This window comes from Flavobacterium psychrotrophum (assembly GCF_003403075.1).
GTDB classification, from domain to species: Bacteria; Bacteroidota; Bacteroidia; order Flavobacteriales; family Flavobacteriaceae; genus Flavobacterium; species Flavobacterium psychrotrophum.
The window spans coordinates 3,632,371-3,690,041 of sequence record NZ_CP031557.1; the positions used below are offsets into that span (position 1 = coordinate 3,632,371).

At 41.4% G+C, this 57,671-nt stretch carries 54 protein-coding genes and 1 tRNA gene (2 of these 55 only partly in view); 23 read left to right on the forward strand and 32 right to left on the reverse strand.

What is annotated here, in order from left to right:
• The 6 genes from DYH63_RS15615 to DYH63_RS15640 all read right to left on the reverse strand — a co-directional run.
• Positions 1-495 carry the start of an alpha-amylase family glycosyl hydrolase gene (locus tag DYH63_RS15615; RefSeq protein WP_116789676.1) on the reverse strand. The gene continues 942 nt to the left of window position 1, outside the view, so the window shows 495 of its 1,437 coding nt (coding positions 1-495); the start codon lies at positions 493-495; its stop codon lies off the left edge, out of view.
• Between the two features lie 193 nt (positions 496-688).
• Complete coding sequence (locus tag DYH63_RS15620; RefSeq protein WP_116789677.1) at positions 689-2,527, reverse strand: glycoside hydrolase family 13 protein; 1,839 nt, start codon at positions 2,525-2,527, stop codon at positions 689-691.
• Between the two features lie 285 nt (positions 2,528-2,812).
• Positions 2,813-5,122 carry a glycoside hydrolase family 65 protein gene (locus DYH63_RS15625; RefSeq protein ID WP_116789678.1) on the reverse strand — a complete coding sequence of 770 codons (2,310 nt, stop codon included), beginning with the start codon at positions 5,120-5,122 and terminating at the stop codon, positions 2,813-2,815.
• A 9-nt stretch (positions 5,123-5,131) separates the two neighbouring features.
• Positions 5,132-5,788 (reverse strand): beta-phosphoglucomutase, encoded by a 657-nt coding sequence (pgmB, locus tag DYH63_RS15630; protein ID WP_116789679.1) that lies wholly within the window; start codon positions 5,786-5,788, stop codon positions 5,132-5,134.
• Between the two features lie 3 nt (positions 5,789-5,791).
• Positions 5,792-7,378, reverse strand: a complete 1,587-nt coding sequence (locus DYH63_RS15635; protein WP_116789680.1) for an MFS transporter — start codon at positions 7,376-7,378, stop codon at positions 5,792-5,794.
• A 399-nt stretch (positions 7,379-7,777) separates the two neighbouring features.
• Complete coding sequence (locus DYH63_RS15640; RefSeq protein ID WP_116789681.1) at positions 7,778-8,806, reverse strand: LacI family DNA-binding transcriptional regulator; 1,029 nt, start codon at positions 8,804-8,806, stop codon at positions 7,778-7,780.
• A gap of 250 nt (positions 8,807-9,056) precedes the next feature.
• Here DYH63_RS15640 and DYH63_RS15645 point away from each other — a divergent pair, with 250 nt between their 5' ends.
• From DYH63_RS15645 to DYH63_RS15660, 4 genes are read left to right on the forward strand one after another with little or no spacing between them, the layout of a single operon-like run.
• The gene (locus DYH63_RS15645; protein ID WP_116789682.1) at positions 9,057-12,011 is read left to right on the forward strand and encodes a SusC/RagA family TonB-linked outer membrane protein; all 2,955 of its coding nucleotides are present in this window, start codon (positions 9,057-9,059) and stop codon (positions 12,009-12,011) included.
• A gap of 15 nt (positions 12,012-12,026) precedes the next feature.
• Entirely contained in the window at positions 12,027-13,622 is a 1,596-nt protein-coding gene (locus tag DYH63_RS15650) for a RagB/SusD family nutrient uptake outer membrane protein (protein WP_116789683.1), read from the forward strand.
• Between the two features lie 25 nt (positions 13,623-13,647).
• Positions 13,648-14,736: a SusE domain-containing protein gene (locus DYH63_RS15655; protein ID WP_116789684.1), complete on the forward strand. Its 1,089-nt coding sequence runs from the start codon at positions 13,648-13,650 to the stop codon at positions 14,734-14,736.
• A gap of 55 nt (positions 14,737-14,791) precedes the next feature.
• Positions 14,792-17,608, forward strand: coding sequence for an alpha-amylase family glycosyl hydrolase (locus DYH63_RS15660; protein WP_116789685.1), 2,817 nt, complete (start codon positions 14,792-14,794; stop codon positions 17,606-17,608).
• A gap of 117 nt (positions 17,609-17,725) precedes the next feature.
• Here the strand turns inward: DYH63_RS15660 and DYH63_RS15665 are convergent, their stop codons facing one another.
• Positions 17,726-18,391 carry an NADPH-dependent F420 reductase gene (locus DYH63_RS15665; RefSeq protein WP_116789686.1) on the reverse strand — a complete coding sequence of 222 codons (666 nt, stop codon included), beginning with the start codon at positions 18,389-18,391 and terminating at the stop codon, positions 17,726-17,728.
• 35 nt (positions 18,392-18,426) lie between these two features.
• On the opposite strand from DYH63_RS15665, the gene DYH63_RS15670 reads away from it, so the two are divergent.
• Positions 18,427-18,822, forward strand: a complete 396-nt coding sequence (locus DYH63_RS15670; protein WP_240409024.1) for a winged helix-turn-helix transcriptional regulator — start codon at positions 18,427-18,429, stop codon at positions 18,820-18,822.
• Between the two features lie 65 nt (positions 18,823-18,887).
• Here DYH63_RS15670 and DYH63_RS15675 read toward each other — a convergent pair whose 3' ends face one another.
• The gene (locus DYH63_RS15675; protein ID WP_116789687.1) at positions 18,888-20,924 is read right to left on the reverse strand and encodes a M13 family metallopeptidase; all 2,037 of its coding nucleotides are present in this window, start codon (positions 20,922-20,924) and stop codon (positions 18,888-18,890) included.
• Positions 20,925-21,110: 186 nt separating this feature from the next.
• Here DYH63_RS15675 and DYH63_RS15680 point away from each other — a divergent pair, with 186 nt between their 5' ends.
• The gene (locus DYH63_RS15680; protein WP_116789688.1) at positions 21,111-21,593 is read left to right on the forward strand and encodes a hypothetical protein; all 483 of its coding nucleotides are present in this window, start codon (positions 21,111-21,113) and stop codon (positions 21,591-21,593) included.
• Positions 21,594-21,599: 6 nt separating this feature from the next.
• Here the strand turns inward: DYH63_RS15680 and DYH63_RS15685 are convergent, their stop codons facing one another.
• On the reverse strand, positions 21,600-22,010 hold the full coding sequence (locus tag DYH63_RS15685; RefSeq protein ID WP_116789689.1) for a hypothetical protein: 411 nt from the start codon (positions 22,008-22,010) through the stop codon (positions 21,600-21,602).
• A 244-nt stretch (positions 22,011-22,254) separates the two neighbouring features.
• On the opposite strand from DYH63_RS15685, the gene rplM reads away from it, so the two are divergent.
• The 4 genes from rplM (at position 22,255) to tsf (ending at position 24,988) form a co-directional block, all read left to right on the forward strand.
• Positions 22,255-22,710 (forward strand): 50S ribosomal protein L13, encoded by a 456-nt coding sequence (gene rplM / locus DYH63_RS15690; RefSeq protein ID WP_116789690.1) that lies wholly within the window; start codon positions 22,255-22,257, stop codon positions 22,708-22,710.
• Position 22,711: 1 nt separating this feature from the next.
• On the forward strand, positions 22,712-23,098 hold the full coding sequence (gene rpsI / locus DYH63_RS15695) for a 30S ribosomal protein S9 (RefSeq protein WP_116789691.1): 387 nt from the start codon (positions 22,712-22,714) through the stop codon (positions 23,096-23,098).
• Positions 23,099-23,263: 165 nt separating this feature from the next.
• A complete protein-coding gene (rpsB, locus tag DYH63_RS15700) occupies positions 23,264-24,055 on the forward strand; it encodes a 30S ribosomal protein S2 (RefSeq protein WP_116789692.1) in 792 nt (263 codons plus the stop codon).
• 108 nt (positions 24,056-24,163) lie between these two features.
• Positions 24,164-24,988, forward strand: coding sequence for a translation elongation factor Ts (gene tsf, locus DYH63_RS15705; RefSeq protein ID WP_116789693.1), 825 nt, complete (start codon positions 24,164-24,166; stop codon positions 24,986-24,988).
• Between the two features lie 79 nt (positions 24,989-25,067).
• On the opposite strand, the gene DYH63_RS15710 is transcribed toward tsf, so the two are convergent.
• Together DYH63_RS15710 and DYH63_RS15715 are read right to left on the reverse strand one after the other, a co-directional pair.
• Positions 25,068-25,826, reverse strand: a complete 759-nt coding sequence (locus DYH63_RS15710; protein ID WP_116789694.1) for an SDR family NAD(P)-dependent oxidoreductase — start codon at positions 25,824-25,826, stop codon at positions 25,068-25,070.
• A 24-nt stretch (positions 25,827-25,850) separates the two neighbouring features.
• Complete coding sequence (locus tag DYH63_RS15715) at positions 25,851-26,603, reverse strand: SDR family NAD(P)-dependent oxidoreductase (protein WP_116789695.1); 753 nt, start codon at positions 26,601-26,603, stop codon at positions 25,851-25,853.
• 105 nt (positions 26,604-26,708) lie between these two features.
• Between DYH63_RS15715 and DYH63_RS15720 the strand changes: the two genes are divergently transcribed.
• The 5 genes from DYH63_RS15720 to DYH63_RS15740 all read left to right on the forward strand — a co-directional run bounded on the left by DYH63_RS15720 (position 26,709) and on the right by DYH63_RS15740 (position 30,651).
• Positions 26,709-27,065 (forward strand): winged helix-turn-helix transcriptional regulator, encoded by a 357-nt coding sequence (locus DYH63_RS15720; RefSeq protein ID WP_116789696.1) that lies wholly within the window; start codon positions 26,709-26,711, stop codon positions 27,063-27,065.
• A 223-nt stretch (positions 27,066-27,288) separates the two neighbouring features.
• Positions 27,289-28,074: a DUF3050 domain-containing protein gene (locus DYH63_RS15725; RefSeq protein ID WP_116789697.1), complete on the forward strand. Its 786-nt coding sequence runs from the start codon at positions 27,289-27,291 to the stop codon at positions 28,072-28,074.
• Positions 28,075-28,250: 176 nt separating this feature from the next.
• Complete coding sequence (locus tag DYH63_RS15730) at positions 28,251-29,360, forward strand: metallophosphoesterase family protein (RefSeq protein ID WP_116789698.1); 1,110 nt, start codon at positions 28,251-28,253, stop codon at positions 29,358-29,360.
• A gap of 348 nt (positions 29,361-29,708) precedes the next feature.
• On the forward strand, positions 29,709-30,230 hold the full coding sequence (locus tag DYH63_RS15735; protein WP_116789699.1) for a TetR/AcrR family transcriptional regulator: 522 nt from the start codon (positions 29,709-29,711) through the stop codon (positions 30,228-30,230).
• A gap of 7 nt (positions 30,231-30,237) precedes the next feature.
• Positions 30,238-30,651 (forward strand): nuclear transport factor 2 family protein, encoded by a 414-nt coding sequence (locus DYH63_RS15740; RefSeq protein ID WP_116789700.1) that lies wholly within the window; start codon positions 30,238-30,240, stop codon positions 30,649-30,651.
• Between the two features lie 366 nt (positions 30,652-31,017).
• On the opposite strand, the gene DYH63_RS15750 is transcribed toward DYH63_RS15740, so the two are convergent.
• The 5 genes from DYH63_RS15750 to DYH63_RS15770 all read right to left on the reverse strand — a co-directional run bounded on the left by DYH63_RS15750 (position 31,018) and on the right by DYH63_RS15770 (position 34,547).
• Positions 31,018-31,094, reverse strand: a tRNA-Asp gene (locus DYH63_RS15750).
• A 122-nt stretch (positions 31,095-31,216) separates the two neighbouring features.
• Positions 31,217-32,143: a DUF58 domain-containing protein gene (locus tag DYH63_RS15755; RefSeq protein ID WP_116789702.1), complete on the reverse strand. Its 927-nt coding sequence runs from the start codon at positions 32,141-32,143 to the stop codon at positions 31,217-31,219.
• 29 nt (positions 32,144-32,172) lie between these two features.
• Positions 32,173-33,300, reverse strand: coding sequence for a tropomyosin (locus tag DYH63_RS15760; protein ID WP_162927056.1), 1,128 nt, complete (start codon positions 33,298-33,300; stop codon positions 32,173-32,175).
• Between the two features lie 18 nt (positions 33,301-33,318).
• A complete protein-coding gene (locus tag DYH63_RS15765) occupies positions 33,319-33,999 on the reverse strand; it encodes a hypothetical protein (RefSeq protein ID WP_116789704.1) in 681 nt (226 codons plus the stop codon).
• The gene (locus DYH63_RS15770) at positions 33,996-34,547 is read right to left on the reverse strand and encodes an RNA polymerase sigma factor (protein WP_116789705.1); all 552 of its coding nucleotides are present in this window, start codon (positions 34,545-34,547) and stop codon (positions 33,996-33,998) included. Before DYH63_RS15770 ends, DYH63_RS15765 begins: the two co-directional genes overlap by 4 nt.
• A 462-nt stretch (positions 34,548-35,009) precedes the next feature.
• Here DYH63_RS15770 and DYH63_RS15775 point away from each other — a divergent pair, with 462 nt between their 5' ends.
• Positions 35,010-35,951: a bifunctional helix-turn-helix transcriptional regulator/GNAT family N-acetyltransferase gene (locus DYH63_RS15775; RefSeq protein WP_116789706.1), complete on the forward strand. Its 942-nt coding sequence runs from the start codon at positions 35,010-35,012 to the stop codon at positions 35,949-35,951.
• Between the two features lie 53 nt (positions 35,952-36,004).
• On the opposite strand, the gene DYH63_RS15780 is transcribed toward DYH63_RS15775, so the two are convergent.
• A complete protein-coding gene (locus DYH63_RS15780) occupies positions 36,005-37,063 on the reverse strand; it encodes an NADH:flavin oxidoreductase (RefSeq protein ID WP_116789707.1) in 1,059 nt (352 codons plus the stop codon).
• A gap of 317 nt (positions 37,064-37,380) precedes the next feature.
• On the opposite strand from DYH63_RS15780, the gene DYH63_RS15785 reads away from it, so the two are divergent.
• Positions 37,381-37,749 carry a winged helix-turn-helix transcriptional regulator gene (locus DYH63_RS15785; protein ID WP_116789708.1) on the forward strand — a complete coding sequence of 123 codons (369 nt, stop codon included), beginning with the start codon at positions 37,381-37,383 and terminating at the stop codon, positions 37,747-37,749.
• 205 nt (positions 37,750-37,954) lie between these two features.
• Here DYH63_RS15785 and trxA read toward each other — a convergent pair whose 3' ends face one another.
• The 6 genes from trxA to DYH63_RS15810 all read right to left on the reverse strand — a co-directional run bounded on the left by trxA (position 37,955) and on the right by DYH63_RS15810 (position 45,277).
• On the reverse strand, positions 37,955-38,275 hold the full coding sequence (gene trxA / locus DYH63_RS15790) for a thioredoxin (protein ID WP_116789709.1): 321 nt from the start codon (positions 38,273-38,275) through the stop codon (positions 37,955-37,957).
• A 122-nt stretch (positions 38,276-38,397) separates the two neighbouring features.
• Positions 38,398-42,918 (reverse strand): DNA polymerase III subunit alpha, encoded by a 4,521-nt coding sequence (dnaE, locus tag DYH63_RS15795; RefSeq protein ID WP_116789710.1) that lies wholly within the window; start codon positions 42,916-42,918, stop codon positions 38,398-38,400.
• A gap of 155 nt (positions 42,919-43,073) precedes the next feature.
• Entirely contained in the window at positions 43,074-43,391 is a 318-nt protein-coding gene (locus tag DYH63_RS21510; RefSeq protein ID WP_205528259.1) for a hypothetical protein, read from the reverse strand.
• Positions 43,392-43,609: 218 nt separating this feature from the next.
• Positions 43,610-44,008 (reverse strand): hypothetical protein, encoded by a 399-nt coding sequence (locus DYH63_RS21515; protein WP_205528260.1) that lies wholly within the window; start codon positions 44,006-44,008, stop codon positions 43,610-43,612.
• Between the two features lie 166 nt (positions 44,009-44,174).
• Entirely contained in the window at positions 44,175-44,591 is a 417-nt protein-coding gene (gene rbp, locus DYH63_RS15805) for an RNA-binding regulator (RefSeq protein WP_116789711.1), read from the reverse strand.
• Between the two features lie 209 nt (positions 44,592-44,800).
• Positions 44,801-45,277 carry a DUF6252 domain-containing protein gene (locus DYH63_RS15810; protein ID WP_162927057.1) on the reverse strand — a complete coding sequence of 159 codons (477 nt, stop codon included), beginning with the start codon at positions 45,275-45,277 and terminating at the stop codon, positions 44,801-44,803.
• Between the two features lie 225 nt (positions 45,278-45,502).
• On the opposite strand from DYH63_RS15810, the gene DYH63_RS15815 reads away from it, so the two are divergent.
• The 3 genes from DYH63_RS15815 (at position 45,503) to DYH63_RS15825 (ending at position 47,410) form a co-directional block, all read left to right on the forward strand.
• Positions 45,503-46,048, forward strand: a complete 546-nt coding sequence (locus DYH63_RS15815; RefSeq protein WP_116790867.1) for a 30S ribosomal protein S16 — start codon at positions 45,503-45,505, stop codon at positions 46,046-46,048.
• 14 nt (positions 46,049-46,062) lie between these two features.
• On the forward strand, positions 46,063-46,590 hold the full coding sequence (gene rimM, locus DYH63_RS15820) for a ribosome maturation factor RimM (RefSeq protein ID WP_116789713.1): 528 nt from the start codon (positions 46,063-46,065) through the stop codon (positions 46,588-46,590).
• Between the two features lie 112 nt (positions 46,591-46,702).
• Positions 46,703-47,410, forward strand: a complete 708-nt coding sequence (locus DYH63_RS15825; protein ID WP_116789714.1) for a tRNA1(Val) (adenine(37)-N6)-methyltransferase — start codon at positions 46,703-46,705, stop codon at positions 47,408-47,410.
• Here the strand turns inward: DYH63_RS15825 and DYH63_RS15830 are convergent, their stop codons facing one another.
• From DYH63_RS15830 to DYH63_RS15850, 5 genes are all read right to left on the reverse strand, one after another.
• Complete coding sequence (locus DYH63_RS15830; protein WP_116789715.1) at positions 47,411-48,259, reverse strand: peptidase associated/transthyretin-like domain-containing protein; 849 nt, start codon at positions 48,257-48,259, stop codon at positions 47,411-47,413.
• A gap of 157 nt (positions 48,260-48,416) precedes the next feature.
• Positions 48,417-49,256: a carboxypeptidase-like regulatory domain-containing protein gene (locus DYH63_RS15835; protein ID WP_116789716.1), complete on the reverse strand. Its 840-nt coding sequence runs from the start codon at positions 49,254-49,256 to the stop codon at positions 48,417-48,419.
• A 7-nt stretch (positions 49,257-49,263) separates the two neighbouring features.
• Positions 49,264-50,085, reverse strand: a complete 822-nt coding sequence (locus DYH63_RS15840; RefSeq protein ID WP_116789717.1) for a carboxypeptidase-like regulatory domain-containing protein — start codon at positions 50,083-50,085, stop codon at positions 49,264-49,266.
• Positions 50,086-50,122: 37 nt separating this feature from the next.
• Positions 50,123-50,764, reverse strand: a complete 642-nt coding sequence (locus tag DYH63_RS15845; protein WP_116789718.1) for a hypothetical protein — start codon at positions 50,762-50,764, stop codon at positions 50,123-50,125.
• A gap of 249 nt (positions 50,765-51,013) precedes the next feature.
• Positions 51,014-52,165, reverse strand: a complete 1,152-nt coding sequence (locus tag DYH63_RS15850; RefSeq protein ID WP_116789719.1) for a peptidase associated/transthyretin-like domain-containing protein — start codon at positions 52,163-52,165, stop codon at positions 51,014-51,016.
• A gap of 80 nt (positions 52,166-52,245) precedes the next feature.
• On the opposite strand from DYH63_RS15850, the gene DYH63_RS15855 reads away from it, so the two are divergent.
• Positions 52,246-53,424, forward strand: a complete 1,179-nt coding sequence (locus DYH63_RS15855; protein WP_116789720.1) for an acyl-CoA dehydrogenase family protein — start codon at positions 52,246-52,248, stop codon at positions 53,422-53,424.
• A gap of 186 nt (positions 53,425-53,610) precedes the next feature.
• Positions 53,611-54,252, forward strand: coding sequence for a hypothetical protein (locus DYH63_RS15860; protein ID WP_116789721.1), 642 nt, complete (start codon positions 53,611-53,613; stop codon positions 54,250-54,252).
• 96 nt (positions 54,253-54,348) lie between these two features.
• Here the strand turns inward: DYH63_RS15860 and ald are convergent, their stop codons facing one another.
• Positions 54,349-55,443 carry an alanine dehydrogenase gene (ald, locus tag DYH63_RS15865; RefSeq protein ID WP_116789722.1) on the reverse strand — a complete coding sequence of 365 codons (1,095 nt, stop codon included), beginning with the start codon at positions 55,441-55,443 and terminating at the stop codon, positions 54,349-54,351.
• Positions 55,444-55,626: 183 nt separating this feature from the next.
• Here ald and DYH63_RS15870 point away from each other — a divergent pair, with 183 nt between their 5' ends.
• Positions 55,627-56,253: a hypothetical protein gene (locus DYH63_RS15870; protein ID WP_116789723.1), complete on the forward strand. Its 627-nt coding sequence runs from the start codon at positions 55,627-55,629 to the stop codon at positions 56,251-56,253.
• Positions 56,254-56,264: 11 nt separating this feature from the next.
• Here DYH63_RS15870 and DYH63_RS15875 read toward each other — a convergent pair whose 3' ends face one another.
• The 3 genes in view from DYH63_RS15875 to DYH63_RS15885 are tightly spaced (at most 57 nt apart) and all read right to left on the reverse strand, a layout consistent with a single transcriptional unit that may run on beyond the window.
• Positions 56,265-56,882 (reverse strand): hypothetical protein, encoded by a 618-nt coding sequence (locus DYH63_RS15875; protein ID WP_162927058.1) that lies wholly within the window; start codon positions 56,880-56,882, stop codon positions 56,265-56,267.
• Between the two features lie 27 nt (positions 56,883-56,909).
• Positions 56,910-57,560 carry a hypothetical protein gene (locus DYH63_RS15880; protein WP_116789725.1) on the reverse strand — a complete coding sequence of 217 codons (651 nt, stop codon included), beginning with the start codon at positions 57,558-57,560 and terminating at the stop codon, positions 56,910-56,912.
• Positions 57,561-57,617: 57 nt separating this feature from the next.
• On the reverse strand, positions 57,618-57,671 hold the 3' end of the coding sequence (locus DYH63_RS15885) for a DNA-3-methyladenine glycosylase I (protein ID WP_116789726.1). It continues 507 nt past the right edge of the window; 54 of the gene's 561 nt are visible here — the last part of the coding sequence; its start codon lies beyond the right edge, outside the window — the gene reads right to left on this strand; its stop codon occupies positions 57,618-57,620.

Here is a 57,671-nt window from a genome sequence, read left to right on the forward strand (position 1 = left end):
CCATTTATGATCCCAGCCCGTGTGGTTTGCTACCCAGTCCAGTATAACATACATACCATTATCATGCGCGGTTTTAACCAGTTTTTGGAAATCTTCCAGCGTACCAAGGTCAGGATTCACTGCAGTATAATCAGAGATAGCATACCAGCTGCCCAGATATTTTTTCTTTTCAGTTGGGTCAGTAATATCCTCAATCGACTTATCGGCAGTAGCCTTACGTCGCGTCATTGATATTGGGTAAATGGGCATAACCCAAAGTATCTTTACACCCAATTGCTTTAGCTTAGGGATATCTTTTGTAAAGGCATTGAACGTACCCTCTTTTGAGTAATTACGGATGTTTGCCTCATAGATAACAGCGTTTTCCATAGTGGCATCGCTTACCGGAGGCAGGCTTTCTGCTGAAGCTGTTGCCGGTTCACCTTCTGCCTTTTTTTCTTCTTTACACCCCAAAAGCAGGGTAAGAGTTAAGACGGTTATTAGTATTTTTTTCATTTAAAATGAAGTTTGGTTATCACTAATTCTAATTTGGCTTTTGCTGATTAAGCAGATCGTGCTGCTCCGTAATGTCATTCTGAATGCAGCGCAGCGTAATGAAGAATCTCAAAAAAACTAATGTGAGATTCCTCCTATCGTCGGAATGACAAAAATGCTTGTCCAAAACTTCTCATACAGTTCTAATCTTTACCTATTTCAGTTCCAGCACCATTACACTTTTCGGCTCCATCGTAATCTCACCGGTAACGTTAACCGATTTACCCGTAATTACATCGGTACCGGATTTGTAAGCTTTTATGTTTTCTGAAAAACGGTCGGTTTTAAAGGTCTTGGTTGTAGCGCTGTTATTTACCACCACCATTACCGTCTCTTTTTCGTTGTAACGGAAGTACACATACACATTATCATATGGCAGATACTGCGTCGTTTTACCCGAATGGATTACGGCTTTACTTTTCCTCCATGTAAATAATTTCGATGTGAAATCGAAATACTGCTTTTCCTGTTCGGTACGGCCTGCTGTAGTAAAAGCATTATGATCATCGCCTTTCCAGCCACCCGGAAAATCATGGCGAATATCACCATCACCTTTGCCTTTATCGCCTGCCATACCTATCTCTGAGCCATAGTACAATTGCGGAATACCGCGCTCTGTAGCAAGAATAGCCATAGCCATCTGGTATTTTTTAAAGTCGTTTTTGTAGATCTCGTTAAAGCGGCCGGTGTCGTGGTTCTCTGCAAAGGTCAGGATGCTGTTGATGTTAGGGTACAAAAAGTCGTTAGCCAGGTTGTTGTACATTTTGTACATACCACGATCCCAACCGGCATCATCTTCGCTAAAGGCCTGCGCCAACGCATCCATACCTGTAAAATCCATAACACTAGGCAGGTGCGAATTGTAGCTCTGTATGGCACCAACTTTACTATCCTTTTGCCAGTATGCCATTTGCGCCTGGTCGTTCATCCATACCTCACCCACAATATTAAATTTAGGGTACTCATCTGTAATGGCTTTTGTCCATTTACTGATACCCTCCTTATCGTTGTAGCTGTAGGTATCTACACGGAAACCATCAAGATCGGCATATTCTATCCACCAGATTGCGTTTTGCGTAAGGTAGTTCAGCACTAACGGATTACTTTGGTTAAGGTCGGGCATGCTCGGCACGAACCAACCGTCTACACACTGGCGTTTATCACTTTTAGACGCATTGACATCAAACTGGGTAGCCATGCGGTAGTTGCTCTGCGAATATCCGGGAAACTGGTGTACCCATTCATACGTAGGCAGGTCTTTATACATCCAGTGTTGTGCGCCCCAGTGGTTAGTAACATAATCAAGCACCAGCTTCATGCCTTTCTTTTTTACCTCAGCCGAAAGGCGCAGGTAATCTTCGTTTGTACCATAGCGTGGGTCTATTTTATACACATCGCTCTGGCCGTAACCGTGGTAGGAACCACGCGGATCGTTATCCTCACACAATGGAGTGGCCCAAACAGCCGTTGCACCTAACTCTTTTATATAGTCCAGGTTTTTAATGATGCCCTCAATATCGCCACCGTGGCGGCCATTAGGGTTATCCCTTTTTACCTTTTCATTAGTATCTTTAGTACTATCGTTATCCGGGTTACCATTAGCAAAACGGTCGGGCATTAGCAGATACATCATATCTGCCGAGGTATAACTCTCGCGGTCTGCCGAGCCTGTCCTGCGCTGCTTTAGTTCATATTTTTGGGTAAAGGCTACTTTGTCCTTAACGTTTTTAAACGAAAAGGTTAGCGACTTTGCCGAAACGTTCTTTGTGTCGATAGTAACAAAAACATAGTTAGGGTTCTCGGTTTTTACCACATTGTTTATCACTACCCCGTCTGAAACTGAGGGCGTGTATTGTGCAATATTTTTTCCGTAGAACATTACCTGAAGCTCAGGGTTGTTCATGCCACTCCACCAAAATGGCGGTTCGGCGCGCTCTACCTGTGCGAAGGCGGTAATGCCGGTGAATAGTAAGATGTAAAGTAATTTTTTCATTGTGTTGTTTTGCTATTTGTTTTGCCACGAATTACACCAATTTCACTAATTTTTGATGTAGTATGGGACTGCTGCAAGTTTTTAAAATCTTGTAGCTATTGATAGTTTGAAGTTTGATACTTCAGATATAGTCCACCCCGCCCTGCGGGCACCCCTCCGAAGGAGGGGAATCGTAGCGATCTACTCAACAGAGCGAGCATTCCCCTCCTTCGGAGGGGTGGCTGAAAGCCGGGGTGGGTATAAATAAACTTTCAAGGCCTTGAAGACCTTACAGGTTGTGAAATCTTAAACAGCAACCAGCTGATTAGGCTTTACGGTAACGGCATTACCGTTAACCACCACATCCATATCATGGTCGCCCTCAAGGGCAAAATGTGTTTCGCCCGGCTGTACCGATACCTTAAGCACCTGCCCACGGAAGTTGATCTTGAATGAAAAACCTTTCCACTGTGCAGGTATCTTTGGTTCAAAATACAGCATATTATTTTTAACGCGCATGCCGCCAAAGCCTTCTACAATACTCATCCAGGTGCCGGCCATACTGGTAATGTGCAGTCCTTCCTCCACCTCTTTGTTATAATCGTCGAGATCCAGGCGCGATGTGCGTAGATAGAATGTATAAGCTTGTTCCATCCTGTCAAGGCTGGCTGCCTGTATGCTATGCACACATGGCGAGAGGCTACTCTCATGTACCGTTAGCGGCTCATAAAAGTCAAAGTGCTTTTCCAGCTGTGCCTTACTAAAATGGTCTTCAAAAAAGTAGAAGCCCTGTAGTACATCTGCCTGTTTTATGTAAGGCGAACGCAGTATCCTGTCCCAACTCCATTTCTGGTTGATAGGCCTTTGCGACTTATCCAGCTGGCTTACCGGCACAAGCTCCTTATCAAGGAAACCGTCCTGTTGCAGGTATACGCCAAACTCTTCTGAGTATGGGAAATACATATTATCTGCCACTTCCTGCCACGCCTTTATTTCTTCGGCATCAAGTTTTACAAGATCCATAATACGGGTATGGTCTGCATTGAACTCATCGCGAACACGAGCAATTTGCTCTACCGTATAATCTATGCACCACTTGGCAATATAGTTGGTATAAAAATTGTTGTTTATGTTGTTCTCGTACTCGTTAGGGCCCGTAACTCCAAGTATCATGTACTTGTTTTTGTGTGACGAATAGGTTGCCCTCTGGTGCCAGAAACGCGCTATGCCTATCAGTACCTCCAATCCTTTTTCAGGAATGTAGCTGTAATCATTGGTAAAACGGTAATAGTTATAAATAGCAAAGGCAATGGCGCCGTTACGGTGAATTTCCTCAAAGGTAATTTCCCACTCGTTATGGCATTCTTCACCATTCATGGTAACCATAGGGTATAGTGCCGCGCCGTTTTTAAAACCAAGCTTTTCTCCATTTTCTATGGCCCTAGCAAGCTGTACGTGCCTGTAAGTTAATAAATTTCGGGCAACCTGCTGGTCTTTAGTAGCCATATAAAATGGTATGCAGTAAGCTTCGGTATCCCAATAGGTAGAGCCACCATATTTTTCTCCGGTAAAACCTTTAGGGCCTATGTTTAGCCTTGGGTCTTTGCCCAAATACGTCTGGTTAAGCTGGAAGATATTAAAACGGATACCCTGCTGTGCTTTTACGTCGCCATCAATAGTAATATCTGCCATTTCCCAAATACTAGCCCATGCCTGTTTCTGTTCTTCTAAAAGGGCATCAAAACCTTTGGCTTTCGCCGAAGTAATAACCGCCTTTGCTGCATTTATAAGTTCCGCTTCTGCATGGTTTAACGTTACGGTATAACCGCCAAATTTTACAATGGCAGCCGTGTCGTTAGGGTTGGCCTCTATGGTATAGCTAAACTGTACTTTCCTGTCAGATGCCTGGGCACTTACAGGTAGTGTTTGTGTATCGTTGCCATTTAGTAAAATACTGTTGTGCATAAAAGCCGCTGCGCCAAAGCCTGTCTTGAACGTGCGTGCCACTACAAAACCTTCGTTAACCGAATACTGCGCATCTACAGGCTCCCAAAAGGTTTCTTCCCAGTTGGCATCCATGTTCTTAACACCCGCATCTACATACGGCTTATAGGTTATCTGTGCCGCACGGTTAAGCGGGGTAATTTCATATTTTATGGCGCCAAGCTCATCTGCCACTAACGACAGGAAACGCTTAACGTTTACTTTTATCTCAGTACCATTTTGCAGTACAGCTTCAAAAGAGCGGTTGTATACACCCTCCTGCATATTAAGCTCGCGACGAAAATTGTTTACCACGCTGCATTTGGCAAGGTCGAGTACCTCACCGTTCACTTCAATGTCTATGCCTATCCAGTTTGGCGCATTAAGCACCTTGGCAAAATACTCAGGGTAGCCGTTTTTCCACCAGCCCACTTTAGTTTTGTCCGGATAGTACACGCCTGCTATATAACTTCCCTGAAAGGTATGCCCGCTATACTGCTCTTCAAAATTAGCACGCTGCCCCATGGCACCGTTGCCAATGCTAAAAAGGCTTTCTGATGAACGCACCCTTTCTGCATCAAATCCTTCTTCTATAACCGACCAATTGTCCGGTACTATATAATCCTGGTTCATGTGTGTCTATTAACTGTTAACTAACGTTTCTAAAAAATGTATGTTTATCCCGGCAAAGCTGCTAAAGTTGTGCTGTGCCTCGTGCAGGGTGTTGGCATCGCCTATGCCCACGCTCGTCATTCCGGCAATATTTGCCGCCTTTATCCCCGCAATAGAGTCTTCAAACACTATTGCGTCAGATGCAGGTTTACCCAATAATTGTGCTGCCTGTATAAATACTTCAGGATCCGGCTTTGCATTGGTTACATCATTACCGTCTACAATGGCATCGAAATAATGTATAATGCCCACACGCTCCAGTATAGGCCTTGCGTTTTTACTTGCCGATCCTAATGCTATACCCTGGTTGTTAGCCTTAAGCCATTCCAGCACCGGCATTACACCATCTAATATTTCATCGGCAGCCATATTAGCTACCGAGTTCATGTAGTCTTCGTTCTTTTCGATAAGCCAGGCATCTTTATCTTCCTGGCTGGCTTCTACGTTTCCAATACCAAGGATGATATCCAGCGAACGGCCACGGCTTACGCCTTTTAGTAATTCATTATGCTCATGCGTAAAGTCGATACCCAGGCGGTTTGCAATTTTTTGCCACGCCAGGTAGTGGTACTTGGCCGTGTCTACGATGACCCCATCGAGGTCGAAAATAAATGCTTTTTGTTTCATTGATTATTTTTGATTGATATTGATGATTGCCTTGTCGTTTACCAGCAGTGCCATAACGCCTGCCACTACCATAGATGCACCGCCGATTAACAGCGCATAAATGGGCTCATTACTAAAAAAGTACGAAACCAAAAAGCCTAAAATAGAGGCTGCAAGTAGTTGCGGTATAACTACAAAGAAGTTAAATACACCCATATAATACCCCATTTTAGATGCCGGCAAAGCACCGCTAAGCATGGCAAACGGGATAGAAAGTATGCTGGCCCAGGCAATGCCCACGCCTATCATACTAAGGTCATACATATAAAATGTAAAGTTGAAATATGTATCCGGAGATCCTATCCTGAAAATGACATCATTAAACGTACCGGCATTACCCAGGTAGTAAATAGATGCCAGCCCAAGGCCACCAGCTACCAATGCCAGGAAGTGTGTAAACTTACGGCTGGTGCGCTTTGCTATAAGCGGCAGCAAAAAAGCTGCTATAGCGCCCACAAGGTTATAATTGGCAAACATTTCGTTAACCACATTAGCACCTGTATTATAGGCAACCGAAGTTGTATCTGTAGTTTTAAAAATGTGTTCTGTTACTGCACCCGTAGTATATATCCACATTGAAAATAATGCGAACCATGTAAAGAACTGTACTACGGCAAGCTGTTTCATAACCTTTGGCATAAACTGAAAATCGTTCATGATGGTTACAAAACCGTTGCGATAGTTACCCTGTTTCTGGAAAAGCCCCGAAACAATAAGCGCTGCTCCGCCCAGGCCAATAAGGCCAAGTGAAAGTACATACAAATCTTTTTTAAGCCCATAGGCATATACCACATAAGAAAACACTAATCCTATAAGCAAAGCAATGGTACCTATGGTAAGGTGCCTGCTGCCATTTGCCGTAAACCAGGATACCGGCCTTTCTTCCTCGCGATATTGTTCGGCTTCAGCCTTTTCAAAAGCAGCAAGTTCGTCGGGCGAATATTCTTTTGTTGTAAAGATGGTAACCAGTACGGTAATGATAAAGGCTGCTCCGCCAATGTAAAACGAGTACTTAACCGAATCCGGTATCTGCCCTGCGGGAGCCGTGTTAGCCACGTCAAAATAGGTAAGGATGTTAGGCAGCTTTGAAGCCACATAAGCACCCAGCCCTATAAAAAAACTTTGCATGGCAAACCCGGTGGTACGCTGTTTTTCATTTAGCACATCGCCCACAAAAGCCCGAAAAGGCTCCATGGTAATATTGATAGACGCATCAAGCATCCATAATATACCGGCAGCAAACCACAGGTGCGGCGAGTTTGGCATAATAAACAACGCCAGCGATGCCAGTAAGGCACCTGCTAAAAAATACGGTTTGCGTCGGCCAAGTTTTGTCCAGGTCCTGTCGCTAAAGTATCCGATGATGGGCTGTACTATGAGCCCGGTGAGCGGGGCTGCTACCCAAAGTGCCGGGATATCGTCTATCTCAGCGCCTAACGTCTGGAATATCCGGCTAACGTTAGCATTTTGGAGCGCAAAGCCCATTTGTATTCCCAGGAACCCGAAACTCATGTTCCAGATCTCCCAGAAACCTAATTTACGCTTTTCCATTATCGTAATTTAAATTATTAACGATAAGCGCGTATGGCTTATCAAAATCTTATAAAAAAGTTTGAAGTGACTTTATAAGCTTTGATAATCAGAACAAAGATATATGTTTTTTAATACAAAAATATTTTTGGTGTAAAAAAAATTCCGGCAACACGACCGGAATCTATTTTTTAAACCACTATATTTTAATTGTTTACAAAAACTACAAGGTTGTCGTAGAATTGTTTATAATGCATGGATTTGATGATTTGTCTATGTGATAATCATTGATTCTTCTATGTTAACCGAAGCGCAGCGTAGCGGAAACATCTCATTAGTAATCGGGATTTATAGTTAGAGATTCCTCAACTCCGCTGCGCTGCGTTCGGAATGGAACAACAAACCACCCAGAACAACAAACTATAAACCTAACGTGCTCTCCCTTAAAACAAGGTGCGTTTCTACCAGTTCTGTACGGTATTGCTCTGTTTCCGGCTCTTCTTCTTTTTCCAGGCGTTCTATAAGCAGCTTGGCGGCACGGCCTCCCATAACTACGCCGTTCTGGCTTACGGTACTTATGCTTGGGCTGCTATATTGCGATATAATACCATCTGTAAAGCCTATTACCTGCATCTCTTCCGGCACACGGATACCCATTTTTGCTGCCAGCTTAAGGGCTGTTACCGCAAACAGCTCATTAACGGCAAATATGGCATCGGGCTTTTTATCGCGCAGCAGCATTTCTATTTTACTGGCACAGCCATCTATATCTTCAATTTTTACAATAAGTTCATCGTCAATAGCCATATCGTGGTCGCTTAGTGCGTTTATATAACCATCGGTACGCAGGCGGCCCACACTTACATAATCTACCGTAGTTATAAGCCCTATGTTTTTAAACCCCTTTCCTACCAGGTAATCAACAGCTTCATAAGCCGCAAGCTGGTCGTCTATAATAACCTTATCGCACAGTACATCGTTAGTAACACGGTCAAACATTACTACCGGCATACCCTGGTTAATAACCTCCTGTATGTGGTGAAAGTCTTTTTTTTGCTGGGTTTCTTTACTAAGTGCCATAATAAAACCATCGGTACTGCCGGTGGCAAGCATCTCCATGTTTATTACCTCTTTATCGAAGCTCTCATTGCTAAGACACACAATTACGTTATACCCCATTTCATTAGCCACCTGCTCTATACCGCTAATTACCGTGGCAAAAAAGTGGTGTACAATTTCAGGAATAATAATACCTATGGTCTTGGTCTTTTTATTCTTAAGGCTTAAGGCAATGTTATTAGGCTTGTAGTTATAGAGCTTGGCAAAGGCCTGCACCTTAAGACGGGTATCTTCGCCTATTTCAGGACTGTTTCTTAACGACTTAGAAACGGTACTTATAGATACATCAAGTTCTCTGGCAATTTGTTTAAGGGTAACCTGTCTTTTCATCGGTAGTAAGAACTATTTGAGCGATTTGCTCGTAAATTATTGAATTAAGAATAAAGATACTTATTATTTTTATTTATGGCAATATTACGACAGCTTTACCCCGCTGTTAATCAAAAGTTTTCAACACGACAACGTTGTAGTAACGTGTCGCCAGCGAAAACGTTTTTTTATAACGTTCATTTAAATAATTTTAACCCCTGAAGTGATTTTATAAGCATTTAAAAACGCAAATTTAACCTAAACGACTTGTATGAAAAAGTTTTTACTCCTATTGCTTGTGTTACCTTTTGCAGTCTTTGCGCAAACAAAGACAGCTGCGGGTACCGTACGCGATAATACCACCGGGCAGCCCATACCCGGAGTAAATGTAATTGTAGAGGGCACGCAAAATGGCACGTCTACAGATATGGATGGTAACTTTACCCTTCCAAACGTACCTGTAGGGAAAAATCTTGTATTTAGCTTTATTGGTTTTGCTACAAAAAATGTAAGCTTTACAGGACAAACAGCTATAGACGTCGTACTTTCTGAAGATGCTACCCAATTAAAAGAGGTAGTGGTAATAGGCTACGGTACTACTACCAAGAAAAACTCGACAGGAGCCATAACAAGTGTTACGGCTGAGCAATTTCAAAAGGGTCCTATTATAGGCGCTGAGCAGCTTATACAAGGACGTGTATCTGGTGTACAGGTAACTACAGGAGGTGGTGAGCCGGGCAGCGGATCGTTAGTGCGCATCAGGAGTGGTGCATCGCTAAATGCTAACAGCGACCCACTTTATGTAATAGACGGTGTACCTGTAGAAGTAGGTGGTGGTGGTGCAATAGGCGGCCGTAATCCGCTTGCAAGCATTAACCAGAATGATATTGCAAGCATGTCTATACTAAAAGATGCTGCAGCTACGGCCATTTATGGTTCGCGTGCATCTAACGGTGTAATAATAATTACCACAAAAAAAGGTAAGAGTGGAGAAATGCAGGTAAGCTACAATGGCAACTACCAGGTTTACCAGGTAGGCAAAACCGTAAGCAACATGACAGCCGGGCAGTACAGGGATTTTGTAAATACGGCCGGAGTAAGGTCTAACGGCACTAACCCGTTTAAACCGTTACTTGGAACTGCAAATACCGACTGGCAAAAAGAAATTTACCGTACTGCAATGGGTACAGACCACAACTTTTCTGTGCAGGGTGGCTCAGACAACATTGTATACCGTGCCTCAACCGGTTATACAAACATGAATGGCCTTCTTAAAACAGACAACTTTGAAAGAACAACGGTTAATGCTAATGTTACCGGTAACTTTTTTGACAATCACCTTAAGGTAGAGCTTACAAACAAATCGTCTGTAATGCACAACATTTATGCAGACAAAGGTGCCATTGGCGCAGCAGTAGCTTTTGACCCTACACAACCAATACGCAGGGCTGATGGTACTTTTTTCCAGTGGCTTAAAGCAAACGGAGAATATGAGCCAAATGCAAGCCGCAACCCCGTGGCAATGCTGGAGCAAAAGCACAACTTTGGTAACTCTTACAGGAGCATAGGTAACGGACAGGTAGAATATAAAATTCACGGCTTTGAAGAACTTAAACTTATAGCCAACCTGGGTTATGACTATTCAAGGGGCCGTACTTATGGAAATGTAGACAGCGATTACGTCGTTCCGTCTGAAGCCGGAAGTGCATATAACACTACCCAGAACAAAAAAATCCAGGTAATGGACCTTTATTTTAACTACAACAAGTATGTAGAAAGCATAAAAACTAATTTTGATGTTACAGGTGGTTACAACTACCAGGATTTTAAATACGAAAACACAAATTATAATTATGATGCTGCCAATGGTGTATTTAATCCTGACAATCCATCAAATACACGCCTTAACCTTCAATCGTTTTTTGGAAGGGCTACATTTACCATAGCAGATAAATATATCCTTAACGGATCATTCAGGGCAGATGGCTCATCGCGCTTTACTGAAGAAAACAGATGGGGCTATTTCCCGGCGGCTTCTGCGGCATGGAAAATAAACAACGAAGATTTTCTTAAAGACAGTAAGATGCTAAGCGAACTTAAACTGCGTGCAAGCTGGGGTAAAACCGGCCAGCAGGATACCGGTGTGCTTTACCCTTCTGTACCGCTATACTCGTTGTCTACAAATACTGCACAGTACCAGTTTGGTTATGACGAAAACGGCAAGCCTATTTACTTTAATACCTTTGTGCCACTTGCATACAATTCAAACCTTAAATGGGAAGAGACCGCTACGCTTAACTTTGGTGTAGACTTTGGCTTCTTTAATGACCGTATTACAGGTAGCGCAGAATATTATGAGCGCAAAACAACAGACCTTATTGTAAATGCTACCAACCCACAGGGTGTTAACTTCTCTAACGAGAATAAATATAACATTGGTAACATGAAAAACAAAGGTTTTGAACTTAGCATAGATACCTATCCTATCCGCACAGATGATATTACCTGGAGAATCGGCGGTAACTTTACATGGCAGAACTCTAAAATCACAAAAATTACCAGCCAGAGTGCTCCAAGCTTCCCGGGTTATGCCACAGGGGGCATAAGCGGAGGTGTAGGTTCTTTTATACAAAACAACCAGGTTGGCTACTGGCCTAGCAGCTTCTATGTGTATGAGCAGGCATATGATGCTAACCATAAACCTATTGAGGGCGTATATGTAGACCGTAACAATGACGGTATTATTAATGAGCAGGATCTTTACAGGTTCCATAAGCCACAGGCTGATATGTTCTATGGCTTTAATACCGACTTTACTTACAAGAACTGGTGGCTGTCTATGAGTTTCCGCGGAAGTTTTGGCAACTATAACTACAACAACGTATACTCTAATACCGGAAATGCTAATACCGGCTTACCTACAAACGGTGCTTATCTTAACAACGTACATACAGATGCCCTTAACTCAGGGTTTGTAAATCCTCAGTACTATTCTGACTACTATGTACAAGACGCATCTTTCCTGAGAATGGACAACATAACAGCAGGATATACGTTTAAAAATATTTTCTCAGAAGGCAGTACCTTAAGGCTTACAGGAGCTGTACAAAACGTATTTGTAATTACAGGCTATAATGGTATAGACCCTGAGATTTCGGGAGGTATTGATAACAACTTTTACCCAAGGCCACGTATCTACACAGTGGGCCTAAACGTAAACTTCTAAAAATTGACTTTGAATATGAAAAATATCAACTTAAAACTAGCGGCCGGTCTTATGCTCGCAGCATTTACGTTCAGCTCGTGCCTTAACGACCTGGACCAGTCAGACCCATCAAGCGTAGGCTTACCTACGGTTGAAGAACTCTACAGCAAGCCTGAAGCTTATAAAGAAACTCTTGCAAAACTTTATGCAGGCTTTTCTACTACAGGCCAGGATGGCCCATCAGGATCACCAGACATTTCCGGCATTGACGAAGGCTTTAGCCAGTATATACGCGGACTTTGGTTACTACAGGAATTAACTACCGATGAGGCTGTTATAGGCTGGAATGACCAGACAATTAAAGATTTTCATTACCAGACATGGTCATCTAATGACAACTTTATAAACGCAACGTTTAGCCGTCTTGACTTTGAGATCAAAAACTGTAATGAGTACCTGCGCCAAACAACAGATGTAAAACTGGATGCCCGTGGCGTAACAGGAGACCTGCGTACAGAAATTGCAGCCTATCGTGCCGAAGCCCGTTTTTTAAGGGCAGTTAGCTACTGGCATTTTCTTGACCTCTTTGGGGGTCGTGTAGGTATCGTAACAGAAAATGACCCTACAACATACTTTTTGCCAAAACAAGCTACGGCACAGGAAATGTTCGATTTTATAGATACTGAACTTACTGACCTTGTTACAAACCTTAAAGCACCACGCACTAACGAATACCCAAGGGTAGATAAAGCGGCTGCATGGATGCTTAGGGCCAAGCTGTACTTAAACGCACAGGTATATACCGGCAAAGCTAAATATGCCGAAGCCATGCCACTACTTACCCAGGTTATAAACAGCGGTTATGCGTTACACGACAAATATGATGAATTGTTTTTGGCAGATAACGATAAAAACGGTGCGCAGAACGAAGCAATATTTGCTGTCGCATTTGATGGCCTTCGCACTAAAACTTATGGAGGGACTACCTTCCTGGTACATGCGCCACTGGGTGGTTCTATGCCAGTAGCAGAGTTTGGTGTAAACGGCGGCTGGGGTGGCGTAAGGACCACATCTGCATTTGTGGCAAAGTTTAACAACAGCACAATGGATGACAGGTCTAATTTCTACACATCAGGACAATCTCTTGAAATTACCGACATAGGTAACTTTGGTGACGGTTATGCTATAAAAAAATTTAAGAACGTAACCTCTGCAGGGGTTAAGGGATCTGACGCCGCAGGAGATTTTGTAGACACTGATTTCGCTATATTCCGCCTTGCAGATGCTTACCTTATGTATGCAGAGTGTGCCCTGCGTACCGGCCAGGATATAGCTAACGGCTTAGTATATGTAAACAAGGTTAGGGAGAGGGCATATGGCAGTACCGCAGGTGACGTAACAAGTATGAACCTTAACTTTATTCTTGATGAAAGGGCACGTGAACTGCATTGGGAAGGCCACCGCAGGACAGACCTTGTGCGCTTTGGCAAATTAACAGGAGGTTCTTACCTATGGCCGTATAAAGGCAATACACCAACCGGAAGCCCTACACCAAGCTTCAGAAATATTTTCCCAATACCTACAAGAGCTTTGGCTGCAAACCCATTGCTGGTACAAAACCCAGGCTATTAATAAACAAAAAATTGTAACTTAAGATATGAAGACTTTAAGAAATTCAATGATAGCGATACTTGCAATATTTGCAGTATCATGTAATATAGATGATGTAGAAAACAGGCCTGTAGTACAAGGCAAAGACGCTCCGGTGCTTACTGCACCTGAAGAAGGTAACACCTATGTACTTAGCCCTGAAACCATGGATCTTCTTGCCGAAAGGTTTGTATGGTCTGCGGCAAATTTTGGCGAAGGCATTATTCCTAACTACAACATCGAGATAGACAAAGCAGGAGATAATTTTGATACGCCTGTAATTGTAGCGTCTGCAAATGGTGCCACGCAACTGGCGGCTTCTCAAAACGTATTAAATACCGCCGTTCGCGCATTAGGTGCATCACCTTTTGTTACCGCAAACTTTGAGGTAAGGGTAAAAGCCTATGTTGGCACAAACATACTTTACAGTAATGCCGTAGAAATGATCATTACACCTTACACTACAGAAACACCGCGCCTGTGGGTAACCGGTACCTACCAGACTGCAAGTGGCTATGGAACCGACTGGAGTGGCGAAGCAGCACCGCAGCTTAAAGCACAGTCATATGGTAATACTAACTTTGAAGGCTATGTATATATAGCTACCGCTGAAACCGGCTCTGGTGAAGGCATTAAATTTCAGTCTAATGCGACGGGAGACGGAATTACTTATGGCATGGGCGCAGGTGCTAACCTTATTGCAGACGGTGGGCCGGCTATTGCCGTTAGCCAGCCCGGATATTACCAAATAAAAGTAAATACTGCTGCTACAACCCTTTCTTATTCGCTTACACAAACAACGTGGGGTGTTATAGGATCTGCTACAGCAGCTATTACCGGTGGCGATGGCTGGAGTAACGACATAGACATGACGTATGACCAGACTATAAAAAAATGGACGTTAACTACTGCACTATCTGCGGGTGAAATTAAATTCCGCGCTAATGATGCATGGACCCTTAACTATGGCGATGACCAGGCAGACAGTTCTCTTAACGAGGGCGGTGCCAATATTGCAGTAACAGCGGGAACGTATAAGATAACGCTCGACCTAAGCTCTCCAAGGGCATACACTTACACTGTAGAACTTCAATAATAAAAATCAAAAAAAGGGCTGCTACATTGCAGCCCTTTTTCCATAAACTATTGGCATGAAAAAAATTACACTTTTAATACTGCTACTTATAAATCTTACAGCTTTTGCACAGGTAACTACCACGCCAAATCCGGGCCTGCCTACTGCCCCTGTAACGCTAAATTTTAATAAAGCAGGCACACCGCTTGCCAGCTATACCGGTACTATCTATGCTCATATAGGGGTTACTGTAAACGGCACAAGGTGGAGCAATGTAAAAGGGTCATGGGGAAACAATACAACCCAGCCTGCCCTTACACTGGTAAGCGGAACGAATTATAAACTGGAACTTACCCCTGATTTATACAGCTACTTTGGCGTAGCAGCCGGAAGCACCATTACTGAGATATGTGTGGTGTTCAGGGCAGCTACAAACAGTCCGCAATCAGATGATATTTTTGTAAACGTAGGCGCTTTTCAGGTAAACCTTACAGCTCCTGCCGAAGGCTCTACTACTATAATTAACTCTGGCGGTAGTCTTTCAATCGCTGCTAATAACATTGGTGGTAATGCACGTTATAACCTTATTGCAAACGGCACAAGCATTAATACTATTGAGAGCACTGCAAACTATACCTATACCCATAATAACATTACAGCCAATACCCACTACCAAATGGTTACAACACTGGGTACAGAGGTTAAGACCAAAGAATTTGATGTTATTGTAAATCCGGGGAATGTAAACCAGGCCATGCCGGCAGGTGCTAAAGACGGTATTAACTATAATCCTGCCGATGCCACAACGGCAACATTGGTACTAAACGCACCGGGCAAAGATTTTGTATATGTGGCTGGCAGCTTTAACAACTACAACCCTGGTACGACACACGCCATGAAAAAAGACCCTGCAACGGGTAAATTCTGGCTAACGCTTACAGGGCTTACTGCCGGGCAAAATTACACCTACCAATACTGGGTTATCGACCAGACTCCCACAGCAAACAGTAAAGCACTTGTAAAAGTTGCCGATGCGTTTTCTAACCTGGTGCTGTCTCCTAATGACGATCCGTTTATCACACCCGCAGTTTACCCTAACCTGCCTGTTTATCCTGCAGGACAATCTTTTGATGTATCTGTACTAAAAACAGGGCAACCGGTTTATGACTGGCAGGCAACAGGCTTTGTGCGCCCTGCGAAAGAAGACCTTATAGTATATGAAGCGCTAATACGCGATTTTAATACTGAGAAGACCTGGAACAGTATGGCTGCACAAATAGACTACTTTAAAAACCTGCATGTAAATGCTATCGAGCTAATGCCGGTAATGGAATTTGAAGGTAATATCTCCTGGGGCTATAATACGATCTATCATATGGCAACGGATAAATCGTATGGAACGGCTGACGCCATGAAAGCATTTATCGACCTTTGCCACCAAAATGGTATTGCCGTAATATTAGATGTTGCCCTTAACCATGTATACGGACGTTCGCCACTGGTGCGCATGTGGGCAAATGACCCCGATGGCGACGGATATGGCGATCCTGCCACAGATAACCCCTACTGTAATACTGTTGCAAGGCATGCCTACAGCGTGGGTAGCGACCTTAACCACCAGAGTGCGCTTACTCAGTATTATGTGCAACGTACAGTAGAATACTGGATGAACGAGTTTAAGATAGATGGTTTCCGTTGGGACCTTACAAAAGGATTTACACAAAACTGCACCGCCGGAGATGAAACCTGCACAAGTGCCTACCAGGCAGACCGCGTAGCTATACTTAAACAATATGCAGATTACCAGTGGGCTATTGACCCTGATTTTTATGTAATATTTGAACACCTTGGTGTGGGCGGCAGCGCTAACGAAGAGGTAGAATGGGCTAACTATCGTATTGCAGAAGGCAAAGGAATTATGCCATGGGGTAACTTTAACTACGCATACAACCAGCTTAGCATGGGATATGCTGAGCAAAGCAATTTTGCAAACATGGACTTTGAAAACCGTGGCTATATAGCATCCCGCGTTATGGGATACATGGAGAGCCACGATGAAGAAAGGCTTATGTACAAAAACCTTTTACATGGGGTAACTACAAACAATTACAACATTAAAGATTTAGCAACAGGACTGGAAAGACAAAAAGCAATAGGTGCGGTATCATTACTTATACCGGGGCCTAAAATGTTTTGGCAGTTTGCAGAGCTTGGCTATAACTTTGGCATTAACTACTGCGAAAACGGAACGTATAATAACGACTGCCGTACAAACCCTAAGCCTATACCGGCAGAGCGTGGATTTACTACAGATGCTGCCCGTATGAGCATTTATAATACCTGGGCTAAGTTTAATGAGCTTAAACAAGCTAACCCTGTATTTCATACCAATACGTTTACCATAACATCTGGCACCCTTACCCCGAGAATAGACATATGGAACAACAGCCTGAACGAAGGCCAGCTAAAAGCTGTAGTGGTACTTGCTAACTTTGGTGTAGTGCCTCAAACAGTAAATACTAACTTTTCTATTGCGGGCAATTGGTACAACTTAATGGATAACACAGTTGTTACCGCTGGCACCGGTACTGTTACCATACCGGCAGGCGAGTTTAGGGTATACGGCAATCAGCCGGCAGTGTTAAATAACGAAACTGTAACTACACCCGCAGCTGCAGCACTTTATCCTAACCCTGCAAACCAACAGTTTAGCATTAATGCTCCTGTTGTAAAAGCAGAAGTGTATACACTTACAGGCCAACTTGTAAAAAACTTTGGCCCAAACAGCAATGGCAGCAGCTATGATGTGAGCAGCCTTACTAAAGGTATCTACCTTGTAAAGGCAACCGACTCTGCTAACCGCCAGAGTACCATGAAACTTATTAAAGAATAGTTTTTGTGTTAGTTATATAAGTTTAAGTTTGCTAAAGGCTTCCGGTTAACGGAAGCCTTTAGTTTTTTATACTCATAAGTATTACTAACACATTCACCACAATACTACAGCACGGTATTATTTTATGGTAGATGCTACCCTACCGCCAAATTTATACTCTTCCGGTTCAGGAAAAGCGGTTAGCCCATAACTAATCATCAAGCCGCGTTGCTGCATCAAAAATTTAATAAGGTGCCCCATATTTTCTAATATATACGCATTAGATAAAGGCCCGCTGTGAATGGGTGTTAGCCCGATGTCTTCTATCAATCCTGAAACTATTGCATTTGCAGCAATGTTGTCTCCACAATAAAAGCTGCCCGTATTAGCTTTATGCAGTACATAGGCATCTGTTTCAAATAATTCCTGGGCATGGTTATTAAATGCTTTTACCAAATGCGCCCCGGGAATATCCTGCTGATATTTATAGGCCAGCGAGTCTGTCCCTGAAGTTTTAAGACTTTCCCAGTTGTTGTTAAGATCGATAACCGTTTTACCGTTCCATAATTCCTGTGCGGCAATTTCTGAAGGAAAGGTATTACGCAAACAATACAATATAACATCAGAATTTAGAATTGCTTCCATGGCGGTTCCTGTCCTTATCGGTATATTACCCGCAATATTTTTAATGGTTTCCAGCATTTCGACACGTCTGTGCCCAAAGAAAACGTTATGGCCTTTTGAAGCCCAGTTAAGCCCTATGGTTCTGCCCATATTACCACTACCTACAATTCCTATATTCATTTTGTGTAATTTTATAATTGTAAAATTACTTACATTTGCTTACCAAAAGTAACCAGTTACCTATGGGTAATCAAAAACAACAGAGCATGGGCAAGCCAACAGAATTAGATTGCCGGGCATCAATGCTACCCATACAGGATGCACTGGAAGCCCTTAATGGTAAGTGGAAATTATTAATAATATCGTCTATATCATTAGGAAATACGCGCTTCAAAGAAATTGAACGAAGCATCCCAAAAATATCATCTAAGGTATTGGCTAAAGAACTAAAAGACCTGGAAAACAACCTGCTGATTAAGCGTACGGTATCCGATTACTCAGCCGTATTAACCGAATATTCTTTACGTCCCCACGCAGAAACCCTTAAAGATGTTTTAATTGCTCTGCGTGACTGGGGCAAACTGCACCGCAAAGCCATAATAGATAAATAGCCTGTATAAATAACAAAGGGCACATAATAAATTATGTGCCCTTTGCCAATATATTTTATAATCTCCTACCAGATAACCACCCTAAGGCTGTCCGGCTGGTACATTTTATCGCCCGGCTTTATGCCAAAGGCTTTATAAAACTCAGGTATGTTAGCCAGTGGCCCGTTTATGCGGTACTGTGCCGGTGCGTGCACATCGGTCATTATCTGTTGCGACAATGCTTCTTTTTTAATGTTTACCATCCAGGCATAACCATAAGCTATAAAGTAGCGTTGTGTTGGCGTAAAGCCACTTATCTCTTCGTTGTCTTTAAACTGGGCTGTTTTTTTAAATGCCTCAAGCCCCATAACCACGCCGCCAAGGTCGGCAATGTTTTCGCCTTGTGTGGCATCGCCATTTACAAACTTGCCCGGCAGTGCTTCAAACTTATTAAACTGCTCTACGATAAGTTTTGTCTTAGCCTGAAACTTAGCCAGATCTTCTGCCGTCCACCAGTTGTTAAGGTTACCCTTTTCATCATACTGGCTACCCTGATCGTCAAAACCGTGTGTAATTTCGTGCCCAAAGGTAGAGCCGCCTATTATACCATATAGTATGGCATCATCGGGCATACGGCCCTCAAAGCCCGGTACAAGTATATTACAAGCCGGCACTACAATTTCGTTATTGCTTGGGTTATAGTATGCATTATAGGTTTGTGGGTACATACCCCACTCATTACGGTCTACCGGCTGCCCGTATTTTGCAACCATATAATCATACTGCCATTTGCTGGCAGCCATTACATTTGCACAGTATGAATTCCCAATGGTAAGTTTGCTCATATCTTTCCATTCGTCCGGGTAACCCACCTTCATAATTATCTTGCTCAGTTTTTGCAATGCCTTCTTTTTTGTAGGCTCGCTCATCCAGTCCAGGTTTTTAATATGATCGGCATATACATCGCGAATATTATTACCTATTTCAAGTAACTTTTCCTTTGTACCCTTTGGCAAATAGTCTTTTACATATACCTGGCCTATAAGTTCGCCCAGCATACCATTGGTTTGCTCTACAACGCGTTTCCAGCGCGGCCTTTGTTTAGTAACCCCGCCCATAACGGTACTGTAAAAATGGAAATTCTCGTCGGCAATGTCCTTTTTAAGGAAAGAGGCATATTCGCTAACAAGGTTATACTTCAGGTATTTTTTCCAGCTTTCAGCAGGGTAGCTTTTAACCATCCTGTTAAGCGCGGTAAAAAACTCAGGTTGCCCTACAATAACACTATCTGCCTTTTGAATACCAAGTGTACCGATAACAGAACCCCAGTTTACATTTGGCGTGTCGGCAGAAAACTTAGCCAGCGGCATCTTATTATAATTTTTAAGCGGGTCGCGAAGTGCTTCAAGCTTACGCGAAGCAGTAGCCAGTTCAGTCTCCAGCTTCATAATACCATCTGCATCTGTTTTTGCGGTAGCCTCATCAGTACCCGTAAGCTTAAGCATGGTTGCAATATGCTTTACATATTCTGTGCGAATATTAACTGCCTCGGCATCGCTATTAAAATAATAATCACGGTTACCAAGGCCTAAACCACCCTGTTGCAGAAAAATAGCATACTTGGTACTTATCTTATCATCCTGGTTTACATAAAAAGTAAAAGCCGGTGTGGCACCCACGGTGTGCAGGTACCCTATTGTAGAAAGTAGCGATGGCACATCGGTAATGGCATCAATACGTTTCATAGGCTCTGCAAGTGGCTTTAGGCCTTCTTTATCTATAGCTATGGTATCCATGCCCGATGCGTAGAAATCGCCAATTTTTTGCTCGTTACTACCTTTTGCAGCATCTTTATTTTTTGCCGCGTTTTCGCAAATGTTCTTTATCTGCGCGTTTATGGTATCTTGTATGGTTCTAAAAATACCGTTGCTACGCTCACTATCGGGTATCGGGTGGCTTTTAAACCAGCCGCCGTTAGCATAATGAAAAAAGTCCTGCGCCGGACTAACAGTTGTGTCGCGGTTGGTTAGCAACGGGTCGTTAAAGGCAGTTTCCTTTTTGGCACAACCTGTTACTAAAACCATTGCTGCCAGGGCAGAGATGGCTTTGTTATACGTTTTCATGTTTGTTCGTGTTTTGTTTGAAAGTTGTTCAAAAATATAAAATTATTTAACAAAACAACCTTATTTACAGTGCTTTCCTCAACAATTACCTCTTTTTAGGCAAAATTGTTATGTTATTTATATCATAAACCATTGGTACTAAAAACAGCTTTACCTTATATTTAAAGACTTAATACTTATTTAGCCATGAAAAAAGTACTCCTTATTATAGCACTATCTTTTTTACTTGTTATGTGTAAAAGCACCAAGACCAGGAGCACATCTGCCACAGCAGAGCCTACTAAAGAGAATTTTATATACAGCGACGGTTTTAAGGCTGCTACCCCCGCACAAACCACAGCATTGCTAAAAGAACTTGGCGCTACGGCAGAAAACTATTCTGTACTGGTGCTTACCAAGAATTTTAACGGAGCAGAGATTGTAGTAACCAATGGCGGCAAGCAGCTATATAAAGGCTATGCCCTTACTAACCGCGGCAACGGTATTGCCGAGAAAATACGTATAGACAATACACTGGACACCAAAATATACGACAGCTATAGTAAAAAGGAAATTACAATAGAAAGCAGCGATGCTAAAAAGTATAAGTTTGCGCATGTAGCAAAAGACAATTCTAAAAAAGTGCCATTTGTGGTGGTGTATAGTAATAAGGTAAAGGCGCTGGAGTAAGGGTTACTACCTGAGTGCGTAAATACTATCAATATACACTTTATATTGCTGAACTGTGATTGTAATTGTAGTGTCTTTTCTAATGATCTTAAAATAATCCACATTTCGAACTTTAGCAACAGAGTCTCCTACAGCAACCTGATCCCATATAAATCTGTCCACGGAGTGCTTGCGCTTTTTAATTACCAGATAAGGTTCATAGTGATTAAAGGTATCTATAGCCTTTAGAACAATCCTGCCAGATAACTTTTTTTCTTTAAAATTATCAAGAGCATTTTGTTTTATCCACGGATCGCTTAGCCGTAAAAGCATGTAACAAAAAAGCACCATACCTATTACCCCACCAAGTATTGCCCTTACGCCTGCGCGTTCAAAAAAAGACTCTTCGTCAACATTATCTAAAAAATTAATAGGCATGGCTGTTATTGTTGGAAGGCAAAGATATTAAAAAGCAGCAAGAAGAATTTAAACAATACCACAAACAAATAACCACATTCCCGCATTACCAAATCACCTTAAAAAAGCCTATCTTTACAGCCTTCGCTTTACTGAAAATTATTGGTTAAATAATAATTTTTATCCTTATTTGAATTTCTAAGAAATAATTGTACTTTTGCAACCCCTTTATTGGGGACGGAATGTTTAATTAAAATAATTTATTGTGAACACATTAAGCTACAAAACAGTATCTGCAAACAAAGCTACCGCTCAGAAAGAGTGGATCGTTGTTGATGCTGAAGGGCATAATCTGGGCCGTTTTGCTTCTAAAGTTGCGATGCTTTTAAGAGGTAAATACAAAACAAATTATACCCCGCACGTTGACTGTGGTGATAACGTAATTGTTATCAACGCAGAAAAGATCAACCTTACAGGTAACAAACTGGAGGACAAAACGTATATCCGCCACACAGGTTACCCTGGAGGACAAAGGATCCTTGCTGCTAAAATTGTTAAGGCAAAAAATCCTTCAATCTTAGTAGAGAAAGCCGTAAAAGGTATGCTACCTAAAAACAAATTAGGCGCGCAACTTTTCCGCAACCTGAATGTATATGCAGGAGCTGACCACAAACATGAGGCGCAGACTCCTAAAACCGTTAACTTAAACGACCTAAAGTAAGATGGCGACAATCCACAAAATTGGCAGGAGAAAAACTGCTGTTGCCCGTATTTACCTGACTGAAGGCTCAGGAAAAATCACGGTTAACAAGAAAGACCTTGAAGTATACTTCCCTACAGCTACACTACAGTACAAAGTACGCCAGCCGCTTAGCCTGACTAACACAGCTGAAAACTTTGACGTAAAAGTAAATGTATATGGTGGTGGTATTACAGGACAGGCAGAAGCTGTAAGGATGGCAATTGCACGCGCTATGTGTGAAGTTGATGCTGAAAACAGGCTAATCCTTAAACCAGAAGGCCTATTAACAAGGGATCCTCGTATGGTAGAACGTAAGAAATTCGGCCAGAAGAAAGCCCGTAAGAGATTCCAGTTCTCTAAACGTTAATATGTTTATTGGGATTTTATCCCGAACTGTTTATTATTATTATTTAAAACTAAGTTGTTGTTGCCCCGCCGAGGTGAGGGGTTAGTTTAGCATCTAAATGGGCAAGGCCGTTAATTCGCCACTTACTCATTGCGCTTACTCAACAGAACGTAAACTATTACAAAAATGGCAAATAAAGTAGAAGTTAAAGACTTACTGGAAGCAGGTGTTCACTTTGGACACATGACCAGAAAATGGGATCCGAATATGGCTCCTTACATATACATGGAGCGTAATGGTATACACATTATCAACCTGTATAAAACTGCAGCTAAAATAGAAGAGGCTAACGAAGCTCTTAAAAAAATAGCTGCTTCAGGCCGAAAAATCCTTTTCGTTGCCACAAAAAAACAAGCAAAAGACATCGTTGCTGAAAAAGCAGCTGCCGCTAACATGCCATACATCACTGAAAGGTGGCCTGGTGGTATGCTTACTAACTTCATCACTATCCGTAAAGCTGTTAAGAAAATGGCTTCTATTGATAAAATGAAGAAAGACGGTACATTCATGACGCTTTCTAAGAAAGAGCGCCTTCAGGTAGATCGTCTACGTGCTAAGCTTGAAAAAAACCTTGGTTCTATTGCTGACATGACAAGGCTACCGGCTGCGTTATTTGTTGTAGACATCAAGGCAGAACATATCGCAGTAAAAGAAGCTCAGAAATTAAACATTCCGGTTTTCGCAATGGTAGATACCAACTCTGACCCACGTCAGGTTGATTATGTTATCCCTGCAAATGATGATGCTTCTAAATCAATAGACAAAATTTTATCTTTAGTAACAGGCGCTGTTGTTGAAGGTCTTGCTGACAGGAAATCTGACAAAGATGACTTCCAGGATGCTCCTGCAGGCGAGGTTGAAACTACAGAAGCTGAGGCTCCTGCAGTAGAAGCTCCGGCAGCTACAACTGAAGAATAAGTTAACATTACAGTAAAGCCGTTGTGCGGGGTGATGTTTACTTTTGTAGCATTATCTGTATAACGGCTTTATATTTTTTTTCAAACATCAAATAAATACAACTTTAAAATGGCAAATATTACTGCTGCAGACGTTAATAAACTAAGGACCATTACCGGTGCCGGTATGATGGACTGCAAAAAAGCACTTGTTGAAGCTGAAGGAGATTTTGACAAAGCTATCGAAAACCTACGTAAAAAAGGACAAAAAGTAGCTGCTAACAGAGCTGACCGTGAGTCTACTGAAGGTGCGGTTCTGGCTGTTGTTAACGCTGACAAAACTGAAGGTGTTGTTATATCTGTTAACTGTGAGACTGACTTCGTTGCTAAAAACGAATCTTACGTTAAACTTGCTACAGAACTTGCTAACCTTGCCCTTAACTTTAATACTAAAGAAGAGCTTCTTGCTGCTGACTTTAACGGTATTACTGTTGAAGAAAAACTTACTGAGCAAACTGGTGTAATTGGAGAGAAAATAGAAATAGGTTCTTTCGAAAAACTTCAGGGTGCATTTGTAGGATCTTACATCCACGCTGGTAACAGGATCGCTACACTTGTTAGCCTTTCTGCTAACGTAGAAGGTGCTGAAGATGCTGCACGTAACGTAGCTATGCAGGCTGCCGCTATGGCTCCTATAGCACTTAACGAAGATGGTGTTGATGCTGCTGTAGTTGAAAAAGAAATCGAAATTGCTAAAGATGTACTTCGTCAGGAAGGCAAGCCGGAAGCTATGCTAGATAACATTGCTAAAGGTAAACTAGGCCGTTTCTTTAAAGACAATACACTTGTTAACCAGGATTACATTAAAGACAACAAACTTAGCGTTAGCGAGTATGTTAAGTCGGTAGATGCAGGTCTTGTAGTTACAGGCTTCAAAAGGGTTGCACTTGCTTAATTAGCACAACTTTTTTATAATATTAAAATCCCGCCTTTTTTAAAAGGGCGGGATTTTTCATTTGAGCAGAATTGGATATTTAAAACCCATACATACCACCCGATACAGAAATTTGCTCGCCTGTAATCCAGGCTGAATCATCTGAGGCCAGAAACACGGCAGCCTTAGCAATATCATCCGGCTGGCCCCTGCGCCCAAGCGGTGTATGTGCAATAAACATTGTTTCATACTCACTGCCCGTAGTAACACCCGCACTACGCGCACCTTCTGTTTCTGTAGCACCGGGCAAAATAGAATTGACACGAATGTTTTTTGCCCCCAGTTCTTTCGATAAAGAAACTGTTACCGCATCTAATGCAGCCTTAGTTGCAGAATACAACGACGCTTCCGGAAGCGGCATTTTGCTCGCACCAGAACTGATATTGATGATATTACCACCCTTATCTCCAAACAAACTTAAAGATGCCTGGATGGCCAGTATAGCCCCCAACACATTAACATTAAAATGCTGATGAAAAATTTCAGCCGATATCTGTTCAATAGGCGTATAACCCTGGTAAGCCGCGTTATTTACCAATACATCAAGCGTACCAAAAGTCTGTTTTGTTTGCTTAAATAAGCGGGTTATATCTGCTTCTTTAGACACATCAGCCTGTACTGCAATAGCCACACCCCCATTATCTGTTACTTGTTTAACCACAACATCTGCCCCTTCTTTACTCGAAGCATAATTAACAACAACCTTTGCTCCTTCTGCCGCAAAGTATTTTGCGATGGCCGCACCTATTCCTTTTGAAGCACCTGTAACAACAGCTACTTTATTATTTAATCTATTCATTATTACAAAATTGATTTATGATTATTAATTAGCTAAATAGGTCATACCACCATCTACAAGAAGCTCGGCACCAAGCATAAATGAAGAATCATCAGAGGCGAGGAAAACCGCGGTCTTACCAATGTCTGACGGTTGCCCTATTCTGCCTATGGGCATCTGTCCTGCAAAGTGATTTTTTAAACCTTCTAGTTGCTCCGCAGGAACAAACTTTTCAAATGCCGGGGTATCTGTTGTACCGGGTGTTATTACATTTACCCTGATTTTTCTATCTAAAAGGTCGCTAGAAAATCCTTTTGCCAAATATATAACAGCTGCTTTTGCAGCACCATAAAGTGTAAAATTAGGATAAGCCCGATGCGCTGCGTTTGACCCGATGAGGATAACAGAAGCACCATCATTTAGATAAGGCAGTGCCTTATTAACAGTGAAGTAAACACTTTTCAGGTTTAAATCGATAGTCTTATCAAAGTCTGCCTCACCCAGCGTGGCTACAGTTCCTACAGTACCGCCTCCTGCATTGGCTACGATTACATCTATCTTACCAAATTTTTCAGCTGTTGTTGCAAACACTCTTTCCAGGTCTGCAAGGTTTGTAACATCGGCATTTATGGCTATAAAATTATCGCCCAGTTGCGCAACGGCACTATTCAAAGTTTCCTGATTTCTGCCAACAATGGCTCCTGATGCGCCTTCGTTTTTAAGAGCTTCTGCAATACCAAACCCAATACCGCTATTGCCGCCAGTAATTACAACAATCTTATTTTTTAATTTACTCATTATTTCTATTGTTTAAAATTTGAGCCACAAAGCTATATCACTAAAGTTACTTTTAGTAACTTTGTACCGAAAAGTAATAGTAACACAGATGTAACAAAGTAACATATGGGGTGCAAAATAGAAGAGTTTAGACAGGAACAAAAGAAAAGAATGCGAGCCGTTCAGGATGCAATGGACACGCTAAATGGAAAATGGAAGATATCTATCATCACATCCATCTGCTGCTATGGCACAAGACGGTTTTCGGATATATTGAATGATGTTGTTGGGATATCTAACAGGATGTTAAGCAAAGAATTAAAGGAACTGGAAATAAATGAGTTGATAAAACGCACCGTTTTAAACACACAGCCCGTAACGGTTCAATACGAACTTACAGCACATGGCGATACGCTACAAACCATAATAACCAATCTTACTGATTGGGGAATTGTACACAGAAATAAAATTGCAGGCAAATAATAATGACACGCTCAAAATTAAATGCCTTTACATTTTTATCAACAAAAACCTTTTCGTAACCTTTTGCGTACATCTATTTAAGAAAAAGAAGCCCAATAATTACAGAACTTTGCCGTTCTGTTAAAAATTACACATAGAAAGGCATAGTAATTGTAATGTTAAAAACAATTAATGTGCTTCTGTATGGAGCAAAGCTTTACTAATTTTGTATAAAACTACTGCTATGGATACTCATACTATAAACAGCGCCCTGGCCCCCCAAAGGGAAGAGCTGTTAAGTCACCCTCTTTACGCACGGGTAAAAACAATAGATGACCTCAGGCATTTTCTTGAAGGCCACATCTATGCCGTTTGGGATTTTATGTCGCTGCTTAAGGCCCTGCAAATAAAACTGACCTGCACAAGCGTGCCGTGGCTGCCCGTGGGCAATCCGGAGATACGCTACCTCATTAATGAGATAGTACTGGCCGAAGAGACCGACATTAACATTGAAGGCAAAAGACAAAGCCATTTTGAAATGTACCGCGATGCCATGCTGGATTGTGGCGCGGATATAGATGCTATAGACCGTTTTTTGGAAGATGTAATAGCAACCCAGAACATATTTGTATCTATCAGGAAGAGCAGCCTGCATGATAACATCAAGGAGTTTCTTGACTTTACATTCAGGGTTATTGAAGAAGGCAAGCCACACGAAATAGCCGCCGCCTTTACCTTTGGCCGCGAAGACCTTATTCCGGCTATGTTTACCGAGATACTGCGCAACTTTCAGGAAAACTTCCCCGAAGCAAATTTAGACAAGCTTGTCTACTACTTTGAGAGGCATATAGAACTTGATGCTGATGAGCACGGCCCTATGGCAATGCAAATGATAAGTGAATTGTGTAATGGTGATGCTACTAAATGGCATGAAGTTGAAGAAGTATCTAAAGCTGCCCTGGAAAAAAGGATAGGCTTATGGAACGCCATTGAAGAGAAGATGTTACAGCACGACCTTGCCTCTATTTAATTAGAGTATTATACAATATAATATTAGCCACAGGAACTTCTTGTGGCTTTTTAATTTACGGTATATCGTAAAAAACAGTAGTTGCAAATATTACCAATACGTTATAAATCTGAAAAAAATAGGACGTTTGCACCACAGCCCTTATCTTGCAGAAACAATTACAATCCCCTCCACGCATGACTTTTGATGCCCGTAAAAAATACGACCGCCCCATAATTAAACTCCATCAGCCAGACGACACCTACAAAGCACAGCCTTTGCCTGCTCCATCCGGCACCTATCCTTATCATTTAAACCTGAATAAATTTGCCGATGTGTCAAATGAGAAATTCAGCTTTAACATGGTGGGTGATACCGGCGGAATTCGTAATCCGGATGGTCAAAAGAAAATTGCGGAGCAGATGTGTAAACAAATACGCAACGGCAACACAGAAGAACAACCTGCGTTTTTATACCACCTGGGCGATGTTGTGTACCATTTTGGCGAGGCAGAGCAGTACGACAGGCAGTTCTTTATCCCTTACAAGCAGTATACACGCCCTATCTTTGCCATTGCAGGCAACCACGACAGCGATGTTAATCCGGCCAATCCTAAGCCTTATAAAAGCCTTGATGCGTTTAGCGCCGTATTTTGTGATACCGAGAGCCGGGATATCTCCTTTAGCGAAAACAAGCTGCGCAAAAGTATGGTACAGCCTAATGTTTACTGGACATTGCAGACACCGCTGGCTAACATTATAGGGCTACACAGTAATACCCCAAAATATGGCTATATAGGCGACGACCAGCGCAAATGGTTTGTTGCCGAATTAAAAGCCGCAGCTAAAGAGCGCCCCGGCAAAGCAATTATAGTGTGTGTACACCACGCACCTTATACCGCCGATTTTAATCACGGATCAAGCATACCCATGATAACATTTCTTGAAGATGCCTTTAAAGAAAGCGGTGTGCGCCCTGACATCATTTTTAGCGGACACGTACACAATTATCAACGCTTTAATAAAACGTACACAGACGGCAAAATACTGCCCTTTGTAGTATGTGGCGCGGGTGGTTTTGACGAACTGCATTCTCTGGTGTATGAAAATGATACTTTATACAGCACAGATAACCGTTTGCTGGATAATGTAAGCCTGCAAAACTATTGCGACTCTCAATACGGTTTTCTTAAAATAACACTTGAAAAAACCGACACAGGAGTTGGGTTGACAGGGCAATACTTCGCATTAAATAATAATGGCAACCCTGAACCAAGTTGCATGGATAGCTTTAGTTATACGTTTTAAGTGTAGTGAAACAAAATCAAAAGGTCTGAACGTTCGTAAAGAATATTCAGGCCTTTTTGATTTATCACTTCAAGAATTGATATATTTTGATGGCGCAGGGGTAAGACAAGAAACACATGATTTATCAAAATATGGTTATTTTTTTACTTAGCAAACTCTATAGCACTATAAAACTTACTTGTAATGGTGGACTATAAGATATTATAAACAAACACATTATACTGGCATCACGACTTAAGAATTAGGCTCGAGATGGCGAAATATTTATAACAATATAAAAATAGACAGACTGGTCTGTATATTTAAAATGTTATTTATAGATTTGCATTACTAAAACAGTACAATATCATGTCGCCTAAACAACGAATTATAGAAACAACGCTTGTTCTCTTTGCAAATCAGGGGTACAACTCTACCGGAATTAACCAAATAATCTCTGAAGCTAACGTTGCGAAGGCCAGCTTCTATCAGCATTTTGAATCAAAGGAAGATCTTTGTGTCGCGTTTCTTAATGCCAGGCATGAATACTGGTTTGATCAGTTGAACAGTTTCATAAGTGATAAAAGTGATGTGAAATCTAAAGTAATCATGTCATTTGATTTTTTAATACACATGAATGCTAAAGAACAGTTTAGGGGTTGTAGTTTTCTAAACATTTTATCTGAAATCCCTAATAACAATCTGAAAATTCTAAACTCAATTCAACAGCATAAGAAAGATCTTCGCGTTTTTTTTTCATCCCTTATTGGTAATGAAAGCATTTCAGATCATGTTTATATGCTTTTTGAAAGCTGCATTGTAGAGAGTCAGGTATTTAAATCAAATCTACTAATCGAAAAAACGAAAACATTCGTTAACAATTTAATCTAATAATAAAATGGAACAAAAACACCCACTCCCGCCGTTTACACTAGAATCAGCACTACAAAAAATACAATTTGCGGAAGATGCCTGGAATTCTCAAAATCCTGAAAAAATTGCCGGGGCATATACTATTGACAGTGAATGGAGAAATAGAGATAAATTTGTAAATGGCAGAGACGAAATTGTAAAATTTCTTGCTGACAAATGGAAGAAGGAGTTAAATTATAAACTTAAGAAAGAATATTGGGCGCACACGGATAACCGTATCGCAGTCAGATTCGAATATGAATATATGGATCTGGAAGGGCATTGGGTTAGGGCATACGGAAATGAAAATTGGGAATTCGATGAAAACGGTTTAATGGCAAAGAGATACGCAAGCATCAATGATTTGCCAATAAATGAAGAAGACAGAAAGTTTAAATAACCGATATTCTTTTATCACAAATTCACACCTTCTGGTTAAGCACCTTACTAAGCTTAAAATTGAGAATCCATAACTTTAGTGTTACCTCCAAACAAAGCCTGATTGTTCATGATAAGCATTCAGGCATTTTGTTTATCACTTTAAGACATCAATGCATGCTTATATAAAGGATACATTTTGAATTACGAAAGTTTATAAAATCAAAAAAGCCCTCCAAAAAAATGGAAAGCTTTTCATTGGTCTAACTACTAAACCTACCGCTCGCGCGGCATAAACAACACAACTATCTTTACGCCCTTTAAAAAAAAGGCTATTATATTTCGGCGCAAAAAGCCCCGCTTTAAGCAGGGCTTTCTTTGCATTTACTGGCGGTCTGGACGGGACTCGAACCCGCGACCCCATGCGTGACAGGCATGTATTCTAACCAACTGAACTACCAAACCAGCGTTCTTAATAACTCTCTCAGTGTGTTACTGTGTGTGTCATTATTACGAGTGCAAATATACGGCCTTTTTTGACTTCTGCAAGTGTCTTGGAAAGAATTTTAAAATTAATTTTTCAATTTTTACCCAAACTTTTGTTTCTCAACAAGGTAAGTCGTCAAAATTTTTTCAAAATTTTCATCTACAGAAACCGGAACATACTTAATTTGGTACTGAATACAGGTTTCGGCTACCTTTTTAAAGTAGGCATCTACCCTCTTTTCGTATTCTTCCTTTACATTCTCTGCAAAAAGGTTCACTTCTTCGCCACTTTCCAGGTCAATAAACTTGCGCGGGGCATTGTCAAAATCAAAACCAAGCTCTGTTTTCTTATCAATAACATGAAAAAGCACTACTTTATGCTTATCGTGCTTTAGGTGTTGCAGCGCATCAAACAGTGCATCTTCATTACCCGGCTGAAACATATCTGTAAATAATATGATCATGCTGCGTCGGTGCATCTTTTGCGCTATCTGGTGTAGAAACGTGGTTGTATCTGTATCCTTTGCTGTTGCCGGGGTTGTTAAAAGCCCTTCCAGCTTATCAAGCAGCATGCGGTGGTGCCTGCCGCTGCCCTTTTCGGGCGCATAGAACTCATAATTGTCGCTATACACACTAAGTCCTACCGCATCGCGCTGGCGCTTTAGCAAATCCATCAGTACAGCAGATGCCAGTACTGAGAATCCTATCTTGTTTTCAAAGAACTGCTGCCCGTCTTTTAACTTAGGGTAGTGCATGCTCGATGAGTTATCTATAATAAGATGGCAGCGCAGATTTGTTTCCTCTTCATAGCGCTTACTGTACAACCTGTCGGTACGTGCGTAGAGCTTCCAGTCGATGCTTTTAGTGCTTTCTCCCTGGTTGTACACCTTATGCTCTGCAAACTCTGACGAGAAGCCATGAAACGGACTCTTGTGCATACCCGATATAAAACCCTCTACAATCTGGTTAGCCAATAGCTCCAGTCGCGAAAAGGCTGATATTTTTTCTAATTGAGAATCTAACTTCATAATCCCAAATGTAGCGAAAAAAGCACGTACTACAAATCAAGCCGGGTTCCAAACGATATTGTGTTTAGTTTTGTGGCAGCATTTTCAAACACCGGGTTCAGGTCATATTTTGCAAAAAGGCTTATTGCTCCATAGCCCACATAGGCCTGCACACCATACACAAATTTGTTTACATTATAATCTGCACGATTTTTATTTACCACATATTCGCCATCTAACTTATATTTAAGGCGCTGCACCGCACTGGTGTTTATACCGGCATAGCCACCTATACCTACTTTAAAACTTGTATTGGTATCATAACGGTAGTAATCTTTATACTCTTTTTTTACAGATGGGCCAAACTCCAGCATTACAGGCACAACAAAGTTTGACACCCTAAATTGTGAGTTCTTTAGCTTATACGGAAAATCCTGTAACTCTGTTGTACCGCCATTGTTTACATAGTGATTATCCTTAAGCCCAAGCATGGTATTTTGGTAAGACAGCCCGTAAGACAACCTATAGGTATTACGCTCTTTAAGCAGTCTTGTTTTAAGCGAAATGCCCACCTCAAAGTAACCGCTGCTCCAAAACTTATGCACTGAGCCAATATTATGGCCACTACCTATGGCATTACCAAAACCCGAGGCAAGAACAATCCCAAAATCTGTACGCCTGTCGCGTCTTGGCTTTAGGTTTTCGGCATTATACTCCAATCCCAGCAAAAAGCTACCTTTATTGTCGGTTGCCTGCCCCAGGCCTATATTCAGGTAAGCCCCTGAGTAAGGTTGATAATTATAATTAACGTCACGCTGTACCAGTGCTATCTGGTTTTGTATAATGGCCGTTTTATTGTCAATGTTCTGCGCAGCACGCTTAGCAGCTTCCTCTTTAAGTGCCTGAGCCTTTTCGGTAGTTACTTCCCCTTTTTCGAGTTGCGCATCTATTTCGCTTATGCGCTTTTTAAGCTCATATTTTTCAGCCTCCTTAATATCTTCCAGCTCCTGCTGCAGCCCGCCTATCTTAACTTCCTTATTATATTTGTAGTTCTCCTGCTGCTGTTTTTCTGTTTTACTCTGTGCAGGTTTTAAGGTATCCTGCGCAGTTTGAGCATACATTTTGGGCATAGAAAGTCCTGTCGCCGCTAAGGCGAAAAATAAAATTGCGTGTTTCATGGTTTATTTGATTGAAGTTTATTCTTTATCTCTTACCGCAAAGCGTATGGTTTTATGCTTAAGCGCAAAAAAACGCATCGCTTTGTCGCGATAGTAATCGTTCATTTCAGCCTCTACCTCTTTAAGCAAAGCGGTATCATTAGTAGGAGCTGAAATTTGGCGCTGCAAAGCGATATCGTTAAACGATTTTTGTAGTAGCAGGTTTGCTTCAGCTTCATACATATCATGTTTATTGATGTTTTTCGTGCTGATTATTGTTTGTGCCACTGCTATTTCTCCCGCTGTAGTTATACCCGCATCATTTTTAGCAACATTCAGGGCTTGTACAGAAACACGTTGCGCAGATTCTTCTGCCTTGGGGCTTATCTTCTGTGTGGCCGGCAGCGTATGTACCACAACCTCCTGTACTTTTTCCGGCACTATAACGCTTTTAGGAGTAGTAACATCCGGCTTTGCTGTAGTATTTACAATTCCCGGGGTAGCAATATCAGTTTGTTGATGTGTATTCATTAAAAAGGCATACCCCCCCATCAGTAAGAATGCCACCGATGCCGCAATAAAATAAATGCCAAATTTCTTTTTACCTTTTTTAGGCTGCTGCCTGTTATGGGCAAGGCGTTCCCACGCATGTGCCGATGGCGCTATGGCACGGTTTCCGAGCTTATCTCTTAACTGGTTTTCTAAATTATTATCTTTCATCTTTGTAATCTCTTTACTAATTGCAGTTGTTCCTGCAAATGTTTCCGCGCCTTAAACAGCTGCGATTTTGATGTACTCTCTGTAATGCCCAGCATTTCGGCTATTTCTTTATGGCTATAGCCTTCTATGGCAAACAATACCATAACCGTGCGATAGCCTTCCGGAAGCTTGTCTATAAGTAATTGCAACAGGTCTGCATCCAGGTCATTATCATCTACCTGTACGGGCGGTACCTCAGCTACTTCTATCTCTTCAAAACGCAACTGTGTCCTGCTTCTTAAAAAGTCAATCGCCTCGCGCACCATTATTCGCTTTAACCAACCTTCAAAGCTCCCTTCAAACCTGAACTTGCCAAGGTTATCAAACGCCCGTGTAAAAGCCTGTATCATTACATCTTCGGCATAGTGCAGATCTTTTATATACAACCTGCAAATACCAAGCATCTTTGGCGCATAACGTTCATAAAGCTCCCGCTCTGCCTTGCCGTCGTTGCGCAGCACCTTTTTAATTAAGGTATCGTCAGATGTATGTAGCTTTATAATTTTCAAAACTTATGATTGGTTTATATCCCTAAGACGGAATTTTAAAAGTAGAAGTTGCCCGGAGGTTGATTTTTTTTATGATAATTATTAAATATAGCACATTACCCACTGTAAAAACAGGTGTTCAGAAGATTTTACAAAATAAATCTTACCACAAAGAACACGAGATTTTTCACTAAAGGCACAAAGCAGGGAGGATAAAACATCTATAGTCAAAGAACACAAAGCTTTACTTCGTCAGTTCGGACTTCGCCCTCGGGTGTGTACTCCCGCCTTTGGTGGTTTTCATCGTGAACATTGTGTAAATCATTGTGCTCCTTGTGGTAAAAATTTCTCAAACGACTCTTCCGAACACTTATTCGCTGTAAGCTTACATTAGCCAAGGATTTAAATTTCAATAAAAAAATTTACTGAATAAAATTTAGTTTATACATTTGCATAACCAGTTATGTATTTAATTATGCAATTATGAAAATTTACGAAAAAACAGGAAAAATGGCACTGGGCAGCAGGCTCAGGCAGCTCACCGCCACCATGACAGATGATGCCAGTAAGATATACGAAATGTATGATGCCCAATTTGTACCTAAATGGTTTCCGGCATTTTTTGCACTTGCAGAAGAAGGCCCACAAACCATTACAGAAATTGCAGATTATATAGGACATTCTCAGCCGTCTGCAACTAAAATAATTAAGGAAATAACTGCGGCAGGACTTTGTGAAAACATAAAGTCGTCTGATAAACGCAGAAATACCGTGCAGCTTACAGAGAAAGGAATATTGTTATCTAAAAAGTTCCTTACACAATATTTAGACATTGATGCAGCGGTTGACAAGATGCTTAAAGAAGCAACGCACAACCTTTGGCAGGCTGTTGAAGAGTGGGAATTTTTACTGGAAAAACAGTCACTATTAAAAAGGGTACAGGAACAAAAAAAACTGCGCGAAAGCAAAGATGTTGTAATAGTGCCGTACGAAGACAAGTACCTGTCTGCCTTTGTAACACTTAACAGAGAATGGATAACGCAATATTTTGAAATGGAAGACGAAGACTTTAAAGTACTCAACAATCCGGAGGAATATATACTTAAATCCGGAGGCAAAATATTTGTAGCGCTTTACATGGACGAGCCCGTGGGGGTATGTGCCCTGCATAAGATAGATGACCATACGTATGAAATGGTAAAAATGGCGGTGTCGCCAAAAGCCCAGGGCAAGAGCATAGGTTGGCTACTGGGTAAAGCCATTGTAGAAGAAGCCACCCGACTGGGCGCATATAAAGTAACCCTGGAGAGCAATACGATTCTAAAACCTGCCATAAAGCTATACGAAAAGCTTGGTTTTAAAAAAGTTGCAAGCCACCCCAGCCCCTTTAAACGTGCCAACATACACATGGAACTGAATTTATAAAAAAGACAATAGCCGGAGTAATTCCGGCTATTATTATACTATAGGTAATTGAATTAGTATAGCTTACCAAGGCTTGCCGCATCAAAGGCGCTAACCTTATCAAAGCTTCCTGCCTTTATTTTTTGCACCCACTCCGGATCCTGTAACAACGAGCGTCCTACCGCTACCAAGTCGAAATCACCACGCTCATAACGGCGAATCAGTTCATCAATACCTGCCGTTTCAGACCCCTGCCCCTGAAACGCACCAGAGAAATCGCCTGAAAGGCCAACAGATCCAACCGTAATTGTAGGCTGCCCGGTAACTTTCTTGATCCATCCGGCAAAGTTAAGGTCGCTCTCGTCAAATTCAGGCTCCCAGTACCTGCGCTGCGACCCATGAAAGATATCTACACCGGCATCGGTAAGTGGCTGTAGCCAGTTTTCAAGCTCAGCAGGTGTATGGGCAAGTTTTGCAGTATAGTCCTGCTGTTTCCATTGCGAAATGCGCAGTATGATTACAAAATCAGGGCCAACGGCTTCGCGCACTGCTTTTACCACATCTACAGCAAAGCGGCTGCGCTCTTTTATTGTAGCTCCGCCATATTCATCTGTCCTGGTGTTAGTACCTTCCCAAAAAAACTGGTCGATAAGGTAACCGTGCGCACCGTGTAGTTCTAAAGCATCAAACCCCTGGGCTTTAGCATCGCGGGCTGCATCGGCAAATGCTTTTATAGTAGCGTGTATATCTTCAATAGTCATGGTAGCAGGACTTTCAAACGGCACAGGTGGCTCCCAGCCATAAGGCGTGTTGCCTACGTGCCATATCTGCGGGGCTATTGCACCACCGGCAGCGTGTACAGAGTCTGCAACGTGTTTCCAGTTCTTAAGTGCCTCGTCGCCATAAAAATTTGGTATGTCTTTAATATTCTTAGATGCCCCCCTGTTAACAACGGTACCTTCGGTAAGAATAAGCCCTACTTCGCCCGCTGCACGGCGTGTGTAGTAATCAGCTATTTGCTGGTTAGGTATTCCGTCTGTAGCAAAAGCACGCGTCATAGGTGCCATTACAAAACGGTTTCTTAAGGTAAGTCCTTTATATTGAAAGGGAGAAAAAAGGGTTTCTAAACTCATTTTTAATTCTTTATTGGGTTAATCTTGTTTTTATCTTCTCCCCAACCCGCCTCCAAAAGAGAGAGCTGCTTCGCTCATGCCTGAACGGTGCGTCTTGTCATTGCGAGGAGGAACAACGAAGCAATCTCATCTTATGTATAGCATGACTTATAAGATTGCCGCGCTCCACTGCGTTACACTCGCAATGACAGAGCTGTTATCCCTCTTTCAGGAAAAGTGTTTGAGGATTTTTCATTATTGCATTGCAAAGATAAAACCAAATAGTCTACTTTTGTAACCAATAATAGTATAAAGTGGTAACCGCTAAGTAACCAGTTATGAAAAAATGCGAACTCTTTAGATACAGCGACTGCCCCATGCACCGCTCTATGGCAATATTGGGCAGTAAATGGAAGCCCATACTAATCTATACACTCCGCGAGCGCACAGCACGTTTTGGGCAATTGCACGCCTCTATAGGCACGATATCTAAAAAAGTACTTACCTCTACCCTGAAAGAACTGGAAGCCGATGGTGTTTTGCTACGTGAAGAATTCAAAGAGCTTCCGCCAAAGGTAGAATATAGCCTTACCGAAAAAGGCCGCACACTGGTACCTATTATTGTACAGCTCGCCAAATGGGATAATGAGCATTATGAGAGCCTCACCCCAGCCCTCTCCGAAGGAGAGGGAGTAACTACACTCTAATGGTTTGACTGCGCATAAATCTTTTATATATAAGATAACGATTCCCGAGCTGTACCCATTCATTAGCTCCCCCCTCCTTCGAAAATCGAAGATTCAGCGCGTCAAAAAGTCAAATATTTAAAAGGAGTTATAGGGATTGGGGGAGTCCATAAAAAAAGCCCTGACATTCGTCAGAGCTTTCTTTATAATCAGCTAAAGAGGTTACTTAAGAAAGTAAAGCGTCGATAGCGTTAGTGTATGTTTGCTTAGGGGCAACGCCTACCTGGCGGCCTACAACCTCACCATTCTGAAAAACCAGTACAGTAGGAATGTTACGGATACCGTATTTAGCAGCAAACTCCTGGTTTGCATCTACGTCTACTTTGCCTACAACGGCTTTACCTTCATACTCGTGACCTATCTCTTCGATGATTGGGCCTACCATACGGCAAGGGCCACACCATGCTGCCCAAAAGTCTACTAATACGGGTTTGTCTGATTTTAATACTACTTCTTCAAAAGTAGCGTCAGTTATTGCTTGTGCCATGATTATCCTTTGTAATTAATTTTTATTAATAGTAATAGTTGCAACAAAGTTAGTATTTATAATGCAAAATTAAAGTTAAACATATCGTTTTTGACTATTTACCGATAGACGAAACTTATCTGTTAGTTTAATTTAAAATTTACCTGCAATTTATCAAGCTCCTGCAATAATTCGTTAGAAATCTTAACTTTTAGCTTACGGCTCGGCATTACCAGTTTGGTAACCACCTTTAGGCTTTCTTCCTCTTCCTCCTCATCAGGCAGTTCTATTACTTCATCAAATTCGGCTTCATCGGCATCATCAACCGGCTCACGCAGGGTTAGCTTAGCTTCCTGAGGAGGTGCAATAACAGCAGGCTTTTTAACCTTATCAATTTCCATTACCTCAAAGGTTACCTGGTTATCGCCTTTGTTACCACTAAACAACTGGAATAACGCCTGTATAAGCTGTTCCTGCAAATCGAGCACATTAAACTGTATGATAAGCTTTTTAGCAAACGTAGGCAGTACGTCCTGCAGGTACTGTATTCCTACAAACTGTAGCCTCGGGTCGCCTTTTTTGCCTTCGGCATTAGTCCAGCCCTCGCGCACCATTACTTTTATGAATGTAAAGTTATTACCTATCAGAAAGTGGCGGAACTTAAGATACTCCTCACCATAAATCCTGAATTCGTAACTCTCGTCATACCCTTCAAGAAAAAATGCAGCCCAGCCCTTACCATTCTTAGCAACTTTATGTTGCACATTAGATATGATACCGCCAAAGCTGAGGTTTTTGTTTACGTGTGGCTCCAGGTTCTTTAATGCCTCCAGCCTCGAGTTACAGAAGTAGCGCATTTCAAATTTATAATCGTCCAGCGGATGGCCTGAGATATAGATACCTACCACATCTTTTTCGCGGGCAAGTTTTTCCATCGTGGTCCACTCTTCGCAAGGCGGCACCACAGGCTCAGGAATTTGCACTTCGCTGGCTTCGCCAAAAAGGCTTACCTGGCTGGAGTTCTCATTTTCCTGGAATTTAGACCCATAACGCACTGCTTTTTCAAGAAACGAAATATTTTCGCTGGCATCCATATAAAAATACTGCGCCCGGTGGGTTTCTGCAAAACAGTCAAACCCTCCTGACAGTGCCAGGTTTTCAAATGCTTTTTTATTGGCAGAACGAAGGTCGATGCGCTTTGCAAGGTCAAATATAGATTTGTACCTGCCGTTTTTACGGTTCTCAACAATAGTGTCTACCGCGCCGGCGCCTACACCTTTTACGGCACCCATACCAAAACGCACGGCACCGCGGTCGTTTACGGTAAACTTATAATATGATTCGTTAACATCAGGGCCAAGAACTTCAAGCCCCATGCGCTTACACTCTTCCATAAAAAAGGTAACCTGCTTAATGTCGCTCATGTTGTTACTAAGTACCGCCGCCATATATTCTGCCGGGTAGTGCGCCTTAAGATAAGCCGTTTGATAGGCCACCCACGCATAGCAGGTAGAGTGGCTCTTGTTAAAGGCGTAACTCGCAAATGCCTCCCAGTCTTTCCATATTTTTTCGAGTACTTTAGGATCGTGCCCCTTATCTGCAGCCTGGGCCACAAACTTGGGTTTCATCTTATCGAGTACTTCCTTTTGCTTTTTACCCATCGCCTTACGCAGTACGTCGGCCTCACCTTTAGTAAAGCCTGCCAGCTTTTGAGACAGTAGCATTACCTGCTCCTGGTATACAGTAATACCATAGGTTTCCTTAAGGTATTCCTCGCAGGCATCAAGGTCATATTTTATTTCTTCCTCGCCATTTTTACGGCGAACGAAACTCGGGATATATTCTAACGGACCCGGACGGTACAAGGCGTTCATGGCAATAAGGTCGGCAAATACAGTAGGCTTAAGATCCTTCATGTACTTTTGCATACCGGGCGATTCGTACTGGAATACCCCTACGGTTTCTCCCCTCTGGAACAGCTCATACGTTTTTACATCGTCTATTGGGAATGCCTCCGGGTCGAGGTCTATATCGTGCTTATATTTTACAAGCTTAACAGTATCCTTAATAAGGGTAAGGGTCTTCAACCCCAGGAAGTCCATCTTTAGCAGTCCTGCACTCTCTACCACCGAGTTATCAAACTGGGTTACATACAGGGCAGAATCTTTAGCTACCGAAACCGGAACGAAGTTCGTAATATCATCGGGCGTAATGATTACCCCACAGGCGTGGATACCCGTATTACGCAATGAACCTTCGAGCACTTTTGCCTGCTGTATGGTTTCGCCGGTAAGGTCGCCACCGCCTGCCATGGCTATAAGCTCCTGAACACGGTCATATTCATCTGCACGCAGTGCACCTTTTAAGGCATTCTGGTCCATGGTAAATATCTTTGCCAGCTTCATGTTCGGGATAAGCTTCGCTACTTTATCTGCCTCAAACAATGGCAGGTCGAGCACGCGCGCCGTATCGCGAATGGATGACTTTGCCGCCATGGTACCATAGGTAATAATCTGGGCTACCTGGCTGGCACCATACTTTTTAATTACATAGTCCATAACGCTGCCACGCCCCTCATCATCAAAGTCGATATCAATATCGGGCATGGACACCCTGTCCGGATTCAGGAAACGCTCAAAGAGCAGGTCGTAGGCTATGGGGTCTATATTGGTAATCCAGAGGCAATAGGCCACCGCACTACCCGCCGCAGAACCACGCCCCGGCCCTACCGATACGCCCATGTTTCGTGCCTCGGCAATAAAATCCTGCACGATGAGGAAGTAACCAGGATAACCGGAATTCTCAATGGTTTTTAATTCAAAATCAAGACGCTCGCGAATATCATCAGTAATCTCTTTATAGCGTATTTCTGCACCACGATAGGTAAGGTAACGCAGGTACTTATTCTCTCCACGTTTACCACCATCAGCTTCATCTTCTGCAACCTGGTATTCTTCAGGGATATCAAACTTAGGGAGTAGTACATCGCGGTACAGCGAATAGGGTTCTACCTTATCTACAATTTCCTGAATGTTTGCAATGGCTTCCGGCAGGTCTTTAAAGATCGACTTCATTTCGTCGCCGCTCTTAAAGTAATATTCGGTATTTGGCAAGCCAAAACGGAAACCACGACCACGCCCCTTAGGGGTAGCCAGTTTTTCGCCGTCTTTTACACACAGCAAAATATCGTGTGCATGGCTGTCGTCTTTATTTACATAATAGGTGTTGTTTGTACCAATAAGCTTTACACCATGCTTTCGCGCCAGTTTTATAAGCGTGTCGTTTACACGATTTTCATCTTCCTGGCCGTGGCGCATCAGCTCCATGTAAAGATCATCGCCAAAAAGGCCTTTCCACCACAGCAATGCTTCTTCGGCCTGGTTCTCACCAATATTCAGCACCTTGTTAGGCACCTCGCCGGATAGATTACCCGTAAGCACAATAATATCGTCTTTATACTGCTCTATAACTTTTTTATCGATACGCGGCACATAGTAGAAGCCCGCAGTATAAGCAATAGACGACATTTTAGCCAGGTTGTGGTAGCCCTTTTTATTTTTGGCCAGTAATACGATCTGATAACCGTTATCCTTGCGCGATTTATCTTTGTGGTCTTCACACACAAAGAACTCACAGCCTACAATAGGCTTCATGAGCACCTCCGTAGGTTCTTCTCCGGCTTCTACGGCAGCTTTGTTTTTTGCTTCGGCAGCTTTGTTATGGTTCATAACATTGCTTACAAAGTGAAATGCCCCCATCATGTTACCATGATCTGTCATTGCAACTGCCGGCATTTTATATTTTGCAGCTGCCTTAACCAGCTCCGGTACACTAATGGTACTTTGCAGTACCGAAAACTGTGTATGGTTGTGCAGGTGTACAAAATTTACACCTGTAATATCAATATTTTGGGCAGGGGCAACGGTTTCAACGGCATCGGCACTGCGCAGTTTTTCAAGGCGCAGGCGTACCTCTTCACTCGCCTTTTTAAGATTAATGTGCTTAAGCCCTATAAGCTGTATGGTTTGCGGGTTAGCCGTGCGAAACTCATGAAAGTAAGACGGATGCACATCTAACTGCTCTTTCGTGAAAATTTCGCGTTTTACCAGCTCCAGGAAACAGCGCGTGGTAGCCTCAACGTCGGCAGTAGCGTTGTGGGCTTCGGCAAATGGCTGGTCAAAAAGGTATTGGTGCAGCTCTGTAAGTGTAGGCAGCTTAAACCTTCCCCCGCGCCCACCGGGCAGCTTTAATAATTCAGCCGTAACCTCAGTACAGGTATCAAGTACCTTCATATTGCCCAAACGGGTTTCGAGGCCGTGGCGGTAAAACTCGCTACCCATAATATTAACATCGAAGCCTACATTCTGGCCCACGATAAACGAGGCTTTGCCTAAGGCTACATTAAAACGCTCCAAGGCTTCGCCAAGAGAAATTCCCTGCTCAAGCGCAAGGTCTGTACTGATACCGTGAATACGTTCGGCATCATAGGGTATATTAAAGCCATCGGGCCTTACTATATAATCCTGGTGTTCTACAACACGCCCCATATCATCATGCAGCTGCCAGGCTATTTGTATACAGCGGGGCCAGTTATCGGTATCGGTTATGGGCGCATCCCAGCGTTTGGGTAATCCGGTTGTTTCCGTGTCAAATATCAGGTACATAGCAACTATTGGATCTTTAGGTAGTTAATGGCAAATTGGTCAAAAATATGCCTTTTACAAAAGTACGAGTTTTTTGGCTATATGGTAATACGGTAATTTGTTAATTCCGAAGTTGTAACCAACACCCCTGAAAGCCTCTTTGGATGGCTTTAAAGCTACAACACCCCAAAAGTTTTATTTTTATAATCAATTATAACTGTGTTTTGAAGAAAGAAAACATTACCTGCCAGACCCCAGATTTTCACAAATTTATAAAAGTCCTGAAATGTTTCCTGCTCATCATAGTACACGACAGAACCATTGAGCGTTTTATCGCCAAATTTTATTGGCAGCTTTGCCCTGACACCGTAAAAGTTTATTTGCTTACCCCAACTTGACACGCTTAAAGAATCTACAACCTCTGGCTTTGCCGTTTGAAGTGCATTTATTTTTGTTGTTGTTACTGTAAAAATACTCGAACCGGTATCAAACATTACATCTTCAGTTTTACCATTTATAAGCAGCGGTATTTTTGGCCTGCCATCATCACTTTTAAAAGGTTTAAATATTGCTTTTTTATATTGCCTAGGTATTTCTTCGCAAATAGCAATCCTTTTTTTCGGGTAATCTATTATTAAAACTTTATTCTGAAACAGGTCAGGGCCAATTGTTCCGATATGTTTTGCAGTACCTGAGTGTAGAGAATCCTTGTCTATTTTACTTCCAAAATTTTTAAAATAACCAATTTCAATATCCTAAAAGAAACAGGCCCCATTTGTAGTGCCATATTAGTGAACACCGGATTTTCTTCTCCCTGAATTAAAAACTTTTTTGAAGAGTCTATTTTATTTTTCAGCCCGGGGTAAGCATCTAAATAGGGCTGAACAGCGTTTCCGTAAATAACCGTTTTAACTGCGCCTAAGTCAAATTGCATATTAAAATTAGCCGGGATATTATCTATTTTAACAGGAACGGCTATAGAAAACTTGTCGAAATACTTTCCTGAGATCGTTTCGCCGGTCCATTCAAAAGGTATCCATTTTAATTCCTGGGCATTTGCAGCAATATTTAAAACAAGCAGTAAACAAGCAATAAAATTTCTGAGTAGCATATTTTGATTTTTTTAGGGTAAACATTGTTTTGATTGGTGTGTATAAGAAACCAAATTACAACACCATAAATTTAACCTCTTAAAAAAGCGACATAAATCGCTTAAACACACAAAAAAACCGGCATAAAGCCGGTATAAAAATATATATTGTGTATTTTTCTTTTTCTTAGTAACGACTACCACGGTCTCCACCGCCATAGCTACCGCTTCCGCCACGGTTGTATCCGCCACCGCCATTGCGATCGCCTCCACCGTAACCACCACCACTACGGCCGCCGTTACGATCTCCACCACCAAAACCACCACCGCGGTTGTTGCTGAAGCTTCTTTTTGGCTGTTGTGGCCTTGCTTCGCTCTGGTTAACAACAATTGTTCTGCCGCCAACAGTAGCGCCATTCAGCTCATCGATTGCTCTTTGGGCTTCTTCGTCGTTTGGCATTTCTACAAATCCAAACCCTTTACTCCTACCTGTAACTTTATCTGTAATGATTTTTACAGAATCTACCGGTCCATAAGCCTCAAAAGACTCTTTTAAATCTGCCTCGCCCAAACTGAATGGAAGGCTTCCAACGAAAATGTTCATAAAAACTAATTAATTGTTTGCATAGGTGTCTAACTACTCCCTGCCTGATAATATAACTACAGGCTATTTACAAATGTAGCTTTATTTAATTACAATACGGGATTTATTTTTAATTTAATAAAATTTTAATATTTACACCCTTGCATATCATAAAAAAAACTCCTGCCAGTTGGCAGGAGTTTTATATTCTAAACGTAAACAACTGAACCTTACGGAACCGCAGTAACACGTACTTTATAAAAATATCCGTTTATAAAAGATAACTCAGTACCGGCACTGTCTTTTGCAAGAAATTTAAACCTACCCGTAATAAAACCTTTTGAAAGATCTGTTTCACGCGGGTCTTCACTAATTCTTATTTCACCACCACCATTCTTTACATTTGTAGTATAATCTTCTGTAATACCGTCTGCACTAAACTCAAAAGCAGCAGTATTAGAAGAGCCTTCTCCAAGTGTATAAACACCGGCATCAAAAGCAACAGTGTGTAATGTAAGTGTTTCAAAGCCATTATTTGCCACTACGGTAAGCGCTGTACCACCATCTGTAAGGGTAGCGGTAAAGTCTTCGGCCTTCCAAAGTTCATTATTTTTAAACCCTTGTACTGCGGGATTATTAAATTTAACATCTTCCTCACAAGAGCTCAAAGCCGTCATTAACACTAAAAGTGACAAAAATTTTTTCATTATTATATACTTAGAAGGGGTAACTCAAATTTACAACGACAAAAATAGTTTTTTATAGAATATATCCTAATCAAAAAGAAATAAATCACAACAAAATTTAATATTTTGAATTTACTGTAACAGTAAAAATCATAAAATACCGATTTTGCGATATTTATACAATAATCTTTTATATATTTGCACGCTAAAATTAACGGGGTCGAGAACCCCACAATATCTACAAAGATGCCTGTAAAAATCAGATTACAAAGACACGGTAAAAAAGGAAAACCTTTTTACTGGGTTGTAGCGGCTGACAGCCGTTCTAAAAGAGATGGTAAATTCCTTGCAAAACTAGGAACTTACAATCCAAACACTAACCCTGCAACTATAGAACTGGATGTTAATGAAGCTGCTCAGTGGCTACATAACGGTGCTCAGCCTACAGATACTGCAAGGGCTATCCTTTCTTACAAAGGCGCTCTACTTAAGCACCACCTTGATGGCGGTGTGCGTAAAGGTGCACTTACACAAGAGCAGGCTGACGAAAAACTGGCTAAATGGCAAGATGAAAAAGCAGGTAAAGTTGACGCTAAGAAAGGTGACCTTTCTACAGCTAAAGCTGATGCTAAAGCTAAAGCACTTGACGCTGAGAAAAAAGTTAACGAAGACCGTATTGCTGCTGCAAAGCAAGCTGAAGCCGATGCAATTGCTGCTGCCGCTCCTGCTGCTGAAGAAGCTACATCTGAAGAAACTGCTTCTGAAGAATCAACAGAAGAAACCCAAGCTTAATTTAAATTGGCGCTATGCGTAAAGAAGATTGTTTCTATTTAGGCAAGATCGCCAAAAAATTTAGTTACAAGGGAGAAGTACTAGCCTGGCTGGATACTGACGACCCTGGGTACTATGAAGATATGGAATCGGTGTTTGTTGAAATAAACAAACACCTGGTTCCATTTTTTATTGTTAGCAGCCGTATACACAAAAATGACTTCCTGCGCATTAAGTTCGAAGACATGGAAAGTGAAGAAGATGCTGATAGAATTATGGGTTGCGGTGTTTACCTCCCCCTTACCATGTTGCCAAAACTTGAAGGCGACAAATTTTACTTTCACGAAATCATAGGCTTTACCGCTTCAGACAAACGCCTGGGCGACATAGGTAATATTGTAGGCATAAACGACACCTCATCACAAGCTCTTTTTGAAATTAAAAAAGGCGATATTGAGATACTTGTACCCATGATAGATCACTTTATTGTAAAGGTAGACCGCGAAAATAAAACCATTTTCTTAGATACTCCCGAAGGACTGGTTGATCTTTACTTAGAGTAGGTTTTTGGTTTCAGGTTTCAGGTTTTTTGAAAGTTGTTGCACTTTATACCGTACAAGGTTTTAGAGGCTTCCAATAATTTAAAATTTATCATTCAAAATTCAGAATAATAATTTGTTCCAGTTTAAGCAATTCAACATTCAGCAGGATAAATGTGCCATGAAGGTAGGTACCGATGGTGTATTGCTTGGCGCATGGGCACCTGTAACACATAATCCCTACAGCATACTGGATATTGGTGCAGGAACCGGGCTTATAGCCCTTATGCTGGCACAGCGTAGTTTTGCCGAACAGATAGATGCCCTGGAAATTGATGACGCTGCTTACGAGCAATGTGTAGATAATTTTGAAAACTCCCCATGGGGCGATAGGCTGTTTTGCTACCATGCCGGGCTGGATGAATTTATGGAAGAGCCCGAAGATGAATATGACCTGATTGTTAGCAATCCCCCTTTTTATACCGAAGATTACACGAGCGGAAACGAACAGCGCGATGCAGCCCGTTTTGAAGCCTCATTACCCTTTGAAGATCTGGCCGAAGCAGCCGCCCTGCTATTGAGCGAAAACGGCGTACTGGCTGTAATACTACCTTTTAAAGAAGAAGCACGTTTTATTGCACTTTGCCGCGAAGAAGGCTTGTTCCCTTTTAAAATTACATACGTAAAAGGCACTCCGGAAAGCGATATAAAACGCAGCATAATGGCGTTTAGCCGTGCTGAAGCTACAGATATCATCACAGATGAGCTGATTATAGAAACAGCTCGCCATCAATATACTGATGAGTATATTGCACTTACTAAAGATTTTTATCTGAAAATGTAATTACTGCGCAGCTACTTTTATACCATAAGCAGCATTGTGCCCTTTAGAAGTCTTTATCCACTTAGCATCTCCAAGCCTTTGCCTGCAATAAGTAGTTATCGCTTCATCATCTGTGTACTCTACATTGCTATTATACCATTTATAATCTTTTTCGCCCGCTACTACTCCATCAGGATCTGTACAACTTAGCCATTCTATACCCGCATATACACCATCGGCAGGCATAATCACGCCATATTCGGTTACATTAGTTTCAACAAACCTTTTAGATTTATTATCTACATATCTTACAATATCCTCGTGCGCAAGCTCTTCGCCGGGCTCTTGTGTAGCAGTATCTATTTTATAAAAATGTAACCTGAACGCAAATTTATAACCCTCAACGGTATACCCCTTATAAGTAAACGACTCTATAGCTCTTGGTTCATTTGCCGGATTAGGGATAAACACCACGACTTCTGCCCCCTGCATGGCCATTACCTCAATGGTTCTTTTTGTCTTTAAATATCCCAAGGCAACCGGTTTAGATGGTTTTATTTTCTTTGTAATAACAACCTCTTTAAGAGCTATGGCATCTTTAGCAAGCAGTATACTGTTTTTTAAATCATCCTTAGCTATAAAAACAGTTTTGTAACCTATACAGGACACCTCTGCAACATCAAAATCTACTTTACTAAATACCACAGTACCATTTTCTGAAGCATAGGTACCAAAAACAATTTTGCCGCCCTGTTTTAATAGGAGCGTAGCAAAAGAAACAGGTTGGCGGGTATTAGCATCTAAAATGGTTACGGTTTGTGCTTTTACAATTACCGAAAAAAAGAATAACAATATGATTTGAAACTTCATAAAAAGATTGGTTTACTGCAAAATAAAGCGATTTCAACGTAAAACAACCATTGCTTGGTAATTTTTAATTTAAAAATAAAAATCACAGCAAATATTCTAAAATCATCAAAAAATACAGGTGTATTTTCTTTATTGACAATGTAGTATTTCTGCTACATCAATTGCCCAGCTCAAGCTCTATCATCACCGTGTAATTTTTATAATCAATCCACTTAAAGCCCGAATCATCTGCGCGCACGGTATATGCACTGTATTTAGGATTGCCACGCACAGGATTAAGAGCCGTAGAAACATACACCAAACTCTTAGCATCAGACCGCTTGCGCACCACTTTTGCAAAAGAGATAAAAAACCCATCGGGCGGTAACTGTATCTTTAATTTAGCCAGGTCTATGCGCACTGTATGCGGGCCATCTTCTTTAATTTCGCAAAGAATATTCTTATCATAAACATAATCACCCGGTTTACCGTCTTTACCTACAGCCCTGATAATAACATTTAAACACTGTTTTTTTCTGGTACTGAATACTTTTACCGAGAGTCCCTGCAGATAAGGGTTATCTTTATACAGCGGTCGGGGTGCAAAGTACTGCCCTGTAATCTGGTCATTAACTTCAAAAAGCAAACCAGGTTCAGACATCTCATCACCTGTTAGCAAAAAACTTTCTTTAACCGTACTGCCCTTGCGACTTTCTAATTGTACAGCCGGATGTAGTGTGGCATTATTATTTAAAAAGATACTGTCCAGTTGTTTTGTATAGGCTATTTTTTTAACCGCATAATGTGTAGCGCTAATAGTTAGGGTATCTTGCTCCTTTACACCTCTTAACGGAAATTTGCCCTGCTCATTTGTACTCGTGCCAAAAGCCCTGCTTTTTACAAGAACGTGTGCATATGCTATAGGTTGCCTTGTTTTACTATCATAAATACCGGTCTGCGCAAATGCCTGATGGCAGCAGCAAATCAAGAAAATTAAAAGGAATGTATTTAATTTCATCGTAAATTTAATTGCTTAGTTCAAGTTCTATAGCCATGGTGTAATGCGGCACAGTTTTGTCCCATTCAAAAGCAGTACCATCTTCATTAATACCGCAAAGATAGCTTGGTGCTCCCTTTTCAGGATTAGGGTACAGCGCAATATTTGGCGGAGACCATTTTTCTACTTTACCTATAAACACACGTTCAAACAGGAGGTAAAAACCATCTTCGGGCAATCTAATATTATGGCCTTCAAGGTCTACATGCAAAACATGTTTACCTTTTTTTACCTCGCATACTAAATTTTTATTATAAAGATAATCGCCCGGCTGCCCGTTTTTATCTACAGCACGTATAGAAACATTAAAATACTGCCCCTTTACACTATTGTATGTAGCAACAGAGAAACCATCAAGATAAGGATAATCAGCATATACGGCTTTAGGCGGAAAAAATTTACCCGACTCAAAGGCTGTTATATTTTCATATATGGGCGACTTTCCTTTCAAAAAACCGTCTTTAATTTTTTGGCCTTTGCGGTTTGCTATAACCACCTCCCGCAGTTGTATGACGGCGGGGTTTAAAAAAACACTGTCTGTAGACGGGCTATAAATTACATTCTTGCTTGCGTATCCTAAGGCAGAAATAGTCAAGGTGTCTGATACCTTTATCCCCTTTTCAGGAAACATACCCTGCTCATTTGTGCTCGTACCATATTTCCTGATCTTTACAATAATGTTTGCATAGGCAATAGGTTGTTTTGTATTACTATCATAAAGACCGGTTTGGGGAAATGCCTGCTGCATGCAGCAAAGAAATACAAGAACAAATAATGTATATACTTTCATAATAAAAAAAGTGGGGCTGCTTAAGCAGCCCCATTAATTAATCTCCGTTTGGATGTTCATCAACGATAGCCGTAGAATTACAATCTGCCGGAACATGAAGATCCGGATCATTATCTTCAACAGTACTAAATCCTATCCAAAACGCATAATATGTTCTGGTCATTTTCCTGTAACAAGGTTTTCCCTGATAAAGGTTAGAACCAACCTGCCCGGTCCACTCCCAACCCCAAAATCTGCTAACACCTACTCTTGGCGGCGTATATGGGTTAAAAGTAACAGGATTATAGTTTGGATCTTTTGTTAAATCATAAATACCTAATGGCGTAATGCTCGTTTTAGCAAACTCCGTAGCAGTACCCCTTGTTGCATCATACTCATAATAAAGATCCTGATCAGGAGTTTCAACAATATAACCTTTAGGCCTTGTTGCACCTGCCAGCGTTACTTCTGTAACTTTATATATAACACCTGCATCATTTACGGCTCTCTGAGTACTAAGCCTGTATGTTGAGCCATATAAGCGCGTAAGTACCGGATTAAAATCGGCAGCACCACGGGCTGCAAGTACATTAACACTCTGGCTATCTTCTGAGAGTACATTATCCTCATTTGAACAGGAAACAAATAGCAATGATGCTAAAGCAAACATAGTGAGTTTGCCAATCAGATTGGTTTTCATAAGATTAAAATTTTTAGAAACAATAAGGATTAAGTTGGTATTTAATCCCCGGTTGGTGCCTACTCTTATAAAGGATTTTCAGCTTACTCCCTACATTGCAATGCATTACAATATTAAGAATTATTTCCTGAAGGTGGTTTCCCGTTCAACAATTAAAAGTGTCTTTAATCGAATTAATCCTTTACTTTTTACAAGGAACTGAAACAGCAACATACAACATAGTATAAGTTTACAACAACCAAAGATATTTTACTCACTGCTTATTGTAAGCCCAAAAGAGGGTACCCTATAGGCATCAGAAGACGCCTCTGTTTTAAGCACTTCAGTATAATCATGTAAAACCCTTTTATTTACATTATCCCAACCCTTATTATTAAATAACACAGGCCTTTCAAAATATATCATTTCCTGACTTATAAACGATTCAAAAAGAAGAGAAGCGGCTATTGGCAACAGATTACCTTCTGCATCACAAGCCCCTAAACCTTCTACACCTACGCATACACCTCCATTTGGGAACACTAAATTTAGTTTTGAAAGATTAATTTCTTTTGCCCCCTTTTCTCCTTTTTCTACAAAAAAAACAAAGTCGTCAGTTAAAAGCTCTTTTCCGGGAATACCGGTTAACAAATCTAATTCGTAAAAATGAAGCCTGCATGCAAATCTGTGTTTACATTTAAGTATGTTAAAGACAAATGATTTTATTCTTGCAGCTACCTGATGAGAATTCTTTATATAAACTGCAGTAATTATCCCTTTAGAAACACCATAAAACATAGTCTTTTTTTCTTTTGAGTAACCTACAAGCAAATCTTTTTGATTAACATTACTGTTTATAATTACTTCATCAAGCTGATACGTTTTTTCTTTTAAAAAGATTACTTCTTTAACCTCATCTATAAAAACTTTCTTTGACTCATATCCAATACAACTGATTTCTAAGAAATCATAGTGACCTAATATCGTTAATTGGCCATCTTCATTGCTATACGCACCAGATGTGACTTTTAAATCCTGATTCAAAATTACAGTAGCAAACGGAACAGGCTGCCCGGTTACAACATTAACAATAGTAACACTTTGCCCATAGCAGCAATATCCTACGAAAAACAACATAGAAGTTAGGGCAAACATAAGGAGTTTGCCAATCAGATTGGTTTTCATAAGATTTAAAATATTTAAGAATTTAGGATTAAGTTGGTATTTAATCCCCGGTTGGCGCCTACTCTTATAAATGATTTTCAGCTTACTCCCTACATTGCAATGCATTACAATATTAAGAATTATTTTAATATGCCGGCTCACTTTTAAACAATTAAAAATGATTTTAATCGAGTTGTATGATTCGTATTTTATTGCTGCTTTATTACCCCAAACCCGGTCAACAACGATTTCTTTCAATTAAACATAAAAATCACAACAAAATTTTGCACATTTGTTAGAAATGTAATTACATTTGCTTTAGTCATAAACACAAACAAATGAAACCAGATCTTTTTCAGGCTCCTGATTATTATTTACTTGACGAACTTCTAACCGAAGAACATAAAATGGTGCGCGACGCTGCCCGCGAGTGGGTAAAGCGTGAGGTGTCTCCCATTATAGAAGACTACGCCCAGAAGGCTGCCTTCCCTACACAAATTATTAAAGGCCTTGCCGACATTGGCGCGTTTGGCCCTTACATACCCGAAGAATATGGTGGTGCCGGCCTGGACCAGATAAGCTATGGCCTTATTATGCAGGAAATAGAGCGCGGCGACAGCGGCGTGCGCAGTACAGCATCGGTACAATCATCTTTGGTAATGTACCCGATATGGAAGTACGGTAACGAAGAGCAGCGCAACAAATACCTGCCTAAACTTGCCAGTGGCGAATTTATGGGCTGTTTTGGCCTTACCGAGCCTGATTATGGCAGTAATCCCGGCGGTATGGTAACCAACTTTAAAGATAAAGGAGACCACTACCTGCTTAATGGTGCCAAGATGTGGATATCTAATGCCCCGTTTGCTGATATTGCAGTAGTATGGGCTAAAGATGAAAGCGGACGCATACACGGGCTTGTTGTAGAGCGTGGCATGGAAGGCTTTACGACACCGGAAACGCATAACAAATGGTCGCTTAGGGCTTCGGCAACCGGCGAACTGATTTTTGATAATGTAAAAGTTCCTAAAGAAAACCTGTTGCCTAACAAAAGTGGGCTGGGTGCGCCGCTAGGCTGCCTAGATTCTGCACGCTACGGCATAGCATGGGGTGCAATAGGTGCTGCAATGGATTGTTATGATACTGCACTGCGCTACAGCAAAGAGCGTATACAGTTTGACAAACCCATAGGCGCTACACAACTTCAGCAGAAGAAACTTGCCGAAATGATTACCGAAATTACCAAGGCACAGCTGCTTACCTGGAGGCTTGGCGTATTGCGCAACGAAGGTAAAGCTACTACAGCGCAAATATCTATGGCTAAACGAAACAATGTAGACATGGCACTTACCATAGCACGCGATGCGCGCCAAATGCTGGGTGGCATGGGCATTACCGGCGAATACAGCATTATGCGCCATATGATGAATCTTGAAAGTGTGGTTACCTATGAGGGCACACACGACATCCACTTGCTTATTACAGGTATGGATGTTACCGGCTTTGCCGCTTTTAAATAGTACCTGTCCTAAACTTAAATAAAAGAAGCCCGGAACCTGTAAAGGTCTCCGGGCTTTCTTCTTAAACATCGAGAAGCTTCGAGTTTTAACTATTTGTTAAATTTAGTTTTAAAGAAAATAGTAATTGTGTATATTCATTTATATTGCACGCAATAACAACCACCAATCTTAAGTATTATATTTCAAATGAAAACTAAATTCATTCTGCCTTGTTTAGGCATTATAGCTCCATTATTACTATTTTCTCAGGAAGCACCAAAACATCAAAATAATTCTGTCACTTTAGGCGGCTACACAGCAAGCTTTACCGATATTAATGGCTACGCTGTAGCAGTCGGTTATCAGTATAAACTCCACCGATATATAACTATTGAAGGCAATATATCACATGCTTCAGGAAGTAGTTTTCCGGATTATTTGGAGCAGCAAACAGAGACTGATCCAGACTCTCCAACACAGTGGTCAACAAAAACCGCAGTAGAAAATATAGCTGCCAATTTACACTTTTCTGTTATTAACAATAAACACCATTTTTTGTCGGCATATGCGGGTTTAGGATATATGTCTGTAGCATCTACTGACTATATTATGACAAAATCTGTTGTTTATAACCAGGGTGTAATATCAATAAGTTCCAGTTATTACTTATATGCCGAAAAGAAAAGTTTTGCCTCAAAAAATTATGGCCTACAATACAAGTACAGTTTTAACAATGGATTTCAGGTAGGTGCAGACATTAGAGGCGTATCGCCTTTGGGTAAAAATTCGTTTCTTGGTCAGCCTAATTATTTATCAGCTGGTATCCTGATAGGAAAAAAGTTCAAATAGTTTCATGCTTAAAACAAAAGAAGCCCGGAACCTGTAAAGGTCTCCGGGCTTTCTTCTTAAACAGAAACAAAAAAACAATATAACAATAATAACAAACTAGACTAAAGAGGTTTGAAAAGCATCGTGTATCTCATCGATCATTACTTCGCCTTTCACAATATTAAGTCCGCGGCCCAGGTCAGGGTATTCGCGGCAGGCGGTTTCCCAGCCCAGGTTGGCAAGCTTTAACACATAAGGCAGCGTTACATTAGTAAGTGCCAGCGTACTGGTGTAGGGCACTGCGCCCGGCATATTTGCCACACAATAGTGCACTATGTCGTTTATAATATAAGTAGGATCTTCGTGTGTGGTGGGGCGCGTGGTTTCAAAACAGCCACCCTGGTCTACTGCCACATCTACTAACACTGTACCGGGGCGCATTTCTTTAAGCATGGCACGGGTTATAAGCCTTGGCGCTTTAGCTCCCGGTATCAGTACGGCACCTATTATAAGGTCGTGGTTTTTTATATGTCGTTTTATATTATACACACTGCTATACTCTGTAACCACGTGTGGCGGCATTACATCATTTATATAGCGCAGGCGTTTCATATTAATATCAAGCACGGTAACGTGGGCACCTAATCCTGCGGCCATTTTTGCAGCCTGAACTCCTACTACCCCGGCACCTAAAATCAGTACCTTGCCCGGCGGTACACCCGGTACACCGCCAAGCAATACACCACGGCCCTTAATGGGTTTTTCAAGATATTTAGCACCTTGTTGTATGGCCATGCGCCCTGCAACCTCGCTCATTGGCGTAAGCAGTGGCAACGAGCCGTCATCATCTTTTACGGTTTCGTAAGCAATACATACCGCCTTACTGGCAATCATGGCCCGTGTAAGGCTTTCGCTGCTCGCAAAGTGGAAGTAGGTAAAAATAACCTGGTTTCGTTTTATAAGCTGATATTCCTGCGGAATGGGTTCTTTAACTTTAACGATCATCTCGCCCATGGCATAAACAGCCTCAATACTGGGTAGCATTATGGCTCCTGCTTCGCGATAATCTTCATCAGAAAAACCACTCCCCATACCGGCCGTTTCCTGTATAAAAACTTCGTGCCCGTAATTTACTAATTCAAACACCCCTCCCGGCGTAAGGGCTACCCGGCTTTCATTGTTCTTTATTTCCTTAGGAACCCCTATTTTCATGGCGGTGTATTTTAATTTCATGCAAATATACAAACTACACCCCTAAATAAAAAACACCTCTAACTTAAAAAACCACAAACACTGCTTAACACCCCCTCATCTAGAAGGGGTACAGGTTTAACACAAGTACTTTAGAGTCTGCCTTATAAATTTTGTAATTTTACAGAGATCCAAACCTTTTATATGAAAAAACTTCTGTTCATAGCATTACTGGCACTTACCGCCTGTAAAAACGAAACAAAAACTACCGATATCCTGACCGACAGCATAAATAGCGATACTGTTACTACCGAATTGCCAATACACACAAAAGAAGACGGCAGCACGCCCATAGCCCCTGAGCGCACTACGGCAAATCCGGATGAATATGTTACAGGCAAATTTGTTCCCGGCAAAGAAGTAACAGCAATGGCAACTCTGATACGCCAAACCGATGGCAACCCTGCCGAAGACGGTACTGCCGCCATCTACAGTATTACCTTTAACGACCCTAACATACCCACCATACCTGCCGGTTGCTGTGAGCTGATACTGATTAATGAAGGCGACCTTGATGGAGATGGCACTGAAGAGCTATCGCTATGCCAGGCACCTATGAATGGTTGCACTTTTACCATGACCACCTATTCTTTTAAAAACGACAAATGGAAACAGGTAATAGCACCGTTTCTTATCACTACCGGATGTGAGGGTACCAGCCGCGCAGAAATGGATAAGCGCATTATAAAGGAGGGAAATAAAGTGTATACCCTACAGGCCGACCCAAATGATGAGGAAGGAAAATTGCTAAAGAAGGAAGTTAAATTATAAACTTCGGCAAACTACAATACCGTTTGCCTTACAACCATCTTTAATGCCTGGCAGTGTTTTGCTTCGCTCCATCCCGGCTGGTTATAACGCTGCCTGTAAGCCCTATATTTTTTCTTGTCGCCACACACAAAATGTATCTCGCTATCGCGCGTATATTCTGTAAGTACCGGCGGAGTTATCCTTTTTAAAGATATATAAACCTGTCCCGGATTATAAACAGATAAACCAGAAACATCAACTATCATTTTACCGTTTTGGTTGCCAGAGATTGTAAACTTATGTCGTGCCGGTAGTTGTTTACCCGGACTGCCATCTGCATTAACTTCATAAAACAGAAACTCCATTTCAACATCCTTAAATGTAATTGAGGTTTTGTAAAATATATTATTCACATCAATCTGTATTGATTGCAGGTAACCTGCCGGAAGTGCATTTACAAGCGTTGCAATTTCGCTGTTATAATCAAAATGTTCATGATGAGTACATGAAGTGCTATAGCGTATTGATTTTGTCTTTAGTTTTTTGTTGCTTATTGCAACCTCCTGAAGCTTTATAGTATCTTTTTCAAGATTTTGCCCAAAGCAAAAGCAGGTTAAGAGCATTAGAGTACTTACAAGCAATTTTTTCATAATGATGTTTGGCGGTCATTTATATTACTATTCCTGTTTTTTTTTAGCTGGCAAGACGATTTCTTTTATTGTCATTTTGTAAGTTGCCGAAGCGTAGTCTAAACGCACCCAATTCTTTAGCTTAGAATTATACTGATAAGAAATGTATCCGTCTCCACTGCATTGGCAATGCACTTCCATATCTGCTTTGTCATCTAGTGCACCGGGGCTTACCCTGCGCAAGCCTACAAAAAAACTACCGGGGTTTTTAACCATGGGATATGGCACCGGTATTTCTAACTTTCCTGTATGCGATCCTTTTAATGTAAACAAAAGCGGCTGCCCTATCAAAGCACCGGGGCTACCTGCCGGGGTTACCTCATAAAAAACAAGCTCAAGACCTACATCCTTAAAATCAGATGAAGCACTCTTAGCACTTACTTTATGGTTAAAATTAAATGTTACCGAACTAATATACCCCTCGGGCATATCAGCAACCAGGCTAACCTTTTCGAAACCGTAATGCACATAACCAAAATAAGAACATATTCCTGAAAAACGTTTCTTAACGGTTTTGGATTTCTTTGGCGGTATACTTCCAACAAAAATTTCTTTGAGTTGTATGGTGTCTTTTTCAAGATTTTGAGCAAAACAAAAACAGGCCGAAAGTAGCAGTATAAATAAAAGAAAACGTTTCATAAAGTAGTGTTGGTTACTCTATAAAACGCTTTTTAATAAAATAAATTATATAATGTATTATTGCTTTACCCAGCAATTAGACACATGATCGTTAACCATACCCGTAGCCTG

Coding starts and splice junctions, on each gene's coding strand:
- DYH63_RS15620 (WP_116789677.1), bottom strand. CDS start 2,527: ATGAAAAAATTACTTTACATCTTACTATTCACCGGCATTACCGCCTTC.
- DYH63_RS15625 (WP_116789678.1), bottom strand. CDS start 5,122: ATGAACCAGGATTATATAGTACCGGACAATTGGTCGGTTATAGAAGAA.
- pgmB (WP_116789679.1), bottom strand. CDS start 5,788: ATGAAACAAAAAGCATTTATTTTCGACCTCGATGGGGTCATCGTAGAC.
- DYH63_RS15635 (WP_116789680.1), bottom strand. CDS start 7,378: ATGGAAAAGCGTAAATTAGGTTTCTGGGAGATCTGGAACATGAGTTTC.
- DYH63_RS15640 (WP_116789681.1), bottom strand. CDS start 8,806: ATGAAAAGACAGGTTACCCTTAAACAAATTGCCAGAGAACTTGATGTA.
- DYH63_RS15645 (WP_116789682.1), top strand. CDS start 9,057: ATGAAAAAGTTTTTACTCCTATTGCTTGTGTTACCTTTTGCAGTCTTT.
- DYH63_RS15650 (WP_116789683.1), top strand. CDS start 12,027: ATGAAAAATATCAACTTAAAACTAGCGGCCGGTCTTATGCTCGCAGCA.
- DYH63_RS15655 (WP_116789684.1), top strand. CDS start 13,648: ATGAAGACTTTAAGAAATTCAATGATAGCGATACTTGCAATATTTGCA.
- DYH63_RS15660 (WP_116789685.1), top strand. CDS start 14,792: ATGAAAAAAATTACACTTTTAATACTGCTACTTATAAATCTTACAGCT.
- DYH63_RS15665 (WP_116789686.1), bottom strand. CDS start 18,391: ATGAATATAGGAATTGTAGGTAGTGGTAATATGGGCAGAACCATAGGG.
- DYH63_RS15675 (WP_116789687.1), bottom strand. CDS start 20,924: ATGAAAACGTATAACAAAGCCATCTCTGCCCTGGCAGCAATGGTTTTA.
- DYH63_RS15680 (WP_116789688.1), top strand. CDS start 21,111: ATGAAAAAAGTACTCCTTATTATAGCACTATCTTTTTTACTTGTTATG.
- DYH63_RS15685 (WP_116789689.1), bottom strand. CDS start 22,010: ATGCCTATTAATTTTTTAGATAATGTTGACGAAGAGTCTTTTTTTGAA.
- rpsI (WP_116789691.1), top strand. CDS start 22,712: ATGGCGACAATCCACAAAATTGGCAGGAGAAAAACTGCTGTTGCCCGT.
- rpsB (WP_116789692.1), top strand. CDS start 23,264: ATGGCAAATAAAGTAGAAGTTAAAGACTTACTGGAAGCAGGTGTTCAC.
- tsf (WP_116789693.1), top strand. CDS start 24,164: ATGGCAAATATTACTGCTGCAGACGTTAATAAACTAAGGACCATTACC.
- DYH63_RS15710 (WP_116789694.1), bottom strand. CDS start 25,826: ATGAATAGATTAAATAATAAAGTAGCTGTTGTTACAGGTGCTTCAAAA.
- DYH63_RS15715 (WP_116789695.1), bottom strand. CDS start 26,603: ATGAGTAAATTAAAAAATAAGATTGTTGTAATTACTGGCGGCAATAGC.
- DYH63_RS15720 (WP_116789696.1), top strand. CDS start 26,709: ATGGGGTGCAAAATAGAAGAGTTTAGACAGGAACAAAAGAAAAGAATG.
- DYH63_RS15725 (WP_116789697.1), top strand. CDS start 27,289: ATGGATACTCATACTATAAACAGCGCCCTGGCCCCCCAAAGGGAAGAG.
- DYH63_RS15730 (WP_116789698.1), top strand. CDS start 28,251: ATGACTTTTGATGCCCGTAAAAAATACGACCGCCCCATAATTAAACTC.
- DYH63_RS15735 (WP_116789699.1), top strand. CDS start 29,709: ATGTCGCCTAAACAACGAATTATAGAAACAACGCTTGTTCTCTTTGCA.
- DYH63_RS15740 (WP_116789700.1), top strand. CDS start 30,238: ATGGAACAAAAACACCCACTCCCGCCGTTTACACTAGAATCAGCACTA.
- DYH63_RS15755 (WP_116789702.1), bottom strand. CDS start 32,143: ATGAAGTTAGATTCTCAATTAGAAAAAATATCAGCCTTTTCGCGACTG.
- DYH63_RS15760 (WP_162927056.1), bottom strand. CDS start 33,300: ATGAAACACGCAATTTTATTTTTCGCCTTAGCGGCGACAGGACTTTCT.
- DYH63_RS15765 (WP_116789704.1), bottom strand. CDS start 33,999: ATGAAAGATAATAATTTAGAAAACCAGTTAAGAGATAAGCTCGGAAAC.
- DYH63_RS15775 (WP_116789706.1), top strand. CDS start 35,010: ATGAAAATTTACGAAAAAACAGGAAAAATGGCACTGGGCAGCAGGCTC.
- DYH63_RS15780 (WP_116789707.1), bottom strand. CDS start 37,063: ATGAGTTTAGAAACCCTTTTTTCTCCCTTTCAATATAAAGGACTTACC.
- DYH63_RS15785 (WP_116789708.1), top strand. CDS start 37,381: ATGAAAAAATGCGAACTCTTTAGATACAGCGACTGCCCCATGCACCGC.
- trxA (WP_116789709.1), bottom strand. CDS start 38,275: ATGGCACAAGCAATAACTGACGCTACTTTTGAAGAAGTAGTATTAAAA.
- dnaE (WP_116789710.1), bottom strand. CDS start 42,918: ATGTACCTGATATTTGACACGGAAACAACCGGATTACCCAAACGCTGG.
- DYH63_RS21510 (WP_205528259.1), bottom strand. CDS start 43,391: ATGTTTGATACCGGTTCGAGTATTTTTACAGTAACAACAACAAAAATA.
- DYH63_RS21515 (WP_205528260.1), bottom strand. CDS start 44,008: ATGCTACTCAGAAATTTTATTGCTTGTTTACTGCTTGTTTTAAATATT.
- rbp (WP_116789711.1), bottom strand. CDS start 44,591: ATGAACATTTTCGTTGGAAGCCTTCCATTCAGTTTGGGCGAGGCAGAT.
- DYH63_RS15810 (WP_162927057.1), bottom strand. CDS start 45,277: ATGAAAAAATTTTTGTCACTTTTAGTGTTAATGACGGCTTTGAGCTCT.
- DYH63_RS15815 (WP_116790867.1), top strand. CDS start 45,503: ATGCCTGTAAAAATCAGATTACAAAGACACGGTAAAAAAGGAAAACCT.
- rimM (WP_116789713.1), top strand. CDS start 46,063: ATGCGTAAAGAAGATTGTTTCTATTTAGGCAAGATCGCCAAAAAATTT.
- DYH63_RS15830 (WP_116789715.1), bottom strand. CDS start 48,259: ATGAAGTTTCAAATCATATTGTTATTCTTTTTTTCGGTAATTGTAAAA.
- DYH63_RS15835 (WP_116789716.1), bottom strand. CDS start 49,256: ATGAAATTAAATACATTCCTTTTAATTTTCTTGATTTGCTGCTGCCAT.
- DYH63_RS15840 (WP_116789717.1), bottom strand. CDS start 50,085: ATGAAAGTATATACATTATTTGTTCTTGTATTTCTTTGCTGCATGCAG.
- DYH63_RS15845 (WP_116789718.1), bottom strand. CDS start 50,764: ATGAAAACCAATCTGATTGGCAAACTCACTATGTTTGCTTTAGCATCA.
- DYH63_RS15855 (WP_116789720.1), top strand. CDS start 52,246: ATGAAACCAGATCTTTTTCAGGCTCCTGATTATTATTTACTTGACGAA.
- DYH63_RS15860 (WP_116789721.1), top strand. CDS start 53,611: ATGAAAACTAAATTCATTCTGCCTTGTTTAGGCATTATAGCTCCATTA.
- ald (WP_116789722.1), bottom strand. CDS start 55,443: ATGAAAATAGGGGTTCCTAAGGAAATAAAGAACAATGAAAGCCGGGTA.
- DYH63_RS15870 (WP_116789723.1), top strand. CDS start 55,627: ATGAAAAAACTTCTGTTCATAGCATTACTGGCACTTACCGCCTGTAAA.
- DYH63_RS15875 (WP_162927058.1), bottom strand. CDS start 56,882: ATGAAAAAATTGCTTGTAAGTACTCTAATGCTCTTAACCTGCTTTTGC.
- DYH63_RS15880 (WP_116789725.1), bottom strand. CDS start 57,560: ATGAAACGTTTTCTTTTATTTATACTGCTACTTTCGGCCTGTTTTTGT.